Raw genomic sequence first — 57,671 nt, 5'->3', positions numbered from 1 at the left:
AATTTGTCACTATTTGGTTTGGCTAAAATTACCGACCTTTCAAAATCGTATTTAAACGAAATTGAAAAAGGGAAAAAATATCCTAAAACAGATAAGATTATTCTTTTGTCTGAAAAATTAGACATTTCGTACGATCACATGGTGTCTTTAAAGCTGGATAATAATCTTGCTCCTATAGGTGAAATCTTAAAATCGGGTATTCTAAAAGAAATTCCTTTGGAGATTTTTGGGATTCAAGAAAACGATCTTATCGACATTATTGCCAATGCACCAGCCAAAGTGAATGCGTTTATAAGTACGATTATTGAAATAGCACAGCATTATAATCTGACCCGTGAAAGTTTCTTCTTAGCCGCTTTGCGTTCGTATCAAGAAGCGCATAATAATTACTTTGAAGATTTAGAACTGAAAGTGTTGCAATTTTCTAAAGCGTTTCATGTAAATATTGATACTAAAATTTCTATTGAAGAACTGTCTGCTATATTAATTGAAGAATATGGTTATACCATTAATGAAATTGTTTTTTCGGAACAAGAAGAATTGGGGGATTTAAGGTCGATATTTGTGCCCAAGAGTAAGACTTTATTATTGTCGTTAGATATCGATGAGCCTCAAAAAGCCTTTATTTTGGCAAAAGAAATAGCATATAATTACCTTGAAATTACTGAAAGACTGTACACATTCAGTTGGATAAAATTTGATAATTTCGATCAGGTTCTTAATAATTTTTATGCATCCTATTTTGCCGGAGCATTACTTATTCCGAGGCAAAAACTGATTGATGAATTGAATGTATTTTTGTTGAAAACAGATCCAAAACCACAGGAAATGATTGAACTTATGGGAAAATTCAATGTTTCGCCTGAATCTTTCTATCAAAGACTGACGAATATTTTGCCCAAGGATTTTCAGCTAAAAAACCTATTTTTCCTTCGATTGTCTCACAAAATTGGTGCGGATACGTATCAAATAAAAAAAGAATTGCACATCACCAATCAACAGGAGCCGCATGCTAATGAAATGAATGAGCATTATTGCCGAAGATGGGTGTCGATTAAAACCATTGAAAATGCAATTAAACAAAATAAAACACACTTTTTTGATGCGCAAATTTCACGTTATGACAACAGTAATAATGAGTATTTGGTATTTTCTTCAGCGACACTTGATCCTTTCAAAAAAGATTGTTTAAGAAGTATATCTGTGGGAATATTGATTACGCCAAGTGTCAAGAAAAAATTTAAATTCATTGATAATAAATCCATACAAAAACAAATTGTTGGGGTGACTTGTGAAACTTGTGCGGTGAAAAATTGTTTGGAAAGAGCTTCGCCTCCAATTCAGTTAGAGCAAAAGACTCGAAATGAAAACACGGATTTAATCGTACAGCAATATATGAGCAAATTCAGTTAGACGGATGCTCTGTTTAAGTAAAAAGCACCGAAAGTTCAATTAAGAATTCTCGGTGCTTTTTTCAGTAGGAATATAAAATTAATCAACCCATTTGTAATAACGAGCTCCTAATAGATTCGGAATTTCTTTTTCTATTCGGTTCAAAATCCATTCGTTTTTTGGAAGTTGAATGCTTTGTTTCTGTTCTTTTTTATGAAGTTTTTCGTAAGTTGGAAAATCAATTTCAAGGCTTTCTTCTAAGGTTTCGAAAAGATTTACATTGGTAATTGCAGCTTTCCAATCTGGTTGAATTGTTCCTTCAAAGACCTTAGATTTAGAACCGCTTCCATAAGCTAAAAATCCAAATTTTGAATTTGAAATTTCTTTTTTGGTATCATAAAAATGTGCTAAAGTCGAAAGTAATCCCATAAAAATGGAACCGGTATATAAATTACCAATTAAGGAAGAAGCTAATTCGGCAGGCATTAATTTTTCATTTACAAAACGCTGGTATTCTTCAGATTTGCTGATTCCTTTCAATTTATTTTGGTATTCCGAAGCATCTTCGTTTCCAGAGATAGTTTTACTTTCGGCATCTAAAGCATAAATCTCAGATAGCATGCGACGTCCTTGAAATGCATAAGGCAAATGCATGATGATGCTTTCCCATGAATTGTAGATAGTTTCGTCAGTGTTTTTTAATTTTTTTAATGAAAAATAGGCGTTTCTGGTACGATCCATATAACATTGGTTGGAGTATTGTCCGTCAAAAACCGGTTGGTCTTTGTGGATTTCTATTTCGGCTTCAAGATTGTCAAACCACGATTCATTGTTTTTGTTTTCTGTAATTTCTTCTTTTGAAAGTGTTCTAAACGGTTTGAAAAAGTCAAAAACACCTTTTGTACTTGTCGCCCAATTGTTGTCGAATGCAATAATTCTAGGATTTGAAGTGATCAACATTGCTAAAGCTCCCGCGCCTTGAGTATATTCTCCGGTTGAATTCAAATCGTATTTTGCAAAATCAGTAGTGACAACAATTGCTTTTTTGGTTGGATTCAATTTTACAAAATCAAGGCAGTTTTGCAAAGCATCAACGCCACCGATACAGGCAAAAGTAAAATCGACTACATCGCATTCGGATAAAGTGTTTTCTCCAAATTTTTGTTCCATTAAGGCTATTAGAAAAGAGCTAATTGGTTTAGAACTGTCTATGGCACTTTCGGTTCCAACATATATTCTTGCAATTTCGTTTAGATTTAGATTGTTTTCTTGAGTCAGTTTTGTCAATGCATTTGCAGCAAAAACAACGGTGTCTTGATGAATATCTGGCAATGTCATTTTGATTAAACCTAAGCCTTTTTCTAATTTTTCAGGTTCAATATTTCTGGCTTTTGCCAAAGTTTTAATGGGTAAATGTATTTTAGCAACATCAAAAGAGATGGAATCAATTCCTGTTTTCATTATTCAATTTTTAACGTGTAAAGTTAAAAATGCATTGTCTTGGTGCAATTGTTTTAGGGGTATAAAATGAAGGTACTTGGTGTTTTTGTTAATTTAGAAATAAACAATAATAAAAATTATTGAATTGGTAATTTTAGTCTCTTTGTAGATTGATTTTTAGTAAATTTCGTTATGTCTTATTTAAGATTTTTTTCTTTTTTGTTTAACTGTTTATTTTTCTGTTTTTTGAATTTTGTTTGATTTTTAAGGATTTCTTGTTTTTTTGTGTAAAACACTTTAAAATCATTATAAATAACAACGAAAAGGTTGTAGTTCCTGTCTAATTGCTTTATTTTTGTAGAATTTTTTAAAACAAATTATATAAATCTTATGGCAAAATCTGCATTATTGAAATCGTCAATAGCAAAAAAAGTAGCTATGGCACTTTCAGGACTTTTTTTGATGTTGTTTCTAGCACAGCATTTTTTTATCAATATGACATCGGTCTTTAGTTCCGATACTTTTAATTCTATATCCCATTATATGGGAAATAATCCTCTTGTTCAATTCGTAATTCAGCCTATTTTAATTGTTGGTGTGATTTTTCACTTCATTATGGGTTTTGTTTTGGATTTCAAAAATAGAAGTGCCAGGCCAATTGCTTATGCAAAGAATAACGGAGCTGCCAATTCTTCTTGGGCTTCAAGAAACATGATTGTTACCGGTTCAGTTGTTTTGGCTTTTATAGCGTTGCATTTTTACGATTTTTGGTTTCCTGAAATGGTTTATAAGTATGTAGATGTTAGTCCATTAAATGAGACTAGATATTTTCATGAAATGACTGAAAAATTCGAAAGTCCTGTTCGTACAGCATTGTATAGTATATCATTCTTATTGTTGTCATTGCACCTGTGGCATGGTTTTAATTCTTCCTTTCAATCGGTAGGTTTTAATAATAAATATTCAAGATCGTTACATAAATTAGGATATGCTTTTGCAATTGTAGTTCCTTTTGGTTTCATTTTCATTGCATTATTTCATCATTTTAATCATTAATATTAAATTATAAATGGCATTAGATTCAAAAATTCCTAGCGGTCCAATTTCGGACAAATGGACAAATTATAAAGATCATATTAATTTAGTAAACCCTGCTAACAAACGTAATTTAGATGTAATTATTGTTGGTACAGGTCTTGCTGGAGGTTCTGCTGCTGCAACTTTAGCAGAATTAGGATATAACGTAAAAGCTTTTTGCTTTCAAGATTCACCACGTCGTGCGCACTCAATTGCTGCACAAGGGGGAATTAACGCTGCAAAAAATTATCAAGGTGATGGAGATTCAACTTTCCGTTTATTTTATGATACTGTAAAAGGGGGCGATTACCGTGCTCGTGAAGCAAACGTGCACCGTTTAGCAGAAGTTTCTTCGAATATTATTGACCAATGTGTGGCACAAGGTGTTCCGTTGGCTCGTGAATATGGGGGATTATTAGATAACCGTTCTTTTGGTGGGACATTGGTTTCTAGAACTTTTTATGCAAAAGGGCAAACAGGACAACAGTTATTACTAGGTGCTTATTCAGCAATGAACCGCCAGATAGGTCGTGGAAAAATAAAAATGCACAACCGTCACGAAATGCTTGATTTAGTAGTCGTAAACGGAAAAGCGAGAGGGATTATAGCTCGTAACTTAGTTACTGGTGAAATAGAAAGACATTCAGCACATGCAGTTGTTATTGCTTCTGGAGGTTACGGAAATGTATTTTTCCTTTCTACAAATGCAATGGGAAGTAATGCGACAGCAGCTTGGAAAATCCACAAAAAAGGAGCTTTCTTCGCAAATCCTTGCTACACACAAATTCACCCAACCTGTATTCCGGTTTCTGGAGATCACCAATCGAAATTGACATTAATGTCGGAATCATTGCGTAATGACGGACGTATTTGGGTTCCTGCAAAATTAGAGGATGCCAAAGCTATTCGTGAAGGTAAAAAGAAACCAACGGATTTGTCTGAAGCGGAAAGAGATTATTACTTGGAAAGAAGATACCCAGCTTTTGGAAATCTTGTTCCTCGTGATGTTGCTTCACGTGCAGCCAAAGAGCGTTGTGATGCTGGTTTTGGTATAAATAAAACTGGTGAAGCTGTATATCTTGATTTTGCTGCAGCAATACAACGTTACGGAAAAGAACAAGTATATGTTAAAGGTTTAGATGCAAATGACACTAAATTAATCATTAAATTAGGGACAGAAGTTGTTGCTAATAAATATGGTAATTTATTCCAGATGTATGAAAAAATCGTTGATGAAAATCCATATTCAACTCCAATGATGATTTACCCAGCGGTACATTATACTATGGGAGGAACTTGGGTTGATTATAACTTACAAACTACAATTCCAGGATGTTTTTCAATTGGAGAATCTAATTTTTCTGATCACGGAGCTAACAGACTTGGAGCTTCAGCATTGATGCAAGGTTTGGCAGATGGATATTTTGTATTGCCATATACTATTGGAGATTATTTATCACCAGATATTAAAATGGGAACAATATCCACAGATTTACCTGAATTTGTTGCTGCAGAAAAAGCGGTGAAAGATCAGATTGAAAAATTCATGAACAATAACGGAACACATTCCGTTGACTATTTTCATAAGAAATTAGGAAAAATTATGTGGGATAAAGTAGGGATGGCTCGTAATGCTAAAGGATTAAATGAAGCGATTGTTGAAATTGCCGCTTTACGAGAAGAATTCTACAAAGATGTAAAAGTTCCTGGAGATGCTAATGGATTGAATCAAGAATTGGAAAAAGCGACTCGTGTTGCCGATTTCCTTGAATTGGGAGAATTGTTTGCTAAAGATGCTTTACATCGCAATGAATCTTGTGGAGGACATTTCCGTGAAGAATACCAAACAGAAGAAGGTGAAGCGCAACGTGACGATGAGAATTTCGCATACGTAGCCGCATGGGAATACACTGGAAAACCAAGTGAGGCTGTTTTGCATAAAGAGCCGTTGGTATTTGATAACGTGAAACTAGTTCAAAGAAGTTATAAATAGAATTTAGTCAAAAGTTAAAAGTCAAAAGTCTTAAAGTAAAGGGCTTTCGACCTTAGACTTTCAGACTTTCAAACTAAAAAAATATGAAACTTACATTAAAAATATGGCGTCAGAAAAATGCCGCTGCAGAAGGAAAAATAGTCGAATATCCTATAGATCATATTGAACCGGATATGTCTTTCCTTGAAATGCTTGACATTTTGAATGATGAATTAATCATGAAAGGAGACGAACCAGTAGCATTTGATCATGATTGTCGCGAAGGAATTTGCGGAATGTGTTCTTTATATATCAATGGCGAGGCTCACGGACCAGACAAAGGTGTTACAACATGTCAATTGCACATGAGAATGTTCAAGGATGGCGATACGATTTTTATTGAGCCGTTTAGAGCGAAAGCATTTCCTGTAATTAAAGATTTAGTTGTGGACAGAAGCTCTTTTGACAGAATTCAACATGCTGGGGGATTTATATCTGTAAACACATCAGGAAATACTATTGATGCCAATACAATTCCAATTAACAAGAAAGATGCCGATGATGCTTTTGATGCAGCTGCTTGTATTGGTTGTGGTGCTTGTGTTGCGAGTTGTAAAAACTCATCGGCTATGTTATTTGTCGCTGCAAAAGTATCTCAATATGCGTTATTGCCACAAGGAAGAATTGAAGCTACTGACAGGGTTTTAAATATGGTTAGCCAAATGGATGCTGAAGGTTTTGGGAACTGTACCAATACTGGAGCTTGTGAAGTAGAATGTCCAAAAGGAATTTCTCTTGAAAACATTGCTCGAATGAACAGAGAATATATGTCTGCAAGTCTGAAAGGATAAAACCTAATAAGTGAAATTAATAAACGCATTCAATGTAAAAGTTGAATGCGTTTTTTTTTATCTTTATAAAAATGATTTCAAATGAAAACGGCACTTATACAATCACCTTTATATTGGGAAAGCCCAAAACAAAATCGAGACTATTTCGAAGAAAAAATCAATACAATTAGTGATGATATTGATTTGATTGTACTTCCGGAAATGTTTACATCTGGTTTTACTATGAGTCCGGAGAATGTTGCGGAGACGATGAAAGGCGAAACGGTAACGTGGGCTAAATCGTTGGCTAAGGCCAAAAAAACTGCCATTACGGGAAGTCTAGTTATTGAAGAAAATAGTAATTTTTACAACAGAATGGTTTTCGTGTTTCCATCAGGGGAAATTCAATTCTATGATAAAAAACACTTATTTACTCTGGCCGGAGAAGATAAAGTGTACACTAGCGGAACCCAAAAAATCATTGTAGATTATTTAGGTTGGAAAATTTGCCTGCAAGTATGTTACGATTTAAGATTTCCAGTATTCTCCAGAAATTTTGAGGACTATGATTTGCTAATTTATGTTGCAAGTTGGCCAAAAATTAGAATAAATGCATGGGATACATTACTTAAAGCGCGTGCAATAGAAAATATGAGTTATGCGATTGGGGTTAACAGAATAGGTGAGGACAATAATGGATATCAATATACCGGACACTCACAAGTGGTTGATTTTTTAGGAAATTGTATAGTCGAACCTGTGGAATCTGAAAGTATTCTGTTCGCTGAATTAAATAAAAAAGAGATGTTGCAAAGCAGACAAAAGTTAGGTTTTTTGAATGATAGGGATGCTTTTGAAATAAAAAAATAATTTATTTATTCTTTTTTTTATCCGTTTTCTTTTTAGGTTCAGGAATGTAAGGAAGACTCAAATCAAATACTTGGTTTACGTCCCAGTTAGCACGAACATCTATTTCCTTAGAAAAATAAATCACTTCCTCCGCTTGACGTTTTTCTAAATAATTCCCCGAATCCCATTCCTTATTTTTGTTTTCATCATAAATGGCTCTAAGCGTGTAAAGTGCAGGTTCAATTAGGTTGAAGTCAATTGTGGTGTTTTTTTCAGAGTATTCAGTGGCTAAAACTTCTCCTTTTTTATTGGTCAATTCTACAATAACAGGAAATTGTTTTGCATTTTGTAAAGACACACTTAGATTTCCATAATCAGCGGTGTTTTTTGTAGTTACTTTATAAGTCAACGAATCATTTGATTTTTCAAAAAAATCAGTTAATGCACCAGATAGAATGGAAATAGTGTACTGCTCTGAAGGTTCTTTCTGAAAATCGAGATGTAGTTTCTGATTAAATTCGTCATATTCAGTAGTAAAAGGGATTGAGGTCTCTCCTTTGTTGGTTAATTTTATTTTTGAATTATCAAAACCTATTAGTGGCGTAGCAGTTTCTAATGTAAATCGATCCCTGAAATTTAATACGCCGCTTTGTACAGCACTTATATTTAGAGTGTCCTTTTTCTGGTCTTTAATTTTAAAGCTGAAATTTCCGTTGTATTTGTCTTTGGCTACAGCCAAAGCTAACGAATCTGCTTTTATGGGTTTATACCATATCTGCAGGGAATCCTTTTTAGGTAATTGAGTAACAATTGTAGATAGGATTTCATTATTGTTTTTCAGGGTTATCTTTGGTCTGGAATTAGCTTGATTTACTTTTCCTTCATAACCCATCAGTAATCGGTTTCCAGATGCCTGACTTGGTTTATAAGCCTTGAATGCAAGAGCTTCCCTGAATAATGCTAATTCATAAACGGTATCATTTGGAATGGTAATAAATTGTTTGTTAAATCCAATTTTGTCTTTTTTTGGATTAAATTTATTATTGTTATTGTAGTCTTTCATTGCTACAAGAAGGTATTTTCCGGCTTTTAAATTCTCTAAACGAAATGTTTTTAGACTGTCCAGGGTATTTGTTACGTATCTGGGGTTTTCATTATACACAATTGAATCCTTAAAGTTGTCATTTATTTCATACAACATGACTGAAACGAATGATTCTACTTCTTTGTCATAAGCATCTTTTACAGTTCCGCCGAGAGACAAAGAATCGATATAGTCCCCGGTTGAAAACACATATTTGAACTGGTTGAACGGATTTCCTTCGTTATTATCAGCTATACTTTGGCCAAAGTTGAAGCTGTAAGTTGTGTTGGGTTGCAGTGTGTCTTTTATTTTGATTGTAATAAATTTACTTGCAGTTGTTGGAAGAATCAAAGGTTCATTTTTCATCGGTGGCGAAATAATCAACTGTTTGTTCAGATTCTTTAATTTAATGTTTTCGTCAAACACTAATTTAATTTCGTTTCCCTTGAAATTGGTATTGAAATTCTTTGGGAAACTCATTTTTAAAACGGGTGCAATAGTGTCTTTCAAGCCTCCGGTAATGCTTCCTCTTTTTGCACAACCAATCATAAGTAAAATCAGAAATAAGGAAATATATTTTAAATTGTTTTTCAACATATCAAATCAAAATTAGAATTTACAAAATAACAATTATAATTAATGTAATCGAAACTTTTTATCGAATTATTATGAGGTATTTAACTAGGCTTATTTTTATAATTCTTCCTGTTTTTTATGATTTTTAATGTTTAATTTTACATGGCTTTAAGGCTGGTGAATTTTAAAAAATACAATTTTTCTGCCTTTAAATTTTATAATTAATTTTCAGTTGAATATTTAAATAATGAGAAAAATAGAACATATAGGAATTGCGGTCAAAGATTTAGGAGTGTCAAATTTAATTTTCGAAAAACTCTTTGGTGTTCCGGCCTATAAATTTGAAGATGTGGTAACTGAAGGGGTGACAACCTCTTTTTTTATGAATGGACCCAATAAAATTGAACTTCTTGCCGCAACCAACCCAGAAAGTCCTATTGCCAAATTTATAGAGAAAAAGGGAGAAGGAATACATCATATCGCTTTTGATGTTGAAGATATTATATCAGAAATCGCTCGTTTGAAAAAAGAAGGATTTGTTGTCTTGAATGAAGTTCCAAAGAAAGGCGCCGATAACAAGCTTGTTGCTTTTTTGCATCCCAAAAGCACTAATGGCGTTCTAATAGAACTATGTCAGGAAATCAGATAATTTTATTTCAGACAAAAGGGTAGAATTCTAGTATTCAGTTGGTTTCTATTTCAAAGTTATCAATAATGAAACTATCTGAAAATCTAAGTCAAAAATATTTGGAGCGAATGAAAAATAGTGGTAATATTGCAAACTCTTAACCGGTCCTATAGCTCAGTTGGTTAGAGCACCTGACTCATAATCAGGTGGTCCCTGGTTCGAGCCCAGGTGGGACCACTTTAAAAAGCCTTTCAAGCAATTGAAAGGCTTTTTTTATAACAATATAAAGGCGAATTTGACGTAAAAAAATCATACTTTTGTCACGATTACTGTTGTTTTTGTTAAAGCTATGAGTTTGTTTTGTGAAAAAAATAAATATCAAATAAAAATATTTTTTGAGAGTAATTGATGCTTTATTTTTCTTATTTATTTTATGAAAATTTTTAAAAGTATTTTTTTTATTATAATCATATTTATGCTTGGCATTTTCAATGCTATAGCGGCAGATCCTCCTGTGCCATCGCCAATGGGAAGAAGAAAACCGCCTCCGCCTCCGGGTTTGCCTATTGACGAACATATTTTTATAGCAATGATAATTGCGGTGCTATTCGGGATTTATATCATTTATAGCTTTAAATTAAAAACAGAAACTCCAATTTAAATTGGAGTTTCTGTTTTTTATAAGGTTTTTGTAATTTTCTATTTGTTGGCGTATAGTCTTGAAACGTATTTACCAATCACATCAAATTCAAGATTGATTTTTGTGCCAATTTCAAAGGTTTTGAAGTTGGTATGTTCATGGGTATAAGGAATGATTGCCACGCTAAATTGATTTTTCTTCGAGTTTACTACTGTTAAACTTACTCCGTTTACTGTAATGGATCCTTTTTCGATAGTGATGTTGTTGAGTTTCTCATCATATTCAAAAGTATAATACCAACTTCCGTTGGTTTCTTCTGCAGTGATACAGGTTCCTATTTGGTCAACATGTCCTTGTACGATATGTCCGTCAAGTCTGTCGCCCAGCTTCATTGCTCTTTCCAGGTTTACGTTATCGCCGACTTTCCAATCAGATAAATTCGTTTTTTTTATGGTTTCGTCAATGGCCGTTACGGTGTAAAAAGTATTTTTTAAGGCGACAACTGTCAAACAAATTCCATTGTGAGCTACACTTTGATCTATTTGTAGTTCGCTGGTAATTGAAGAATCCATCGTAATATGAATATTGTCTTTTTCTTTTTTTATTTCTTGGATTACACCAAGGGTTTCTATTATTCCTGTAAACATTTCTTATTTTATTTTACTAAATTTGCACTTCAAAATTAGCAATAAATAACGTGAGGTCATGATGAAAAATGCAGAAAATATAATCGTCGGAATTTCTATAGGGGATTTGAACGGTATTGGAAGCGAAGTGGTACTGAAAACATTCGAAGATTCACGCATGCTGGAATTATGTACGCCTGTTATTTTTGCCAATGTTAAAATAATGTCGTTTGTAAAAAAGAGTTTTGAATCTACTTCAATGCTTCACGGAATTGATAGGTTAGATCAAATTGTTCTGGGAAAGATTAATGTTTTGAATCTTTGGAAAGAGGGTGTTGATTTAAATCCGGGAACAAATGATGAGAAAGTAGGGGGGTATGCTATAAAGTCATTTGTTGCAGCAACCAAAGCTTTAAAAGAAGGATTAATTGATGTGTTGGTTACGGCGCCAATTAACAAATACAATATACAATCAGAAACGTTTAAGTTTCCTGGTCATACGGATTATCTAAATCAAGAGCTGGAAGGAAATGCGTTAATGTTGATGGTACAGGATAATTTGAGGGTTGGTTTGTTGACAGATCATATTCCTTTAAGTGAAGTTACATCACATTTGACAGAAGGGTTGATTAAACAAAAAATAGAAACTGTAAAGCAATCGTTAATTCAGGATTTTAGTATTAATAAACCAAAAATTGCTGTTTTAGGATTGAATCCACATTGCGGTGATGGAGGAGTTATAGGTACAGAAGACGATTTGATAATAAAGCCAGCATTGAAAAAAATATTTGATAAAGGAACGTTGGTTTTTGGTCCTTTTGCGGCGGATGGTTTTTTTGGCAGCAATCAATATGAGAAATATGATGCTATTATTGCGACCTATCACGATCAGGGATTAATTCCTTTCAAAACATTATCTTTTGGAAAAGGAGTGAATTATACGGCAGGTTTAAATAAAATTAGAACCTCGCCGGATCACGGTACCGCTTATGATATTGCTGGAAAAGGTGTTGCGGATTATAACTCATTTAAGGAGGCCGTTTATCTTGCTATAGATATCTTTCATTCCAGAAATCAATACAAGGAAATCAGTCAAAAACCTTTGAAAACAAAAGAAAAACAGTTGTGAACAAAAAAAGGTGAATAACATTATTAGATTTGTAATAATTTTATATCTTTGCACTCCCGAAGTTTAGGGTAAATTGTTGTTGAAATGAACAAGACAAAAGAATATTTAATTCCTTTCGTAGGATTAAAGCTAGGGAAACATCAATTTGAATATCAAATAAGTAATGCGTTCTTTGAAATCTTTGATTATAATGAATTTCAAAATTCAGACATCAAAGTAAATGTAGTTTTAGAGAAAAAAAGTACAATGCTGGAATTAAGTTTAAAGCATAAAGGAACAGTAAATGTTCCTTGTGATCTTACCAGTGAAGATTTTGATTTGCCTGTTAAAGGGAAAATGAAATTGATTGTTCGTTTTGGAGAAATGTATAATAATGACAATGAAGAATTGTTGATTTTGCCACACGGAGAGTTTGAAATAGATATTGCACAATATATCTATGAAATGATAGTGTTGTCCGTGCCTCTAAGACGAGTTCATCCAGGAATAAAAGATGGAAGTTTAAATACGGAAGCCTTGAAAAAACTGAAAGAACTGACAATAAAAGAACAAAAAAAAGAACATAAACAAGAACAGAAAGAAGAAAATATTGACCCGCGTTGGGACAAATTAAAGCAACTATTAACGGATAAATAATATAGTAAAATGGCGCATCCTAAGAGAAAAATCTCCAAAACAAGAAGAGATAAAAGAAGAACACATTACAAAGCTACTGTAGCACAAATCGCTACTTGCCCAATCACAGGGGAAGCACATTTATACCACAGAGCCTATTGGCATGAAGGGAAAATGTATTACAGAGGGCAAGTTGTTATAGATAAATCTGTAGCTGTTGCTTAATACATTTTTGTAAATGATATTCGAACTCTCACATCGTGAGAGTTTTTTTGTTGTTTATAATTTTCATTAAATAAGAGGTTCTAAATCAATACGCTTTGGGATTTTTTTTGTAATTTTCAAGTCTTTTAAAAAATTTTCAAATGGTAGCATTTGACAAGAAATAATCGAATACAATGAATACAATTACAGCCGCAATTACAGCAGTTGGAGCCTATGTACCGGACTTTGTACTTTCAAACAAAGTGTTAGAAACAATGGTTGACACAAATGATGAGTGGATTATCTCTCGTACAGGAATAAAAGAAAGAAGAATCCTTAAAGATGAAGATAAAGGAACTTCCTACTTAGCCATTATGGCAGCAAAGGATTTATTGGCTAAAGCAAACATTGACCCTTTAGAAATAGATTTATTAATAATGGCAACCGCTACCCCGGATATGCCAGTAGCATCGACAGGAGTATATGTGGCTACCGAAATAGGAGCCATAAATGCTTTTTCTTACGATTTACAAGCTGCATGTTCCAGTTTTTTATATGGAATGTCTACAGCAGCAGCTTACATACAATCAGGACGTTATAAAAAAGTACTTTTAATTGGGGCAGATAAAATGTCCTCTATAGTCGATTATACGGATAGATCAACTTGTATTATTTTTGGTGATGGTGCCGGAGCAGTTTTGTTTGAACCTAATTACGAAGGTCTTGGATTACAAGACGAATATTTGCGTAGTGATGGTGTAGGTCGTGACTTTTTGAAAATTCCAGCTGGAGGTTCTTTAGTTCCTACAACTTTCGAAACTGTAAAAGACAATAGACACAATATCATCCAAGATGGTAAAACTGTTTTCAAATATGCAGTAACCAATATGGCTGATGCCAGTGAACTAATTTTGAAAAGAAATAATTTGACCAATGACGATGTAGATTGGTTAGTTCCGCATCAAGCAAATAAACGAATCATTGACGCTACAGCGAGCCGAATGAATTTAGAAGACTCAAAAGTTTTAATGAACATAGAAAAATACGGAAATACTACTTCTGCAACGTTACCTTTAGTGCTTAACGATTTTGAATCTTTATTTAAAAAAGGCGATACGATTATTTTTGCAGCTTTCGGAGGAGGATTTACTTGGGGTTCTATTTACTTAAAATGGGCATACGATAAAAAATAAATTTAAACTAAAATAAATAATTATGGATTTAAAAGAAATTCAAAATCTAATCAAGTTTGTTGCAAATTCAGGTGTTGCAGAGGTTAAATTAGAGATGGATGATGTTAAAATCACCATTAGAACAACTTTAGAAGGCAATGTAACAGAGACCACGTATGTTCAACAAATGCCAGCTCAAAGCGCACTTCCGCAAGCAGCAGTTCCGCAACAAATTGCTCCTGTCGTAGCTGTTGTTGAAGCTCCAGCAGTAGAAAATTCTCATTATATCACTATAAAATCTCCAATTATTGGAACTTTCTATAGAAAACCATCACCAGATAAACCTATGTTTGTTGAAGTAGGTAAAACAATTTCTAAAGGAGATGTGCTTTGTGTTATTGAAGCAATGAAATTATTTAATGAAATTGAATCTGAAGTTTCTGGTAAAATTGTAAAAATATTGGTTGACGATATGTCTCCAGTAGAATTTGACCAACCATTATTCTTAGTAGATCCATCATAAGAAATTTTGAATGATGAATTTTGAATGAGAAATTGTTTTTCTATCATTCAAATAATTTAAAATTTATAATTTATAATTTATAATTTCAAGAAGATGTTTAAAAAAATATTAATTGCAAATAGGGGAGAAATTGCGCTTCGCGTAATTAGAACATGCAAGGAAATGGGTATAAAAACAGTAGCTGTTTATTCTACTGCCGATGCTGAAAGTCTGCATGTAAAGTTTGCTGACGAAGCAGTTTGTATCGGTCCGCCTCCGAGTAACTTGTCCTATTTGAAAATGTCAAATATTATTGCCGCTGCCGAAATTACAAATGCAGATGCAATACATCCAGGTTATGGATTCCTTTCTGAAAATTCAAAATTTTCTAAAATTTGTCAGGAACATGGTATCAAATTCATTGGAGCGTCTCCTGAAATGATTGATAGAATGGGTGACAAAGCTTCCGCAAAAGCAACTATGATTGAAGCTGGTGTTCCTTGTGTTCCCGGTTCAGTTGGGATTTTAGAATCATATGAACAAGCCTTACAATTATCAAGAGATTTTGGTTATCCGGTAATGCTGAAAGCAACTGCTGGTGGTGGTGGAAAAGGAATGCGAGCTGTTTGGAAAGAAGATGAATTGCTAAAAGCTTGGGAAGGCGCCCGTCAAGAATCCGCTGCTGCTTTTGGAAATGATGGTATGTATTTGGAGAAATTAATCGAAGAGCCTCGTCATATTGAAATTCAAGTAGTAGGTGATGCTTACGGAAAAGCCTGTCATCTTTCGGAAAGAGATTGTTCGGTACAAAGACGTCATCAAAAATTGACCGAAGAGACTCCATCTCCGTTTATGACGGATGAACTTCGTGCTAAAATGGGTGAAGCAGCTGTAAAAGCAGCAGAATATATTAAATATGAAGGTGCAGGAACTGTAGAATTTTTGGTTGATAAACACCGTAATTTCTACTTTATGGAAATGAATACCCGTATTCAGGTTGAGCATCCTATTACGGAACAAGTTATTGATTATGACTTAATTCGTGAGCAAATTATGGTTGCTGCAGGAATACCTATTTCTGGTAAAAATTATTTACCACAATTGCACGCCATCGAATGCAGGATTAATGCAGAAGACCCTTATAATGATTTTCGTCCATCTCCAGGAAAAATCACAACGCTGCATATGCCAGGAGGACATGGTGTTCGTTTAGATACCCATGTTTATTCAGGTTATACCATTCCGCCAAATTACGATTCAATGATTGCAAAGTTGATTACAACTGCACAATCTCGTGAAGAAGCAATTAGTAAAATGAGAAGAGCATTGGATGAATTTGTGATTGAAGGTATAAAAACTACAATTCCATTCCACAGACAATTAATGGATGATCCAAGATACATTGCAGGAGATTACACAACTGCTTTTATGGATACTTTCAAAATGAATGATCCGGAATAAGAAATAAAAACATATTTCATGGAAAAACCTTGCAGCGATGCAAGGTTTTTTTGTATCACTATTCTAGGACGAGACAAACTTCTAAACATATAGTTGTAACATTCTTACAAAAATAAAATACATTTTTTTTTACCTAAAATAGATACCAAAACCCAAATAAAAACGATAGTTTTTTTGGAGTACCATTTTAGCTATAATTATATTCCTTACACTTTACTTAACACAAATTTTTTTAATATATAACGAAAAACATTCATTAATTTAGAGTGTTATATACTATGATGGTTAGACAAACCTACAAATTAACAACCTGACCAGACAGAACTTTAAAGTGAGCCTTACAGAAAGACAAAATGAACCTTACAATAAAGTCAAACAAAAGCGAAAAGTTTAAATTTACATACTAATAATGCAATATCAGCAAATTATGAATATGCAACAAGACAACAGTTTAAAAACCATAGCTTATTCAGGTATTTTTTTATCCTGTTTTTCAGATTATAGCGAAAAATGTATTCATGCAACACCAGAACACGTATTGGTCTACCTTTATTCAGGAGAACAAGTGATTGAAGATAGAAATAGGAAAATAACTCTACAGGCAGGGGAGTGTGCTTTTATCAGAAGAGATCATCGTTTGAAAATGTACAAAAACAGCAAAGGCGAAGATTTATACAAAGGTATTTCGCTTACGTTTAAACGCAGTGTATTGCGTGAGTTTTACAGTAAAATGGATAAAGCAGAAATGCCGAAAGATATAGCTGTTTCAGATGATTATGTTTTTAAATTACAACCTACGCCAGCTATAGAAAGTTTATTTCAATCTCTTACACCCTATTTTGACAGTAATGTAAAACCAACAGAAGGTGTTACCCATTTAAAATTATTGGAGGGGATTTATGCTTTGTTGAACACCACTGAACAGCTTTATCCAATCTTATTTGACTTTGCAGAGCCTTGGAAAGTAGACATCTTAGAATTTCTGAATGAAAATTATGCAGATGAGCTTACGATGGAACAGATCGCTTCTTTTACCGGAAGAAGTTTAGCTACATTCAAAAGAGATTTTAAGAAAATAAGTAATCTTACACCACAAAAATGGCTGATAAAAAGGCGGCTCGAAGCTGCCTATGTCAAGCTAAAAGACGAAGGTAGAAAAGTACAGGATGTTTACGTGGAGGTTGGTTTTAAAAACCCGTCACATTTTTCTACTTCGTTCAAAAAACAATACGGCATCTCCCCAACAGATATTTGATTTATTTTAAAAATAGAGCTTCTGAGAAAGACTATTTGAGCCTCGCAGTAAAGTTTCTGCGGGGCTTTCTTTTTAATTTTGCTTCATAATCACATAGGTAGTAAAATGGGAATAGATACAACAGAAAACATATTCAGCAGGTTAGAATCGGGTAAAATTATATCACCTAACGACCCCCAGGCCTATAAAATGCTGGAAGCCACATTCGCCACAAAGAAATTACTTGTTCAAATGAACAATTCTTTGAGTCCAACAGAAATTAGGGATTTGTTGAGCCAAATTTTAGATTCCGAGATTGATGAAAGCACCATGGTTTTTACACCGCTTTATATCAATTACGGAAAGCATACCAAGATCGGTAAAAACGTTTTTATCAATTTTGACTGTGTTTTTTTAGATTTAGGAGGTATTACCATAGAAGATAATGTACTAATCGCTCCCAAAGTCAGTCTGTTGTCAGAAGGTCATCCCATTTCACCCGATGACAGGCATTCACTTGTTCCAAAGCCAATTTATATCAAAAAAAATGCGTGGATTGGAGCTAATGCAACCATTTTACCAGGAGTAACCATTGGAGAAAACGCAATTGTGGCAGCAGGTGCAGTAGTATCTAAAGATGTTCCTGACAATTCTATTGTGGGCGGTATTCCTGCTAAATTCATTAAATCAATTTCTAAATAGCAAAACAATATGAGAACATTATCAATTTTAGTCCTTGCCACTCTTATGATAGTTGGACAGGCTTACAGTCAAAATCAAAAAAATAAAAATTCAAATAAAATGAATAAGACAGAACAAGCAGAACATTACACCTTTCAATTAAGCGATAAGGTTTCAAGAGAAAAAGTAACATTTAAAAACCGCTATGGAATTATGCTGACAGGCGATTTATACGTTCCAAAAAAACATGGCAATGAACCCTTGGCGGCACTTGCCATTAGTGGTCCGTTTGGTGCAGTAAAAGAGCAATCTTCGGGACTTTATGCCCAAACTATGGCAGAACGTGGCTTCGCTACACTTGCGTTCGACCCGTCTTACACAGGCGAAAGCGGTGGCGAACCTCGCAATGTGGCTTCGCCAGATATTAATACCGAAGATTTTAGTGCAGCGGTGGACTATCTCGGATTACAGCAATTTGTTGACAGAAACCGAATAGGTATCATTGGTATTTGCGGATTTGGAGGCATGGCGTTGAATGCCACAGCTATTGACAAACGTGTTAAAGCCGTTGCCACCACCAGTATGTATGATATGACGAGGGTTATGTCAAAAGGTTATAATGATATGGTAACACTTGAACAACGCTCTCAAATGTTAGAACAATTGGGCCAACAACGTTGGGAAGATGCGGAGAAAGGAACACCTGCTCCATCATCACGTAATTTACCCAAAAAGTTGGAAGGCAACGAACCCCAATTTATAGTGGATTATTTCAATTATTATCACACACCACGTGGTTTTCATGCCAATTCTATTAATTCAAACGGTTCTTGGACTGCTACCAATCCATTGTCGTTTATGAATATGCCGCTTCTAACGTACATCAAAGAAATTTCACCAAGACCAATGCTTTTAATAGCAGGTGAAAAGGCACACTCACGTTATTTCAGCGAAGATATCTATAAAATGGCTGCTGAACCGAAAGAGTTAATGATTATTCCTAACGCTGTTCACGTGGATTTGTATGACAAGGTGGATATTATACCATTTGACAAGTTAGAAACATTTTTTAAAGAGCATTTAAAATAATAAAATCTAAGACAAGCACTTTACGCATTTTGGCAACTGCACAATTTCAAAATAATCATGAATAAAGCCAACACGCAAATCGACAACGACACGCTTAGGGCACAAAACACTACAACTTATAACGTTAGTTTCAAGTAATTGTTATGCTTTGAGTTTTTTATACCTTATAGTGTTCTAAACCAAATTTTAGTTAAATTTATTATTGTCGGTGATGAAAGTAGAAACTACTTGATGTTGGAAAAAGTGATCTGCAAGCTAATAAAAAGATGTAATTATGAGACTTTGAAAAACAAATAGGAGCTAGTCATGAAGTCGTAAAAGGATGAACATTATTATTCAAATTAAAAATTATAGATTTTGAGTATCATGAAAAACAACATTGAAGGAAAAGTAATCATTATAACAGGTGCATCCTCTGGAATAGGAGAAGCAACCGCAAAGCTACTTGCGGAAAAAGGTGCAAAGGTAGTGTTGGGTGCACGACGCACTGACAGACTGAAAAAACTGACGGATGATATTCAGGCAAAAGGAGGACAAGCTATTTACCAAAAATTGGATGTAACTATTGCTTCTGATAATGCCGCTATCATAGCACTATCTATAGAAACATTTGGAGGCGTTGATGCCATCATTTTGAACGCTGGAATTATGCCATGTGCACCATTATCTGCATTAAAGACGAAGGAGTGGCATCAGACCGTTGATGTGAACATCAATGGGGTATTGAACGGTGTAGCAGCAGTTTTACCAATCTTTGTTAGCCAAAAATCTGGACATATCATTACCATTTCATCCGTTGCTGGACTGAAATCTTATCCAGGTGGCGCGGTGTATGGAGGGACTAAATGGTTTGTACGTGATTTTATGGAAGTCCTGTGTATGGAATCTGCCTTAGAAGGAACTAATATTCGTACGGCAGCTATGTATCCTGCGGCCATTAACACCGAATTGTTACTTCAGATTACACATAAAGAAGCAGCTGAACAGTTATCAAATGTTTATAATCAATACAGCATCTCGGCAGATAGAGTAGCAAATGTTATTGCATTTGCGATTAGTCAACCAGAAGATACAAACATTAACGAATTTACAATGGGACCAACTTCAAAACCTTGGTAAGAATGGTATTAAAAGATAGTTCCTTTTTTGTTGACATATGAAATAGTTTTTAATCAACTTTTTTTAGAACAAGACAAGTTTACAAAAAAACCTCGCCATATCCGAGGGCACTGAAAAAGTATCTCTTTTTAGTAATTAGACATTTTAAGGCGATTAAGGAAAATTCGAGTTTTGCTTAAGTGCTTCATTTTCAGGATAAAAAAAAGAGTAGAAAATCTTATTTTTCTACTCTTTTAATGAAATCTAATTCTTTAAGGACTTTTTCAGTGCCCTCATATCCTGACGAGGTTTTTTGTTCATTCAATTATAAATTTATAAGGTTTCTTTCAGCCATTTGAAAAACTCCCCTTGCCAGATTTGAGCATTTTGAGGTTTAAGTACCCAATGGTTTTCTTCTGGAAAATACAAGAATCTACTTTTTATCCCTCGCAATTGAGCTGCTTGAAAAGCTTCCTGTCCTTGTCCAATTGGTACACGAAAATCTTTTCCGCCTTGAATAATTAAAATAGGTTTGTTCCATTTCTCAACCATATTGATTGGGTTGAATGTAGTATAGGCTTTTTGTGCTACAGCATTGTCTTTTTCCCAATAAGCGCCACCAAAGTCCCAGTTACAAAAGAAAACTTCCTCAGTGGTTCCGAACATGCTTTGGGTATTAAAAACGCCATCATGAGCAATGAACGTTTTGAATCGGTTGTTGTGAATGCCTGCTAAGTAAAATACAGAATAACCACCATAACTGGCACCCACACATCCCAAGCGTGCTGCATCAACATATTCTTCTTTCGTTATATCGTCAATAGCCGAAAGGTAATCATCCATAACTTGTCCTCCCCAGTCTTTACTGATTTGCTCATTCCATTCCACACCGAGGCCTTGCATTCCGCGACGGTTTGGTGCTATAACAATATAACCATTAGCAGCCATTAACTGGAAATTCCAACGGAAGGAATAGCCTTGTGTCAATGGAGCTTGTGGTCCTCCTTGACAAAATAAAAGGGTTGGATGTTTTTTTGATGCATCAAAATTTGGAGGAAGAATTACCCAAACTAACATTTTTTTACCATCGGTTGTGGTAACATATCTTCTTTCAGTTTTGCTTAACGCCAATGAATTATAGATTGCAGTATTAACATTAGACAGTTGTTTCCAGCTGTTCTTATTTAAATCAAAAGAGAAAATTTCCGCTGCATGATTCATGTCAGTTCTGGTAATGATGATCTCATCGCCTGAAAAACCAATTAAATCATTGATGTCAAAATCGCCATTAGTAATTTGTTGAACGTTGATTGCGATTTTGGTTAGCCCCGGAAAATTAACTTCAAATAATTGTTTTGTCCCGTCAATTGGTGCAATAAAATAGATTTTTTTTCCATCATTACTCCAAATAAAATGATTCGCCGTACCATCCCAATTAGCTGTCAGGTTCATGTTCATTCCTTCGAAACTAACGATTAAGTCGTTTTTATCTGCTTCGTAACCATCGCGTTTCATTTGCAACCATGCCAAGTTTCCAGTTGAAGAAAATTGCGGAGCTGTATCACAACCTAAATTGTCTTCAGTTCTGTTAATTGTTTTTCCAGTTTCCAGATTGTATTCAAAAATATTAGTATTGGTAGAAATAGCATATGCTGTTCCTGCTTTTTTCTTACAAACGTATAAAATGCTTTTGCTGTCTGGCGACCAAATATAATCTTCGTCTTCGCCAAAGGGTTTTTGCGGACTATCGAAATTTTCTCCTTTCAGAATGTCAATCCCTACAGCACCTTCTTTGTTTTCTTTGTAAAAAACATGGTTAAATTTACCTTCGTTCCAAGTATCCCAATGGCGATAATTCAATTCGTTGTAGATTTGAACTTCCGATTTTTCCAGAGTAGGATAAAAATCTTTTCCAAGAACCTTATCGATTTTTACTTCTTCATTATACACAATATATTTCCCGTCTGGAGAAATGTTCTTGTCTTTTAATACAGCTGCGGTGTCTTTTATTTCGGTTGGATTTTCACCATGTATTGGTAAGGTGTAAAATGTTGTATCCAATTTATTTTCTGTGACAGAAGGCGTTTCTACTTTATAAACTACATTTTTTTCGTCTTTGGAAATGCCTAAAGGAGTTATTCTTCCTAATTTCCAAAGCAATTCGGGTGTCATTACATCTTGTGCCATAGCTTTTAAACGAATTAAAATAAATTTTTTTATGAGGCATAAAAATAGCCAATTTAATTTGATGTTTGTCGTTTTAATAATAGCTTTTTAGCCCCGATAATAGTGGAAATCCTTTTATTTTTTTTCTTTAAAAAAATAAAAGATTACAACGGATAGCGGGATTAGCTCCTGAAATAAATTCAGAATAAATCCTGAAAATTATTATTTTTATAAAAATATTTGGACATGGATTTGAGTTATTGGGAATTAAAAAACTGGTTTACTGACGTAGATTATACGATTGTAGGGAGCGGTATTGTAGGCTTGCATACTGCATTACACTTGCGCGAAAAATTCCCTGAAAGTAAAATTCTAGTTCTGGAAAAAGGGATGTTACCACAAGGAGCCAGTACTAAAAATGCAGGTTTTGCCTGTTTTGGAAGTCTTTCGGAAATTATTGACGATTTAAAATCCCATTCGGAAGAGGAAGTTGTGAATCTCGTTCAAAAACGGTGGAAAGGCCTGCAATTGTTACGAAAAAGACTTGGTGACGACACGATTGATTTCAAGCCCTACGGGGGTTATGAGTTGTTTTTGAATACGGATGAAAACAGTTATGGAGAATGCGTTGGGAAATTACCATTCATCAATGAAATTTTAAGGCCACTTTTCAAAGCCGATGTTTTTGCTAAAGAAGTTGATCGTTTTGGATTCAAAGAAATACAGGAATATTTGATTTTTAATCCTTTTGAAGCGCAGATAGATACCGGAAATATGATGCAAGGGTTGCTGAAACAGGCTATTAATGAAAATATTTTGATCCTAAATCAACAAACGGTAACGTATTATTTAGACAAAGAAAATAGTGTTGAGGTGGCGCTTGGAGATTTTAGTTTTGTCACTAAGAAATTATTATTTGCCACCAATGGTTTTGCCAATGCGCTGACCAATGGAGCAGTGAAACCGGCCAGAGCACAAGTTTTGATTACAGAGCCAATTAAAAATTTGGATATAAAAGGCACTTTTCACCTGGATAGAGGCTATTATTATTTCAGGAATATTGGCGACAGAATATTGTTAGGCGGCGGGAGAAACCTTGATTTTGATACTGAAACAACAACAGAATTTGGACAAACAGAAATTGTGCAAAAAAAATTGGAACAATTATTAAAAGAAGTAATTTTGCCGAATCAGGATTTCAAAATTGCACACCGTTGGAGCGGAATCATGGGCATTGGCAACAGCAAGAATCCTATCGTTTCACAAGTGTCAGATAACGTGTATTGTGGCGTACGATTAGGTGGAATGGGAGTGGCAATAGGAAGTTTAATAGGAACAGAATTAGCAGATTTAGTATAATGGCAACGAAAATAACACCAAGAAGATCAAAACAACCCGTAAAAAAAGAAACAACTCCTTTTATGAGCAAACTAACCCGTTTTTTATTCAAAGTTTTCTTGTGGTTTATTGGATTGTCTTTATTTTTTGTGGTGCTTTTTAAATTTGTCCCGGTACCGTTTACCCCTTTGATGGTAATTCGTGCCATCGAAAATAAAATGGCTGGGAAAGAAATTTATTTCAGTCATGATTGGGAATCTCTCGATAACATTTCAGTCAATCTGCAAAAAGCCGTTATTGCCAGTGAGGATGGAACCTTTTTGAAGCACAACGGTTTTGATTTTGTCGCGATGCAAAAAGCATATAAGAGCAATGAAAGGGGGCGTAGAATAAAAGGAGGAAGTACGATATCGCAACAAACGGCCAAAAATGTATTTCTTTGGCAAGGCAGAAGTTATTTAAGAAAAGGTTTGGAAGCTTATTTTACCGTTTTGATAGAAACTATCTGGGGGAAAAAACGCATCATGGAAGTCTATTTGAATAGTATCGAAATGGGTGATGGCGTTTATGGCGCTCAGGCTGCCGCAGAACATTGGTACAGAAAAGATGCTTCAAATCTTACGCCAATTCAAGCAGCAGGAATAGCAGCGATATTGCCAAATCCAAGAAAATATTCAGCCACCAGTTCTTCTTCGTATATTAATAGAAGGAAAGCTAAAATTGTCCGCGTGATGCGACATGTGGGGAGAATAGAATATTAAGCCAGTTTTATAGCTGTCTTTCTTTTATTATAAAAATAAAAAAAACCGTAAATCCTTATTTATTAAAGGATTTACGGTTTTGTTTTGTGGAGAAGATGGGGCTCGAACCCACGACCTCTTGACTGCCAGTCAAGCACTCTAGCCAACTGAGCTACATCCCCAGGAATGTTTCGCAAATATAACATATAAATAGAGTAAAAAGCAAATTTCAAAAATACAAATCCATACTATTTGAAAAAAAAGCAAAAGCATCCTTTACTTTTTTTAACTTTACATCAAAATAGGTGCTATGGTAACAGAAAATCCAACAGGTTCGCTCATCACAACATTCGAAAATAAAATCGCCACCGTTGAATTTGGTCATCCGGCAAGCAATTCCTTTCCAAGGGAATTGTTAGACCGCTTAACAAATGAGTTCAATAGTTTGAGTACTAATCCTGCTGTTTCGGTGATTGTTATAAAAAGCGAAGGCACGGGCGCTTTTTGTGCCGGAGCCTCTTTTGATGAACTTCTTGCTGTTTCTAATCAAGAAGAAGGAACCAGATTCTTCTCGGGATTTGCACATTTGATTAATGCCATGAGAAATTGCTCTAAACTTATCGTTGGTCGCATTCACGGAAAAGCAGTGGGCGGTGGCGTAGGAATTGCTTCCGCTTGCGATTATACATTGGCGACAAAAAATGCTTCGATAAAATTATCGGAGTTGGCGATAGGAATTGGTCCTTTTGTAATAGAACCGGCAGTTTCAAGAAAAATTGGAAAAATGGCAATGGCCGAAATGACACTGGCAGCACACGAATGGAAAACCGCTGACTGGGCCAAAGAGAAAGGATTGTACGCGAATACTTTTGAAACCATTGAAGTGCTTGATGCTGCGGTAGCTGATTTCAGCGCTAAATTATCCAGCTATAATCCAGAAGCATTAGCCGAAATGAAAAAAGTTTTATGGGAAGGAACCCAAGATTGGGAAACACTTTTGCTGGAACGCGCCGCTATTTCGGGAAGATTGGTATTGTCTGATTTTACCAAAAAGGCGTTGTCTCAATTCAAAAAATAATTTTTTTAGGATTTATTCTGAATTTATTCTGAATTTATTTCAGAAGCTATTTCCTGCTGTCCGCTATATCTATTGTGGCGAACCCCGCCACAATAGGATGCCGCTTCCATCAGGGCTAGACCTAAGTGGAATCCAAATGCGTTTTTATTCGAATTAATTTTTAGGTTTTATTTTTTTTGTTCCATTGGAAATGTTGTGAAACAATGATGATAAAATTTAAAACATGTAAGGGATATAAGTTCATTTAAGCTGAATCTATTGTGCTCAAAACTTAAATGAACTTATATTCCTTATGTGGTTAACAAAATAAATCTGCTTTCTTAATGGTTAATTAGTGAAATTTTTGTGCTTCTTTGTGTATCCCTTGTGAAACGGTGTAATAATTTCTTAAAAGCGTTTGCCCCACATTTACACCCTATTTCTCATATCAATTTGCTAAATTTGCATCAAAATAAACTTCGATGAGCAATATAAGAATTACAAAACAATTTGGTTTCGAAACCGGTCACGCCTTATACGGTTATGACGGGAAATGTAAAAATGTTCACGGGCATAGTTATAAATTGTCAGTAACCGTAATAGGGAAACCAATCGAAAACCGCAACGACGTAAAATTTGGAATGGTAATCGATTTTTCTGATTTGAAGAAAATTGTAAAAGAGGAAATTGTGGATCAATTTGACCATGCAACAGTTTTTAATGAAACTACGCCTCATATCGAATTGGCAAACGAATTAAAGAATCGCGGACATCACGTTATTTTGGTAGATTATCAGCCAACAAGCGAGAATATGGTAGTCGATTTTTCACAAAGAATTATCAGAAGATTGCCTGAAGGAATCACTCTTTTCTCCCTAAAATTACAAGAAACAGAATCTTCTTTCGCCGAATGGTTTGCCAGTGATAACATGAAATCCATACTGTAACTTCATGCAATTACCAAATAACAAAAAAATATATTTCGCCTCCGATCAGCATTTTGGAGCCCCAACACCAGAATTGAGTTTTCCAAGAGAACAAAAATTTGTGGCTTGGCTCGACGAAGTGAAAAAAGACGCGGAAGCTATTTTTTTAGTAGGTGATTTATTTGATTTTTGGTTCGAATACAAAACAGTAGTCCCAAAAGGTTTTGTTCGTGTTTTGGGCAAATTGGCCGAAATTCGCGACAGCGGAATACCTATTTATTTCTTCGTGGGAAATCACGATTTATGGATGGAAGATTATTTTCAGAAAGAATTGAATATTCCGGTGTACCACGATAATCAAGAATATACTTTTGGCGATAAAACTTTCCTAGTGGGACATGGCGACGGAAAAGGTCCCGGCGATATGGGTTACAAACGAATGAAGAAAGTATTTACCAATCCATTCTCCAAATGGCTTTTCAGATGGCTTCATCCAGATATTGGAGTGGGACTGGCGCAATATCTTTCCGTAAAAAACAAATTGATTTCAGGTGATGAAGATGTAACTTTTCTAGGCGAAGACAAGGAATGGTTGATTCTCTATTCCAAAAGAAAACTGGAAACCAAACACTACAATTACCTTGTTTTTGGACACCGTCATTTACCTATGAAAGTAACAGTAGGAGAAAATTCCGAATATGTGAATCTTGGCGACTGGATCACTTATTTTACCTATGGCGTTTTTGATGGAGATACATTCGAAATCAAAAAGTATCAATAAATTTTAAGTGTTTTTCTCAACTTCATGGCTTTTCAGGCTGTGTAAAAATTTACAAATGCGCTGATGGTTCACCAATAGCGTCACTAGCGTGCGCTTTCGATAAATGTGTCGATTTTGTCATTCCGACGAAGGAGTAATCTCAACAAAGAGAGCAACAAACAGAGATTCCTCCTACGTCGGAATGACAATTAGCCTCTTAACTTAATGACATTACGCTCTCAATCGCTTTTTTTTAGAATGAATAACCCCTAGCTATGCGAAGTCTTCATAGTAAGTGCTATGCAAACGTCTCTGACTTTGCGCCCATTCTTGCATTATAAAAGTTCTTAAAATAAGAGTGCTAATTCCTAGCGATAGTTAGTTTAAAAAAAATCATCCTTAATTCATTCCCACACCATACAAATAATCTTCCAGATTTATTTTAAACAAAGTTCCTTCCACCAAGTCTTTTACGGCGTTTAATTCTTCCATGGAAACGGCCAAATCAATTTGGGAACAAGGTGTTTTTAGCAAGAATTTGTGGCATTTGTTTTTCAGTTCGCAATCGTCGCAGCATTTGTTTAGTATACTACTTTCTTCAATGCAATATTTAAATAGTTGGAGTTCGTGTTTGGTAAAATAAAATCCCGTTTCTCTAAAAATCAATTGCACTTTATCCGTTACCACTTCATCCTCTTTTTTCCAGTAGAAAGAAGTTCCTGAATCATTATAATATATTTGTTTTATTTCTTTCATATGAAGATACTATTTGTTTTTTAAAGGAATTTGGTATCGCCATTCTTGATTATTGTTGCTAATTTTTGAATCATGGCGATTTCATTTAGATTTTCTTTGAAACAAATATAATAATTATTTAGATTTATTCTAAATAAAAAAATATAAAAGAGACATAAAAAAAGTGGGTAAGTAATCCTGCCGTCTGGAGACATCTGAAAATAGAACACAGATAACACGGATTGAACAAATTAACACAGATTTAAATTTGTTCTTTTCTATTCTAATTTACGAAGTGTCATAATCATGTTGGCTTTTTCATGTTATAATTTAAAAAATCTGTGACAATCTGCCTAATCTGTCAAATCTGTGTTCTATTCTAATGTATAAATATATTTGTGTCCACACGGTAGGTAAGTAATCCTAAGATTATTTTACCGACAGTTTATATGGTTTGTGTTTTTTAAGAACAAATACTAAAAAAAACACTCTAATTATTCCTATCATATGGACATAAGTGCAAATAAGAAAACAGATGACATAGATTTTTAGGTTAATATGTAAAAAAAATAAACACGAATTTCCACTAATTAATTCGAGTAAATTAGTGAAATTCGTGTTTAAATATTCTGTCTAATATTTGTGTCCAGACAGTAGTAATTACTCGCCCTTTTCGTGTTCGTCAATATCCTTTTGTAAGTCCAGTTTTCTGAATGAAGGGGAAAATATTCCTGTTCCAAGTACTATTAAAAGTGTCATGCTTCCGCCAAAAACAACTGCAGTTACCGTCCCCATTAGTTTTGCGGTCAATCCGCTTTCAAAAGCGCCTAGTTCATTGGAAGAACCCACAAAGATAGAATTCACTGCCGAAACCCGGCCTCGCATGTGATCCGGTGTTTTCAATTGCAAAATAGTTTGACGTATCACTACCGAAATCCCATCAACAGCACCGCTTAAAAATAATGCCAATACAGACAACCAGAAAATAGTGGAAAGTCCAAAAACAATAATACAGATTCCAAAGGCAAAAATGGCTGACAAAAGCTTTATTCCCGCGTTTTTATTCATAGGCACATATGCTGAAATAATAAGTGTTAAAAACGAACCAACCGCTAGAGCTGCTCATAACACACCAAAGCCTTCGGGGCCAACTTTTAAAATATCTTGGGCAAAAATGGGTAACAAGGCTACCGCCCCGCCAAAAAGAACCGCCACCATATCCAGTGATAAAGCTCCCAAAACAGTTTTGTTATGGAAAACAAATTTTACGCCTTCTTTTAAACTTTCCATAATGGGTTCTCCAATTTTTGGATTCAAAATAGGCTTAGCGGCTATTTGAGACAAAGCGATTAAAGAAAAAACGGAACACAAAAAAACAGAACACATCGACCAGTGAACGCCAATCAAAGTAATAGAGAAACCCGCTACAGCCGGTCCTAAAACAGCACCTATTTGCCAAACCGAACTACTCCAGGTAGCCGCGTTTGGATATACTTTTTTAGGGACAATCAAGGATAAAAGGGAAAATATGGTTGGACCAAGAAAGGAGCGTACAATTCCCCCCAGAAAAACCAGAAAATAAATGCCGTACAAAATTACTTTTGTGGAATACCCGCTTACAATTGGCGGCCATGTTAATAAAAACAACCCAAAACTGATTACCGAAAATCCTAAAATACACTTGAAAAAAAGTCCTTTTTTTTCCTTTTGATCCACAATGTGTCCTGCAAACAATGCCATGGCAATAGCAGGAATTACTTCCATCAATCCAATGATTCCTAGTGAAAGTGGGTTTTTGGTCAAACTATACACTTGCCATTCAATAACAATAAATTGCATGGACCAGGCAAAAACCATGGCAAAACGTAATAATAAAAAGGTGTTGAATTCTTTATAACGCAAGGCTGCGTAGGGATCGTATGTTTTTTTCATTTTGGTAACCAAATTATTTAATATCTCTTAATCGTAATTGTAAACTTACTTTTCCGTTCCACTCGTTTTCATCAATAGAATAAACCATTTCAAAAGGTTGTCCGTTTTTAGTTGTTTCTAATTTATTGCCTAAGCCAAAGCCTATCGCAGCAATGCCTTCGGAATTATTTTGTTTTACAAACAGTTTTAAATGTTCGTCTTCTTGTCCCATTGGTTTTCCGTAACCGGTGTCTTTTACATTTTTGGTCAGGAAAACGGGTGTCATATTTTGTGGTCCAAAAGGTTCGAATTGTTTTAGAATCCGAGTCAGTTTTGGAGTAATATCGGCAAAATTAATTTCGGCATCAACCGAAATTTCTGGAGTCAGCATATCAGGATGAATGGTTTTTTCGACTTCTTTTTCGAAAGCATCTTTGAAAAGCTGGTAATTTTCTTCCTTTAAAGTCATTCCCGCAGCATACATGTGACCACCAAATTGCTCTAAATGTTCAGCGCAGGCTTCGAGTGCATTATACACATCAAATCCTTTCACAGAACGTGCCGAAGCCGCGTATTTATCGCCACTTTTGGTGAAAACTAAGGTCGGACGATAATACGTTTCTATCAACCGGGAAGCTACAATACCGATGACGCCTTTGTGCCAATCCTCTTGGAAAACAACGGAAGTAAAGCGCTCTTTTTCCTTGTTGTCTTCAATTTGCGAAAGCGCTTCTTTAGTGATTTGTTTGTCTAATTCTTTCCGATCCGAATTGTATTTTTCGATTTCAGAAGCAAATTGTTGTGCTTGCTCAAAATCAAATTCGGTTAGTAATTCCACCGCATGATTGCCGTGTTTTATTCTACCGGCTGCATTGATTCTTGGGGCGATGATAAAAACTACATCGGTAATATCTAAGGTTTGTTTTTTTACTTGATGAATCAAAGCCTTGATTCCGGGTCTTGGTTCAGAGTTGATGACTTGCAATCCAAAATAAGCCAAAATTCTATTTTCGCCAGTCATCGGAACAATATCAGCGGCAATTGCAGCCGCAACCAAATCCAAATAGGGAAATAAATCTTCGATGGTTTCCTCACGGTTTTGGCCTAAAGCCTGAATCAATTTGAAACCTATTCCGCAACCGCATAATTCGTCATAAGGATAATTGCAATCATCTCGTTTTGGGTCGAGAACGGCAACGGCTTCGGGTAAATTTTTACCGGGCCTGTGGTGATCACAGATGATAAAATCAATGTTTCGCTTTTTGGCGTAGGCCACATGATCGATGGATTTTATACCACAATCTAAAGCAATAATAAGCGAGAATCCATTATCATCAGCAAAGTCAATTCCTGTAAAAGAAATCCCGTATCCTTCATTATAACGATCCGGAATGTAAGTGGCAATGTTAGGATAATAGGTTCTCAAATACGAAGAAACGAGTGAAACGGCTGTGGTACCATCGACATCATAATCGCCGAAAACGAGAATGTTTTCCTGATTTTCAATCGCTTTTTCAATTCGTTCCACTGCCTTTTCCATATCTTTCATCAAGTATGGGTCGTGTAAATCATCTAAACTGGGACGAAAAAATCGTTTGGCATCTTCAAAATTTTCAATACCGCGTTGCACTAGTAGTGTTGCCACAAAATCTTTCACATTCAAAGCTTGAGCAAGATGTTTCACGGTATCTTCGGAAGGTTTTGATTTTAGGGTCCAACGCATATTGATTGAGGATTATAAGATTTTGAGTAGGGATTTTGTCAGGTCTAGCGCAATCGACACGCATTAATTGGTCTTGACTGCGCTCGATGTCAATGTCACTAATTTAAGCAGTTTTGACCGTCACTTCGAGTAATTTTGAACTGTAATGCGACAGCTTTAATGTTTAAAATTGTATCGAGAAGCCTTTGTTATAAAAGGGTTCTCGATACTTCGCAGCAATTTTCTATCGCAAATTGCTACTCAACTCGAACTGACGAAACCTTAACTTAATGACATTACGCTTGACTTGACATTTGATATTAACTTTATTTTTTATTTCGAAACCAAAGCCGTTCCTTCAAACTGGATTCCGTTCCATCCTGTTTTCATAAAGTTGCGAATGTTTTGGTGATCGGTTCCTTCTGGGTTTTTCAAAACGTCTTCGTAATAATACGCTCCAAAACACGCTAACGTTTCAGCTTCAGTTAAGTTTTGCAATTGGGCAAAAGCAAATAATTTGCAAGAACCGGAATTTTCTCCTGCGGCATTGATTTGAGAACCGTTCTGAAATGTGGTTGGAGTAAAAATATAGTTTTCTTCAATGGTTGCAATGGTTTCTGTAAACGCGATTGCTTCTGTAGTTTGTTTTAGTTTTTCTAAGAAAGATGCTGGACTCATATTTATATTATTCTTCTGATGAAAATTTTGATTTTTTAGGGTCTTTGGTAATTGTTTTTCCACTCACCACCACGACAATTTCTCCTCTTGGAGCTATTTTTTCAAAATGGGCTACGACTTCTTTGACCGTTCCACGAATGTTTTCTTCATGCATTTTCGACAATTCCCTGGAAACTGATATTTGACGGTCTTCGCCAAAATAGGTGATGAACTCTGCTAAAGTTTTTACTAATTTATGTGGCGAAACATACAAAATCATCGTACGGGTTTCTTCTGCCAAAGCTAAATATCGAGTTTGACGTCCTTTTTTGTCAGGCAAAAATCCTTCGAAAACAAATTTGTCATTGGGTAAACCGCTATTGACTAAGGCTGGAACGAAAGCCGTTGCACCAGGCAAACATTCCACGTCAATTCCGTTTTCGACACAAGCGCGAGTTAATAAAAATCCAGGATCAGAAATGGCAGGCGTTCCCGCATCCGAAATCAAGGCGATATTTTCTCCGGCTTTCAATCTCGAAATTAAATTTTCGATGGTTTTGTGTTCGTTGTGCATGTGATGGCTATACATGTGCGTGCCAATTTCGAAATGCTTCAACAATTTTCCGCTGGTTCGTGTGTCTTCGGCAAGAATCAAATCGACTTCCTTAAGAATCCGAATCGCTCGAAAAGTCATGTCTTCAAGATTGCCAATAGGCGTGGGAACGATATATAATTTTGACATAAATTAAAAAATTAAACGCATCCCGGATTTTCGAGATAAGAAGTAAAACGGAATGAATTTTAAAACTTAAAATTCATTCCGTTTTTTATTATTTTGTATTTCTTTAAATGAATATTGAGAACATTTAAAACGGAATTACAAGAATTTTTTCTCTATAATATCCATAAAACGTTCCTCGTAATCTTGTTTTCCTTCCCAGTTATTGTAATCTGGTTTTACCATTTCCTGAATAAAATCTCTGGTTTCGTAGAACGTATCAAACGTGATTAATTGATTTAAAACACGGTTGTAATCCTCGCTGCTGTTGCCAAAAAGGTGTTTTGTAAATGCAATTCGGTCATTTAAATCAATATTGATGCCTTTCGCCAATTTTTCGTTTAAGGGAACTATTTTTGGTTCCACCGGTTCTGGTTTCACTTCTTCAATAGTGTCCAATTGTTTTTCTTCGAAATCAATTGCAATGGCAGTAGGAATGTTTTCAAGCGGATGTACTTTTACAAACTGGGCATCACTGTAATTTCCGCCTAATAAATCTTCGAAAGAAATTTGTACTGCTTCCGGTTTCTTTGGCGCTTCAATTTCTGCTGCTTTTTCTTCTTCAACTTCCTCTTCTTCTGATAATTCGAAAGCAGGAATGAATGGAGCAGTTTCCGGTGCTGTTATTTCTTCTTCAATTGCTGTTTCCTCTTCTGCTACTTTTTCTTCTTCAATTATAGTTTCTTCCTCAGCGACTGTTTCTTCTTTTTCCTCTAAAGGTGTTTCGATTACCACTGAAGAAATTATTTCTTCGGTAGCTATAGTGGTCGCTGGCTGAAATAATCCAGTTGTTTCAGGGGTATGTTCCAAAGGAGTTTTAACTGTTTTTTCTACTATAATTTCTTCAACAACTGTGTCTGTTTCAGGTTGTGCAGCTTCCTTTTGGTCAAAAATTTTCTCAATTTTTCTTTCAATTTCAGTAATTCCAATAGTTGGTTTTACATCACTAAAATGCTCGTCTACAAATCGCAAGACAGAAAGTTTTTCATACAGTTTCTGTGTTTCCAGATATAATTGATTGATATCAGATTTATTTTTTAGTTGTAATACTCTGTGTGCAATGCTGATTAAATCGGCTTCCAATTTTTTTTTCATAACTTTGAAATTATAGTGAGTTTGGTGGGTCTTTTTCAATAAATTTCTTCCTGAGTTTTATTTAGCCTAAGGAAGAAGTAACCTTTAATAAAAATGTCATACTTTTGAAACGACGTAAAAGTATAAAATTTTTAAGTCGGTTTTATCCGTTACAAAGTAATAAAAACTATTCATTTTTTAAGTCAGAAAAATACAAAATGTTTCTCGAAAATACAGTAAATCATAAAGAACAATTTGGTTGGATTGAAGTCATTTGTGGCTCCATGTTTTCGGGTAAAACCGAGGAACTCATCCGTCGTCTGAAAAGAGCGCAATTTGCCAAGCAAAAAGTAGAAATTTTCAAACCAGAAATTGATACACGCTATCATGACGATATGGTGGTGTCGCATGACGCTAACGAAATCCGTTCCACACCCGTTCCTGCTGCTGCAAATATTGCTATTTTGGCGCAAGGTTGTGATGTGGTGGGAATTGACGAAGCGCAGTTTTTTGATGACGAAATTGTCAAAATTTGTAATGATTTGGCGAACCAGGGAATCCGTGTCATTGTTGCCGGATTGGATATGGATTTCAAGGGAAATCCTTTTGGTCCGATGCCCGCATTAATGGCCACAGCCGAGTATGTTACCAAAGTTCACGCCGTGTGTACCCGCACCGGAAATCTCGCTAATTACAGTTTCCGTAAAACTGACAATGACAAACTCGTCATGCTAGGCGAAACCGAAGAATACGAACCGTTGAGCCGTGCCGCGTATTATCATGCGATGCGGAAAGATCAGGAGAAGTAAAATAAATCCTCTCCCCAACCCTCTCCAAAGGAGAGGGAGCCGAAACTGGATTGAAATATAAAGTTTTGAAAAAGACAAACCCTTTCAAATGTTTAAATTTTGAAAGGGTTTTTTTAAACTTTCTTGTGGAGTGGTTATAAGTAACAGGAACGATATATTGTCGTATTTTATAGGGTCAAACCCTCAATGACTATGTAGTTTGCCTCTAAAAACATATACGACATTATTTTAATCAAATTACTTAGTTCAATCTGAATTTTAACTTTTCCACCTAAACCTTTTTCTACAATATCATACAAGGTTTTAAGGGTAAGGTTACTTCCGTTGTTCTCGATTTTGGAAATATATTCTCTTTTTTTATCGACAAGTTCTGCAAGCTCTGTTTGCGTTAAGTGTTTTTCTAAACGCGCTTTTTTTAATTGCAATCCAATTTTAAATCCTTCAAAATCTCTTTCCAATTCATCACGTCTTTCCGTTCCTTTTTCCCCGTAAACGGTATCTTTAATTTCTTTCCAGCTTTTAGTTTCCATTTTCATTCGATTTTTCTTTCAATTGTTCTGTTTAACATTGAAATTCATAGATAATATAAACTTTAGATTATGACTAAAACTCCAATCTAGCAAACGCCTGTTGTTGGTGTTTTTATATTTTTTCAAAAGTTACTCCATCTTCGTTTAAGATATAATTACCTTGATAAAAAATAATTGATTCTGAATTGCGATTTTCTTCTTCCCAATCATCATTTTCGCCATCCCATTCTTCTTCATTTTTCTTAAAAATCAATTTGTATTTATCTTCTGGATTATCTAAATAACCATTTTCGTAATTTAAGTCAATACTAAATTCTTCTCCTGGAATTATTTCTAAAATTTCAGTGTTATAACCTTGTTGATGTAAAATATCATTTTCATTGTAATCTTCATTTTCATCATATCCTAATTCCGAAATGGTTCTGTGGTAACTAGGCTTTAGTAGAATTTCTATTGTTTTCATATTTCAGAATATAAATTATTATTTACTAACTTATCGAAAGGTATCAACAGAATTAACTTGTACAATAATTTCGCCTTTATCGTTTTTTTGTGCAAAATAACTAACATTGCTATTTGTTTTATAGTCAGTATTAGCATTTTCTTGTCCACTAAGTTTCGCTCCTTCTATGGTAACACTTGCTGTTCCTTCGCAATTACAAGATTTAAGTTCATCATCTTTAGCAGTTGTAATAATATTAGTTATTTCAGGGTTTTTGTAATCATTTAGAGGATAACCTATATTTCCTATGATTTGTTCATTTTCTTTTAAAATCGAAAAAACGGTTTCGACAAGTTGTGGGTCATCACATTTTGGTGCATCGTTAGATGAAAGCATTGAATCTAAAACACTATTTTCATCTTTTTTTTCCGAAGATTTGTTGCCACAAGAAGTTAAAATTGTCAATCCTGCAATCATAATAATTTTTTTCATAACATTTAAAAATATTCCCGATTACTCCACTCGGAGTTTAAAGGCGTCGCATCGGAATTAATTTTTTTGTTAATTTTTCCCCCGCCTGTTACAGGAAAATATCCTATAACTCTATTAATTGAAATGTGTATAATTCTTGTTGTATTTTTAACAAGTTGGTACTCACAAAGCAATGAAATATTTTTCGTAATTTATTTCGAATTAAGTTCTATATTTCATATATTTGGTTCTAATTAAGAACTAAATAGAAAACTATGAAAGCAAATATTGGGGATAAAATCCGAAAAGTGCGAGAATTGAAAGGTTTTACACAAGATTTCATGGCGGGGAAATTGGAAATGTCGCAACGTGCATACAGTAAAATCGAAAACAACGATATAAAACTTGATTGGGGTAGAATTGAAGATATTTCTAAGATTTTGCAAATAGAGCCTACTGATTTGGTTTCCTTTGATGATAGTTTAGTTTTTAATAATTCTCCTCAATCTGGAAAAAACAATACAAATACAATTCATAATAATTTCCCTGCCGAACTTAAGAAAAGTTATGAGGATAGAATAGGACATCTGGAAACAGAAGTGCTGTTTTTGAGAGGGTTATTGGATAAAAAATAAACTCAATTTTTATAAGAGGGGATTTATTTTGTAACTTTGAATTAAAATTACTTAAAATGGATTTGCAAAGCCGAAAAATATCGTTTGTTCAGGAATTTCTTTCTATTGAAAGTGAGGAACTCATTTCTCGATTTGAAAAATTGTTGAAAAATAAGAAAGCTACAGAAGAAGATGCGGATTTCCGCCCGATGACTATTGCAGAATTAAATCGAAGAATTGACCAATCGGAACAAGACTCCATCAATGGAAGACTTACTGAAATGAATGATTTTTTAACCGAAATAGAAAAATGGGATTAAAAATCTATTGGACTGATTTGGCTAAAATTGAGGTTAAATCGATTTATATTTTTCTGAAAAGAGGAACAAATATAGCTGTAGCGAAAAAAATTACTAAAGAAATCACTGACGAAGTAAAGCTATTGATTAATCAACCTTATTTAGGACAAATTGAGCAACAATTAATAGCTAGTTCAAGAGAATTCAGAACATTAATTTACTGCAATTACAAAATCATATATTGGATAAATTTAGATAAGAATCAAATAGAAATTTGGGACGTTTTTGATTGCCGACAAAATCCAATAAAAATCAAAAGGACGAAGTAAATTAATGCTTGCTTAGTCTTACTTTATCCTCGTTGCGTAAATATCTACTAGTTCCTTGTATTTAGCAATAGCTTTTTATTAACAAACCCTTTCGGAGTTTAGAACTCCGAAAGGTTTTGTTGTTTTATAGAAACAATATTTTTCTTGAAATGCTTAAAAGAAAAGCAAACATTTTTTTATTTAGCAACACTAAATCTCAAATCGTTAATCAATAATCTCAAATCAACAATCTTACATCTTCTTCCTCATTCTCGCTACCGGAATATCGAGCTGTTCTCTGTATTTTGCAATCGTTCTTCTCGCAATTGGATAGCCTTTTTCTTTAAGAATTTCGGCTAATTGATCGTCAGGAAGTGGTTTTTTCTTGTCTTCTTCCTCTATGGTGTTTTTTAGGATTTTCTTGATTTCAAGCGTAGAAACATCTTCGCCTTGATCGTTTTTCATTGATTCCGAAAAGAATTCTTTGATCAGTTTGGTGCCATAAGGCGTTTCCACATATTTGCTGTTGGCCACACGTGAAATCGTCGAAATGTCAAGACCTACCGTATCAGCAATGTCTTTCAGAATCATCGGTTTCAACTTGGTTTCATCGCCGTCCAGAAAATATTCCTCCTGATAATGCATAATCGCATTCATGGTTACAAAAAGCGTTTCCTGGCGTTGGCGTATCGCATCGATAAACCATTTAGCCGAATCCAGTTTTTGCTTGATAAACTGTACCGCATCTTTTTGCTGTGCTGATTTATCTCGGGAATCCTTATAGGTTTGCATCATTTCCTGATAATCTTTGGAAACGTGCAGCGAAGGGGCATTTCTTCCGTTTAAGGTCAATTCCAGTTCACCGTCTACAATTCTGATGGCAAAATCAGGAACCACATTTTCAGTGACTTTGTTGTTTCCCGTAAACGATCCGCCTGGTTTTGGATTCAGTTTTTCTATTTCGTGAATGGCTTTTTTAAGCTGCTCATTCGAAATATTGTATTTTTGTAAAAGCTTGTCGTAATGTTTTTTGGTAAACGCATCAAACTGATTTTCAATAATATCAGTTGCTAATTCCACGTATTCCGTTGGCGTTTTGTGTTTCAATTGCAGCAACAAACATTCCTGCAAATCATGCGCACCCACGCCTGAAGGTTCCAGTTCGTGAATCACGTGCAACAGTCTTTCAACTGTTTTCTCGTCGGTATAAATCCCTTGGGTAAAAGCTAAATCATCTACAATATCAGAAATACTTCTTCGGATGTAGCCCATATCATCGATGCTTCCCACTAAAAATTCTGCAATTTCACGGTCATCATCATTCAGGATAAACGTATTCAACTGATTGATTAAATCTTGGTGAAAACTCACCGGAGCGGCAAAAGGCGTTTCGCGGTCTTCATCATCGTCACTGTAATTATTTGCCTGTGTTTTATAATCCGGAGTTTCGTCGTTGCTTAAATATTCGTCAATGTTGATGTCTTCGGCGTCAATTCGCTCGGATTCCGCATCATCATAATCGTCATAATCTTCGTTTTCGAACTCGTCCTTTTCATACTCATCTTCTTCTTTTCCGGCTTCCAAAGCTGGATTTTCGTTCATTTCTTCCAATAAACGTTGTTCGAAAGCTTGCGTAGGCAATTGAATTAACTTCATCAACTGTATTTGTTGAGGAGATAATTTCTGTGATAATTTTAAATTTAAGAATTGCTTTAGCATTTTTATTGTTTAAAACTTTAAACCTTAAACAAATTTTCATTAAGGTTTTAGAATAGTAACTGAATGGTTTATTTTTTGAAAATCACCATCATCACTTACAAAAAACCAATTGTTTTGTGCACACAATTCTAAATAATATGCATCGTTGAAATCAATAGTTTTAAAATTTATTAAAACATTTTCAATGTTGATTCTATTAAAGTCATCTGAAAACCGCTCTGATAATTTCAAAATTTGATTAATGCAACTTTCAATAACTTGTTCTGTGTTTTTATATCTTGATGATGAAAGATAATCTTTTTTATAATCTGCAGAATAGTTGTTTGTTTCATTTTTCCAAAGGTTAAAATCTAATCTTAAGTTCGCATTTGAAAATTCAGAAAGGATAAGGCTATTAAGCACAATGTCGCAATTTGTAGTTTTTAGTAATCCTAAAAAACTAGAAATACTAGATTGTTTGTTTTTTTCGTAATTTCCAATGGGAGAAAATAAAAACATCCAAATGTTATTGTCGAAAAAAAACATTTGATTGTATTTAGGAGAAAAATCTTTAATTTTAATCTCCATTTATTACTGAATTTGTGGAATCCTCAAATCTATCTTTATCTCTAAAGTATTCTTTAGCTCTTTTTACAACTTCACTAAAAAGTATTCTATCTTCTTTGGCTACGTTTTTTAAATGTAAATATTTATTTAAAAAATCGTCAGAGTAAATAGGATTACTATATAATTGACCTATGGCAGCGTTTAAGAAAGCTGTTGTCATTATTGATATTCCTTCAAAGTCAACAGTTACAGTTTTATGATTTTTCAAATAACCAGTGATTAAATTATGTACCAAGTCTCCATCACTTGTAGAAACAGCGATATCTCCCTTAATAATTTCTCGGATTATTATATTACTCATTTTATAAAATGTTTATACAAAATTAGTGTTTTTTATATTAGCAAAAAATTAAAAAGTAAAATCCCAATTCTCAGAATGTTCTTCGGCTAAAGAATAGTAGGATTTATCGTTTAGATTAAATCTTAAATTAGCAATTGTTCCTTGAAATGGATTCTCTAATATTTTGGTTTCGGTTATACCTCTTTTGTATTCCCAAAATCCATCTGATGATATGATTTGAATTTTTCCATTATTCAACTTTATGAATTCAAAAATTATATCAAGGCCTAATCCGCCAGGAATTGTTCCTGACTTTGTAGTGTTTCCTTTCTGCATTGCCCAGGAAATGGCTTCGCAGCTAGATAATTCATTACCTCTTTTTAAAAAACGGTTTACATTTTCTTTAATATTTATTCCTCGATCAACAATTGTTATGTTAAATTGCTTTTCTAAAGAATTTGGAAAATATTGTCCACAAGTATGAATAAAATGACACTTTCCATGAGTTCTTGCATTTTCATAAAGTTCAAATATATTTTGCATTATTTTTTTTCCTAATTTCTCGCTATGTGGTGGAAAATCTTTTTTGCTTAATAATTCTTCTTTTATGTAATGATTAAAGCCTTCGTCGTCAGTCGGAATAAATTTCTTGTATTTTACAACAGTGTCATAATGGTCTAGTGCTTTTTCAAAACCATAATTACTCAAAAATTCATTTTTTCGTAATATTTTTTCAACTGCTATATTGAAATTTTGAAAAGTTATTTTTTTATTTTCACTCTCTAGTATTTCAATCATTGTTCCCAATACTGCACATAAATTTGCTTCAAAAAAATGAACACCAGCAAAATCAAATATAATTTTGTCGTCTTTCATTTTGGTGGCGTCATTAACAAGATTAATTAGTTTTTGATAGCCTGTCCAATCACTAGTAATATTGTTTTCAAAGTAAATTATCATAGATGTAGAATTCTAAAAAAAAATCTAAAACTCGGCATTCATTGGCGTTCTTGGAAAAGGAATTACGTCACGAATATTCGTCATTCCCGTTACAAACAATACCAAACGTTCAAATCCAAGTCCAAAACCAGAGTGAACCGCTGAACCAAATCTTCGTGTATCAAGATACCACCACAATTCTTCTTCGTCAATTCCTAAGGCTTTCATTTTTTCAACCAAAACATCAAAACGCTCTTCTCTTTGTGATCCTCCTACGATTTCTCCAATTCCTGGGAAAAGGATATCCATCGCACGAACCGTTTTTCCGTCTTCGTTCAAGCGCATGTAAAAGGCTTTGATGTTTGCTGGATAATCAAACAAGATTACCGGGCATTTAAAGTGTTTCTCCACTAAATAACGCTCGTGTTCACTTTGTAAATCAGCACCCCATTCGTTGATGATATAGTTGAATTTTTTCTTTTTATTTGGAGTAGAATCTCTTAAAATGTCAATTGCTTCAGTATAGGAAACACGTTTGAAATTGTTTTCCAAAACAAAGTTTAATTTTTCCAAAAGCGGCATTTCGCTTCTGTCCGCAGCTGGTTTTGATTTTTCTTCATCCAATAATCTTCCTTCCAAGAATTTCAAATCCTCTGGACATTTGTCCATTGTGTATTTGATTACATATTGAATAAAATCTTCGGCCAAATCCATATTGTCATTCAAATCATTGAAGGCCACTTCCGGCTCAATCATCCAAAATTCCGCAAGGTGACGCGAAGTATTCGAATTCTCCGCTCTAAATGTTGGTCCAAAAGTATAAATCTGACCCAAAGCCATCGCAAAAGTCTCTCCTTCCAGTTGTCCCGAAACCGTAAGGTTCGTTTCTTTTCCGAAGAAATCTTCTTTGTAATTTACTTTTCCGTCTTCGGTTCTTGGTGTTCCGTCAAATGGCAAAGCGGTTACTTTAAACATTTCACCGGCACCTTCAGCATCCGATCCGGTGATGATTGGCGTATTTACATACACAAAACCTTTTTCCTGAAAATAACTATGAACCGCATACGACAATACCGAACGCACTCTCATAATGGCTCCAAACATATTGGTACGCACTCTTAAATGCGCATTTTCACGCAAGAAATCCAAGCTTGGTTTATTTTTAGGTTGTATCGGGAACTTCTCTGCATCCGAATCTCCAAGGATTTCCAGTTTTGCCACCTGAATTTCAAATTGTTGACCGGCACCTTTACTTTCCACCAAAATTCCTGTAACCGATATGGCTGCTCCAGTTGTAATTCTCTTCAACGTTTCGTCTGGCGTGTTCTCAAAATCGACAACACATTGTATATTATTGATGGTCGAACCATCATTTAAGGCAATAAATTGATTGTTTCTAAAAGTTCTCACCCATCCTTTTGCATTTACTTCATGAAGCGTCGTAGTACTGTTTAGTAAGTCTTTAACTTTTGTATGTCTCATTTTAATTATATAATTGATATTAAAAATTGTCTTGTAACCGAAATGCAAATATAAATGATTTGTTTCATATGTCATTGCCACAAAGGAGTAATCAGGATTTATTTCAGGAGCTATTTCCTGCTTTCCACTGTATCCACGCAAAAAAGCGTGGGATGCCGTTGCAATCAGGGCTAGGGCACCCGATAATGGAACAACGATCTTTTAATAATTTCATTCTTCCATTCATGACTTTGTTTTTTTGTATGGGTCAAAATCAAAAAAGGCTAATGGAGAAATTATTTTTTAAGCAATACCCATAAACGGAATTGAATAAGTAATGCTTTGGTTAGTAGGTGTATTTATTTTGTAAGGATTTAATGTTGGTGGAAAATCTAAATCCATGCTCTATAATATCCCGTAGGGATTATATGTTTCGTCCCTACGGGACTATGATGAATGGGGAATTCTTATTTTCTACTAATATCGAACACCTAGCGGTGTTTTTTTATGCAGTTCCCAAAAAATAACTTAAGAATGTATTAAATCTGAGTATCTTTCGTACAAATTAAATCTAATCTTTATATATTAGGTATTTAAAGAAGCTAATAACAATTATTAAAAATATGCTAAATACTATAGACGTTACCTGTGCTATTATTATAAAAGACAATAAAGTTTTAGTTACCCAACGTAGTGTAAAAATGAAATTACCATTGAAATGGGAGTTTCCGGGAGGTAAATTAGAAGAAAATGAGAGTGAAATAGATTGTATTAAAAGAGAGATTAAAGAAGAGATAAATATTGATATTCAAATTTTAAAAAAGCTTTCAAATAGTATTTATGATTATGGAACTTTTAAAATTAATTTAATTCCTTTTATAGCGAAACATATTCTAGGTGAAATTAAATTAGCAGAACATAAAGATTACAAATTATTAGAAAAAACAGAATTGTTAAGTCTTGATTGGGCAGAAGCAGATTTGCCAATCGTTGAAGAATTTTTAAAACTTGAATTATGAACCAAGGATTGTATGAAGAATTAGTGACTAAGCTAATAAATTTTAAAATAAACGAATTAGATAAAGACACATTTCAAGTAAAGAAAACTTCAATAGACAAAGCCGAAGCAGCTCAGCTATTATCGCAACATATTGGAAAAACAATTAGGCATGCTTTTAATTTAATTAAGGGAGATGATGTTATAGAAACACAAATAGAGATTGCTAATAAGATAATTTTATTTCTGAAAGAAGAATTAAAAAAAGAAGAGTTTGAAGATGATTTAATAGAAACAGAAGGTAAAATTCTAAAAGCTGTTTTTACAAAAGTGGACGCTCATTTTACAGACTTAGATTTACATCTAAAAGAAATCACTCCTTACACAAGATTAATTCATAGTGAACTTTTTACTGGTGGAAATTCAGGAACAACCCTTGAAAGTGAATTGAGAAAAGAGATTTTATCGTCAGACAGAATTGATTTATTGGTTTCTTTTATCAAATGGAAAGGAATTAGAATTCTAGAACGTGAACTTAGAGAATTTACAAACAGAGGAGGGAAATTAAGAGTAATTACAACTACGTACATTGGAGCAACAGATTCAAAGGCAGTCGAATTTTTAGCATCTTTAGAAAATACAGAAGTAAAAGTCTCTTATAATACAGGCAATGAAAGATTGCATGCAAAAGCATATTTGTTTCAAAGAAATACAGGTTTTCATACAGCTTACATAGGTTCTTCTAATTTTTCACGTTCCGCTTTAACCGATGGTTTAGAATGGAATTTAAAAGTGACAACTAAAGAAGTTGGCCATATTGTCGATAAATTTAAGAAAACATTTGAAGCGTATTGGCAAAATTCAGACTTTGAATTATTTGATAAAAATATTCATTCCGAGAAATTAGTTGAAGCACTTAAACAAGGTAAATTTTCAAAAGAATATACTTTTACAACAGCTTATTTTGATATCAAACCTTTTCCATATCAGAATGAAATACTTGAAAAATTAGAAGTTGAAAGAACGGTTCATAATAGGAATAGAAACCTTTTAGTCGCAGCAACAGGAACGGGAAAGACTGTCGTTTCTGCATTTGATTATAAAAACTTTAGAAACAATAACAAGTCATCAAAGCTGCTTTTTGTGGCTCATAGAAAAGAAATTTTACAACAAGCAAAAGCAACTTTTCAAGGAGTTTTAAAAGATAATAATTTTGGAGATTTATGGGTTGATGGAATTGAGCCAAACAGTAATGAATATGTTTTTGCGTCGGTTTTAACTTTAAATAATAGGCTAAAAGATATTAAACTAACTCCCGAATATTATGACTTTATAATTGTTGATGAAGTACATCATATTTCTGCGTCAACATATAGGCCAATTATAAATTATTTTAAACCGAAAGTTCTTCTAGGATTGACAGCAACTCCTGAAAGAATGGACGGAGAAGATATATTGGCAGATTTCTGTAATCGTATCGCTGCTGAAATAAGACTTCCAGAAGCATTAAATAAAAAATTATTAAGTCCTTTTCAGTATTTCGGAATAACGGACAGCATTGATTTAACTAATGTAAAATGGGAAAAAGGCAAATATGTAGCAAGTGAATTGACAAGTTTATATACTAAAAACAATATTCGAGTTGGAGAGATAATTAGCAACCTTGATAAGTATACAAATGATATAAACGATGTTCGTGCTATTGGTTTTTGTGTGACAGTCGAACACGCCATTTTCATGACTGAAAAATTCAATTTAGCAGGTTTAAAAGCTGAATGTTTGACAAGTAAAAATGCAAATGAAAGAGATAGAATTAGAAAACAATTCAAGGAGAAAGAATTTAATTATTTGTTTGTTGTTGACATTTTCAATGAAGGTGTTGATATTCCTGGAATTGATACTGTTTTGTTTTTAAGACCAACGGAAAGTTTAACGGTTTTTCTTCAACAATTAGGACGTGGATTACGTTTAGCAGAAGGAAAAGATTGTTTGACTGTTTTAGATTTTGTTGGTAATTCAAGACCTGAATATGATTTTGAAAGTAAGTTTAGAGCATTAATTGGAAAAACAACAACTTCGGTTCAAAAAGAAATTGAAGATGATTTTCCACATTTGCCATTGGGATGTTCAATTGTTTTAGAGAAAAAAACAAAAGAAACAATCCTTGAAAACATTAGAAAAGCAACATCATTAAATGTAAATCAACTGATAACTAAAATCAGAAACTTTCAACATCAAACTAATTTGCCTTTAACATTGAACAATTTCATTGAATTAAATCACATTTCAATTGAAACAATTTACAAAAAAGATAGTTGGTCAAGATTATGTCAAAGAGCTGGAGTAATTGAAGATTTTGAGAATATTAATGAAAAACAAATTTATTCTGCAATAAGCAATAAGTGGCTTTCTACAAACTCAACAAGTTATTTTAATTTCATTCTTAAAATAGCGAAGCAAGGATTTGATATTAATTTGAATGATTTTGATGAGAATGGAAAAGCGATGCTACTTATGTTATATTATGATGTTTGGCAAAATCATGGTTTGTTCAAGTCATTAGAAGAAAGTTTTAAAGCAATTGGGAAAAATAAAATTTTAGTAAATGAGATTATTGAAGTGTTAGAAATATTAATTGATAAAGTTGATTTTAAAGAAATTGATATTCAGTTGCCATACAATCAGCCTTTGAAATTACATGCTCGATATACAAGGGATCAAATTTTAGCAGCTTTTGGTTTAAGCACTTTTGATAGAAAATCACCAAGTCGAGAAGGTGTCGCGGAGAATACTGATTTAAATACAGAGTTGCTTTTCATAAACTTAATTAAATCAGAAGAAAACTTCTCTCCAACTACTATGTATGATGATTATGCAATTAGTGAAACTTTATTTCATTGGCAAAGTCAAAATTCATCAAGACCAGATATTGGTAGGGGCCTATCATATATTAAACACCAAGAAAACGATAAAAAAATTTTACTTTTCATTAGAGAAAAAGCAAATGATGAAAAAGGTAATACAATGGGTTATGTTTTTATTGGAGAAGGAAATTTTAAAGAAAATGAAGGAGAGAAACCAATGAATATCAAATGGGAACTTAGTGAGCCAATGCCAAATTATCTTTGGAAAGAATCTGCGAAAATGTCAATTGGATAATCTATTCAAAGATTTTGTTTGTTAAGGCAAATAGTCTAAGCGTAATTTTGTCATTCCGACGAAGGAGGAATCACATCAACAATAAACTTTATGATTGAATTTACAGAAGGTTATCACACGTATTATGTTTATATTATTACCAATAAGTATCGGACAACGTTTTATACTGGCATGACAAATAATCTTAAAGTGAGATTACAACAGCACCAGCAGAATATTATAAATGGGAACAAAACTTTTGCGTCAAAATACAATGTAGCGTTTTTGGTTTATTATGAAAAATTTACTTGGGTTCAACTTGCCATTGCTAGAGAAAAAGAAATTAAGGGTTGGCGAAGAGATAAGAAATTAGATTTAATACGTTCCTTCAATCAAAGTTTTGAGTTTTTGAATCATTATTTTATAAAGGACAATGAGATTCCTCCTGCGTCGGAATGACAAAACCCGAACTGGCAAAGCAATGACAAATCAATACTCATTATTAAGTTAATCCTAAACTTGAAATCACGATTCAATTCATCCCTTAAATTCACTTCTTCTCCTATTTATTTTCACAATGTTTTACTAATTCACTCGTTTTTTTGTACAACAATCGGTAAGTTTGAGAAACAATTATAAATAGATAATGCTATGACAATACAAATCAACACAGACAATAATGTAGAAGGGCACGCAAGATTGGAATCTTATTTTTCTGAAGAATTGAAAAAAACGCTGTCGCGTTTTGAAGATAAAATTACCCGTTTAGAAGTGCATCTTGGTGACGAAAATAGTGAGAAGTCAGGTGGTAATGACAAACGTTGCCTTATTGAAGCACGCCCTGTAAACATGCAGCCTGTAGCGGTGACGAATCATGCCGATACTATCGAAAAAGCGTTTCAAGGGGCGCTGGATAAAATCAAAAAAGTATTGGAAACTACTTTTGAAAAACAGAAAACCTATTAACCTGGATTCGATTATTATTTTACCACTAATAAATTGTATATCATTAATTTGCGGTTAACTGGTTTTCCTGCAAGGTCTTTTTTTGACCTTGAAGGGATGTAATTCTAAAAAAATGATACCTACAAGGTTTTGGAAACCTTGAAGGATTATAAACGGTAATGAAAATCAATACTTTAATAATCGAACTCAGGTTATTAAATAGTTCCCTTTGGGGAAACACCAATAATAACTAAAAATGACATTACCTTTTAAATAAGATAATGTCATTTTTTTGCCTGTTGTTCTTTAGAAACGAACTACACTTTATTTGTTGAAAAGCAACGCCGCTAATGCTTCGTCCTTTTTATATACATCTTCATAGAAATGAACAATTCCTTCATCATCTACCCAAGTGGTAAAATATCCAATGTAAACCGGGATTTTGTTTTTGAGCGTGTACCAGTATTCCTCTCCTTCGTTCATCGCAGCTTCAATTTTTTGAGCATTCCATTTTTTATCATTTTTCATAATGATAGCAGCCAACTCTTTTGGCTTAGCCACACGAATACATCCGTGACTGAAAGCGCGGTCTTCTTGACCGAATAAGCTTTTTGATGGGGTGTCATGTAAATAAATGGCATTCGAATTAGGGAATAAAAACTTGACTAATCCCAATGAATTCTCAGGTCCTGGTTTTTGTCTGACGTAATCGTCTTTCCATTCCATGTCGTGCTCTTCTAAGTAATTTGGGTTCTTCTCAATGGCTGGAAGGATCTCTTTTTTCAAAATGCTTGTTGGCACATTCCAATACGGTCTAAATACGATATATTTCATTGGGGCGCTGAAAATCACCGTTTTATGCAAGGCTTTGCCCACCACTACTTTAGATCTCAATTCCGGTTTCCCGTCTCTGAAAAACGTTAATTCGTAAGCGGGAATGTTGACTACAATTAATTCTTTTGATTTGGTAATGTCATTTGAAATCCATCGGCAGCGTTCCATATTGACCATAATGGTTTTAATACGTTGCGCTACGGACACATTCATATAGTTGATGTGTTCCGGCAAAATAGTCTTATTGAGGGTATTGCCGCTTCGCTTTTTGAATTTCAAAATTCCGGCAGCCAATGCGTCATCATAAACAGCACTTTTTGAATCGGATGCAATGTCACCGGTAATCAGTAAACGTTGTCTTATTTGTGCGATCGCTGCAGCGCTGTCTCCGGGTTTGTAAGACTTAACATTTGGGTCAAGGGCTATAGTTTTCCAGCCGCCTTTTTTTTCTATTTGACGGTATTCTTTCAATACATCTTTGAGCAGGTAATATTGTTTTAGTACGCCTTTTTCGTCTTTGTTGATTAACGAAGGGTCGATTAACAACGAATCTAAATAATTGACATACGATTTCTTTTTTCGAGGCAGAAACCATCCAAGATCTCTGCTTTTTTGAGTGTCTATACCATCATATACTTTATCGGCATAAAAAAAGTATAGCGCAGAGCTTAACAGTTCGGTGTCAAGATTTGCTTTTTGATTGTCTTCGGGATTGTCATAAATGTCATCTAATTTTTCTTTGTAAGGAATAGCGGTCTGAATCCCTTCCGTTGTCAAATTATTAACTTTGTTGTACAATAAACCCGCAAACTCATTGAGTCCATCTTTATCATACCAGATATAATGAAATTGTTCTTTGCGATACAATTTCATTACATCAGCTTGATAGATTTTTAATTTTGGATACTTTTCGAAAAAAGTTTTAACCTGCGTGCTGTCAAAAGTAACCGCTCCTGAGGTATTTGAATCCGACTGCTTTCCTGTAGCATCTTTTTTGTTCTTATTGCAGGAAATGGTGGTGAACAAAATTGTAAAAACAATTAGTATAATTGGTAAGAATAACTTTTTCATAGGTCAAGCTAATTAATGCGTAATAATTCATTTAAGGCAGTACAAAAATACGTCAAATCGTGCTGTGTAATACCAGTTTTGAACGGGCTGTATTTTTTGCCGTTAAAACAGTATCTTTACTTTAAGTGTATAATTTAAAGAAAATAATTAGTTAATTATCTATTATGTAGCAAGTTGCGTGTTTAAATTTATTTTTAAACCTAAATTTTTTACCAAATAAATTCAAGTAAATCCAAAAATTATGAAAAAAATAGTTCTGTTCTCTTTAAGCATTTTGCTGTTTTCAGCTTTCACCCCAACGGATCAAGACACTAATAAAGAGAAGGATAAGGTCAACACGTTGCTTGACGCTTGGCACAAAGCCGCTGCCGAAGCAAACTACAACGCCTATTTCAATTTGATGACCGAAGATGCTATTTTCATTGGTATGGATGCCACCGAAAATTGGAATAAAACAGCCTTTCAAGCTTTTGCAAAACCTTATTTTGACAAAGGCAAGGCGTGGAGTTTTACTGCATTGGAACGTAACATCTATTTTGATAAAACCGAAAAAATCGCTTGGTTTGATGAATTGTTGAATACCCAAATGAAAATTTGCCGAGGTTCGGGAGTAGTAGTGAAAATAGGCAGGGAGTGGAAAATAAAGCATTACGTTTTGTCGATGACCGTTCCTAATGATAATGTTGACGCTGTCATCAAGATAAAAGCGCCCATAGAAGACAAGCTCCTAAAGAATTTACAAAATAAGTAGTAATTAGATTAAGTTTTCAATTCCTTTAAATAATTCATTATAATATATTCTTCAATAAATGACCAAAATGGTAGGTCTTAAATCAAATACTCTTAACAAAGTGTCTTTAAAATTATTAATTTGGCGATAATTCTTTGGTTGATCCCTATTTCGAATTGTTTTATGACTCGAAATTAATTTTTTTTTAACTTTGACCCCTAATAAAATGGGGTTAAGTAAATAAAATGAAAATAGAGAAGCGCTGGGTCATATCCTTTATCATTATAAGTATTGTTTGTATTACTGGCGTATTTTGGCCAGCAGTCACAGAAACTGATGCTGTTCTTTCACAATTTGGAACTACCGACCAAATCGTCCCTGCTGATGTTGCATGGATGCTGACCTCTTGTTGTTTGGTGTTAATTATGACGCCGGGATTATCCTTTTTTTATGGTGGAATGGTAGGAAAGAAAAATGTAATCTCCACCATGTTGCAAAGTTTCGTCTGTTTGGGCGTAGTCACTTTATTATGGGTGGTTGTAGGCTTTAGTTTGGCTTTTGGGGAACCATTAGGAATTAATATAGGTTCTGGTTTTTATAGTTTTGTGGGTGACCCAACGTCGTTCACATTTATGGACTATGTGGGAGTGTTGCCACATGAAAAAATAGCGAGTACGGTTCCTTTTATGTTATTTGCTTTGTTCCAAATGAAATTTGCCGTTATTGCGCCTGCCATTATCACAGGATCCTTTGCGGAACGCGTTCGTTTTATTTCGTATTTGCTTTTTATTTGTTTGTTTACCTTGTTCATATATGCGCCTTTGTGTCATTCGGTTTGGTATCCTACGGGAATTTTGGGGTCTTATTTTGGCGTTAAAGATTTCGCCGGAGGAACCGTCGTGCATATGAGTGCCGGGTTTGCAGCCTTGGCGGGTGTTATTGTCTTAGGAAAAAGAAAAAACAGCCGACATGTTCCTACTAATATTCCTTTTGTTTTATTAGGAACCGGAATGCTTTGGTTTGGTTGGATTGGTTTTAATGCAGGTTCTTCATTGGAAGCCAATGGAGTTGCAGCGATGGCGTTTGCCACCACAACCACTGCATCAGCTGCGGCCATGCTTGCCTGGATTTTCTTTGATCGAATAAACGGCAGAAAAGTTTCGGCGCTTGGCGCTTGTATAGGCGCTGTTGTCGGATTAGTTTCTATTACACCGGCTGCGGGTTATGTGTCCGTTCCTGAAAGTATGTTTTTTGGTTTTATCGCCGCTCTTGTTTCAAATTGGGTTGTTAATGCTAAATTTTTAGAAGGAATTGATGATACTCTGGATGTTTTTGCGTGTCATGGCGTGGGTGGAATTATGGGAATGATTCTAACAGCAATTTTTGCTCATGGTGAAAATGCCAGCTTGCTTCATGGAGGCTGGGAAGTATTCGGGCATCACATGATGGCATTGGTTCTGGTTTCAATCTACACTTTTTTCGGGGCTTATATTTTATTTAAAATCACCAATAGAATTATTCCAATGCGTGTTTCAGAAGAAGCGGAGATTATGGGATTGGATTTATCCCAACATGATGAAACACTCTTTCCTATTGAGTGTGCAGATCTAGTTCTTGAAGAATAATAAGCTAGTTTTGGGAAAAATGATTTATAAAAAAATGATTTTAATAAGCCAATTTTTCGATGCTTTTCGCTTTCAAGAATTCTTAACGTCACAACTTATTTGTCGTATTGCTATACTTTACTGAAAAGGCAAAGACTTTTTGCCTATGCCTAAAAAAACGATGCAGCCGAAATAATAGTTCAGCCAGAAAATATTAATTTATGACTTCAAGTTTAAGCTTCGAACTGATAGTTGATAGGATAATCAATTTATTTAGAATCCTCAGAAAATAATAACTCGGCTAAGCTTTCATCCCTTAAGTATAGATCATTATAAAAACTAATTTCGCCGGAATCGTCTATCCAAGTCGTGAGATAACCAATGTGAACAGGGATTTTCTTTTTTAGGACGCAAGTTGTTTCCTTGCCGCCTTTCATGGCTTCATTGATGCGTTCAAGAGGCCAGTCAGGGTCGTCTTTTAAAATCAAAATGGCCAATTCTTTAGCCTTTTTTACATTTATACAGCCATGGCTAAATGCTTTGTACTCGTATTCAAACAAATTTTTAGATGGCGTATCGTGTAAATAGATACTATTGGAATTTGGAAAGATAAACTTAACCTGTCCCATGGGGTTTTTTGGTCCCGGTTTTTGTATGACTTTCCCATTGTTCCATTCCATGTTATTGGAAGCCAAATAATTTTTATCTCGATCCATCGCTTCCTTTAACTCATTTTCAACGATGCTTTGGGGCACGATCCAATAAGGGCTAAACACGATATGACTCATATTACTGCTAAAAACTACCGTTTCAGTCATGTTATTCCCGACAAGCACACTCGACTCCAATTCAATTTTGCCATTTCTTTTGAAGAGTAGTTTAAAGGAAGGAATGTTTATAATGATGTATTCTTCGGCTTTTGTCAATTCTGGAGCAATCCATCGGCAACGTTCCATGTTTACCATAATGGTTTTGATGTATTTTTCAATCGGTATGTTCATTCGTCGAATATGAATGGATGTAATTATATAATCCTTTTTATAGCCATTTCTTTTTTTGTAATTCAATACGCCGGCCATTAATTCTTCGTCATAAATATTGCTTTTGGAATCCTGTTTTAAATCTCCGATAACGGCTAGGCGCTGTCTGATTTGACCAATGGTTTTCGAGCTGTCGTTTGGTTTGTACTCTTTTACCAAAGAATCTGCAACGATAGGATTCCAATCACCATTTTTTTCTATTTGGCGGTATTTTTTTAAAACATCACGCAGTCTATAATATTGTCCAAATAGCTGATTTTCATTTTTGCTTAATAGTTTGGGATTGACTAATAAAGAATCCAATAGATTCTCATAAGACAGATTTTTCCTTGGTAAAAACCACCCAACTTCCCTGATTTTATTAGTGTCAATTCCGTGAAATACTTTTTTGGCATAAAACACATACATAGACGTCAACATAAGTTCGGTATCAGTTTGTGATAAATCATCGGCGGATTCTTCATTAAAAATGCCGTCAATTTTATCTTTATAGGCTAAGCTGGACTTAAGACCTTCTTCTTCCAATTGGTTTGCTTTAGAGTATAATAAATTGGCAAATTCAATAAGTCCTTTGTGATCATACCAGATAGAATTGTAGTTTCGTTTTTTGTATAAAGCACTAACGTCCGATTGGTATTTTTTTAAATTGGGATATTTCTTGAAAAAACTTGCGATAATAGCGCTGTTAATATGGATTATGGATTTTTCGGGCGTCGATTCTTGAAGAGCTTGGGCAACAGAAGTTTCGTTAGCCGTTATATTTTTATTTCTATTACGGTAAACAGAGGCAAGAGAAAAGCCAAATAATATAATTGCAATGGATAAAACAAAGTTTTTCATGGCATAATTATTTATATAAAGGTAGAAAAAAAACAGCTATTTTTTGTAAAATCGAATGCCAATGCCGTTTCCCGTCAGAGATTTCTTGTTGTAAATCATGTGAATTCTACGGTTTTGTTTCATCTAAACCAAAAAATAATGTTGCGACTGTAACGATTCTCAAAACGATTTTTTTCATTTTTTCACTACTACACCTTTCGGTCTTATATATTTCCTTAATTTTGCCGAAATATTCTGAAAAAGTGGGAAGTAAAAATAAATTAAAAAGGTTCAAGGAAAACGAAACATTCAACAACGTTTTTCAACCAACAAGGGAAGAAGTAGTAGGTGATTTGTTTCCGCTTAAAGGAAAATGGAACTCGGAGTTCTTCAAAAATGATAATCCATTGGTGTTGGAATTAGGCTGTGGTAAAGGGGAATATTCAGTAGGTTTAGCCGAAAGATACCCAAATAAAAATTTTGTTGGAATCGATATCAAAGGAGCCCGTTTCTGGCGTGGTGCCAAAACCGCTGTTGAAACCGGATTGCATAATGTGGCTTTTATCAGAACCCAAATCGAATTAATCAATCATATTTTTGCGGAAAACGAAGTGGACGAAATTTGGATTACTTTCCCAGATCCGCAAATCAAATACAAACGCACGAAACACAGAATGACCAATTCCGAGTTTTTGCAATTGTATAAAAAAATCCTCAAAAAAGACGGTGTAGTTAACTTAAAAACCGACAGTGAGTTCATGCACGGTTATACGTTAGGATTGCTGCATGGTGAAGGACATGAAGTTTTGTACGCGAATCATAATGTGTATGTAAACGAAGGAAGTCCGGAGGAAGTAACTGCTTTTCAGACTTTTTACGAAAAACAATATTTGGAAATTAACAAAGCAATTACGTATATTAGATTCAAAATTAAAGAATAGCATTACATTTAAACTCGAATAGTTTATCTTTTTTGAATGCAAAAACCTTGCGTATGAATTTAATCACATCTTTGCTTTTGGGTTTCGTTACCGCTTTTGTTGGGATTACGCCACCGGGCTTAATCAATATGACAGCCGCCAAAGTAAATCTAAAAGAAGGAAAAAGAAGTGCTTTGTGGTTTGTTTTAGGAGCTGTTATTATAATATTTTTTCAAGCCTATCTTGCTATATTGTTTGCTCGCTATATTGATAAACGTCCAGATGTTTTAATCCTGATGCGTGAAGCAGGATTTGGTGTTTTTACATTGTTAACCATTTATTTCCTTTGGATTGCTAAAAAGCCAAAAGTTAAAAAGGGGAAAATAAAAAAATACAGCAGTACAAAACGTTTTTTTCTTGGGATGTTACTTTCTGCGCTTAATTTTTTTCCTATTCCTTATTATGTTTTTGTAAGTGTCACTTTGTCGTCTTACAACCTGTTTTCTTATAGCATGACCTATATTTTTGTTTTTGTTACGGGTGTGGTACTGGGCTCTTCTTTAGTTTTTTATTGCTATATCACTTTCTTTCAAAAAATACAAGACAAAACGGATTACATTATGCGGAATATGAATACTATCATTGGAAGTATAACTGGATTGATAGCTGCAATCACTTTGATCAATATCATAAGGTATTATTTGAGGTAGTTTTTAAAGCTAAAGACAAAATAGAAATACCGTTTTTATCAGATTCATAACCATGTCAAACGACAATTTTTTCGAACGAGTCTACGCTATTGCCAGACAAATTCCTTATGGGAAAGTCACTTCTTATGGCGCTATTGCAAAAGCTTTAGGAACTGCGCGCTCTGCTCGAATGGTAGGCTGGGCGATGAATGCTTCTCATAATATGGAAGATGTTCCGGCACATCGTGTGGTCAATAGAAAGGGTTTGCTTACTGGAAAACTTCATTTTGACGGAACGAATCTTATGCAACAATTATTGGAAAATGAAGGGATTGAAGTCGCAAATAACCAAATTATAGATTTCGAAAAGCATTTTTGGGAGCCTCCTGTTAGGGAACAGTAATCAGTCGCAGTATTTAGTATCAGGGATAACTGAAAACGATTATGTTTAATCATTAATCGGCAGATTCACATTTCTCACATACCAATAGCCATATTCGTATTCAAAAGTCATACTGCCGTCTCCAGAATAATGAATTTTAGCGTCAGTGCCTTTTATTTTTGCCCAAAAATGGATTTCAAATTGCACCGTTGCATTCTGTTCATTAAACATTATTTGCTTAAAATCAAAAAACTCCATTTTTAAACTTTTAAACAAAGTCCTAAAATTGTTTAATTCTTCATGATTTAAAGCATCTTCACTATGGTATTCGTTATAAAATTTAGATTTTTTATCCAAAAACATTTTCAAAAAATCTTCGGTAGCTTGCTCTAAATCATATTTATGGTTTTGGTGAAACTCTTCATAAGTAAAATGAGATATCATTCCAGGAACATTCATTTCGTCAATTTTGCTCAAAAAAAGTTCTTCAGTTATAAAAGCATAAATCAGCCGGTTTTCATTTTCATAATCGCAAAGCACATCCAAACTGATATTGTTTTGATGCATTATTTCTTCAATTCGCTCTAACTCGGCAGTTATTTCTTCGTCAGATAAAGTTCCTTCGGGTTTGAATTCAGGTTTCCCAATTTTTTCGTAAACCGTAATTTGTTTGGCGTTTTGAAATGCATCTTCAAAATTGGAAATATAATCCAAAAACTGGCCTTCTATTTCTGGAGGCAAATTACTATTTGATTTATCAAAAAATGTTGCTCCATGTTCTATTGAAAGTTTCAATTTCTTGAACTCATTTTCTTCCTTTGTATTTAATTTTGGAAGTTCTTTCTCGTTGTTGTTTTTATCCTTCATTTTTATCCTTCTTTTTATGAGCTATTTCGGCTATTCGTATTAAATATGCTTCGATAGTTTCATTTTCTCCAATTGGGATGTTCTCCAATAAACTATCAAATCCATTAATCAAATTGGTGTATTTCTCAAATGTATCCTCGAGTAATTGATCGTTTTTTGTTTCCCAATAATTTCCTTCATCGGTAAGATCAAAATTTTCTAAATATTTTTTGTTTATATAATCGAAGATGTTGATCAGTTGTTTGTGAATTTTAGGCCCGGCAAATTGTGTTTTTACTGACAAGTAATTATCGTCTAGCTCCTCTATGGAAATCTTTGAATGTTCCAAATTATAGAAAGCGCACATTTTTCCGTTGGATAGAAAAGTCAAGCAAACGACTTCGCAATTGGGTGGACTGAAACAAATGCCGTAAATGGAATCATTATAGGAATCAAGAGTAAAAGCATGGTTTGGAAACGCTTCTTCAAAAATATGAAATTTCCATTGGTTTGTCTGTGAAATGTCAGTCACCTCTTCAATCATTTTTTTTAAAGATTGAGGTTTTTTCAGTGCTCCCTTATAATGAAAACTTAATCCCATGGTTTTTTCTTATAAATTTAAATTATAAATTTGTTTTATTAGGTTTAACAAGCTTGTTTTTTAATTAAATTATTTTATGCTTATCTGTAAATTATACCTAAATATTTTTTAGCCACAAATTACTTGAATTTTCATTAATTCCTTATTACTCTCTTCAAAAAATCCGTTTTATCTGTGTCATCCGTGTGCTATTTCAAATTTTAGGCGGTTATCAGGATATGCATATTAAATTATATGACAGTCCGCAATATGTTCCAAAGGATAAAATATGGCACACAGATAACACGGATTGAACGGATTTTGCACAGATTTAAATAAACTGTCTTGTCCTAAAATAGGTTTACACATTTAAACGACAATTAAATGAGAACAAGTAAAGTTATTTTAGGATTTAAAAGGCCGATAGAAATTTCTAATATGGAACGTCGGCAGAT

General features: G+C 34.2%; 55 protein-coding genes, 2 tRNA genes and 2 pseudogenes (1 of these 59 running past the window's edge). 36 read left to right on the top strand and 23 right to left on the bottom strand.

Annotated elements, in window-relative coordinates:
* A protein-coding gene (locus ACNO7W_RS06630) for a helix-turn-helix domain-containing protein (protein ID WP_417937489.1) crosses the window boundary here: on the top strand, nt 1–1,413 show its 3' portion. It extends 69 nt beyond the left edge of the window; 1,413 of the gene's 1,482 nt are visible here — the last part of the coding sequence; the start codon falls outside the window, past its left edge; the stop codon is at nt 1,411–1,413.
* Between the two features lie 78 nt (nt 1,414–1,491).
* Here ACNO7W_RS06630 and ACNO7W_RS06625 read toward each other — a convergent pair whose 3' ends face one another.
* Nucleotides 1,492–2,853, bottom strand: a complete 1,362-nt coding sequence (locus tag ACNO7W_RS06625) for a hydroxymethylglutaryl-CoA synthase family protein (RefSeq protein WP_143387020.1) — start codon at nt 2,851–2,853, stop codon at nt 1,492–1,494.
* Nucleotides 2,854–3,222: 369 nt separating this feature from the next.
* Here ACNO7W_RS06625 and ACNO7W_RS06620 point away from each other — a divergent pair, with 369 nt between their 5' ends.
* From ACNO7W_RS06620 to ACNO7W_RS06605, 4 genes are all read left to right on the top strand, one after another.
* The gene (locus ACNO7W_RS06620; RefSeq protein WP_417937488.1) at nt 3,223–3,888 is read left to right on the top strand and encodes a succinate dehydrogenase cytochrome b subunit; all 666 of its coding nucleotides are present in this window, start codon (nt 3,223–3,225) and stop codon (nt 3,886–3,888) included.
* Nucleotides 3,889–3,901: 13 nt separating this feature from the next.
* A complete protein-coding gene (locus ACNO7W_RS06615; RefSeq protein WP_417937487.1) occupies nt 3,902–5,902 on the top strand; it encodes a fumarate reductase/succinate dehydrogenase flavoprotein subunit in 2,001 nt (666 codons plus the stop codon).
* Nucleotides 5,903–5,985: 83 nt separating this feature from the next.
* The gene (locus ACNO7W_RS06610) at nt 5,986–6,732 is read left to right on the top strand and encodes a succinate dehydrogenase/fumarate reductase iron-sulfur subunit (RefSeq protein ID WP_417937486.1); all 747 of its coding nucleotides are present in this window, start codon (nt 5,986–5,988) and stop codon (nt 6,730–6,732) included.
* An 81-nt stretch (nt 6,733–6,813) separates the two neighbouring features.
* On the top strand, nt 6,814–7,581 hold the full coding sequence (locus tag ACNO7W_RS06605; protein ID WP_417937485.1) for a nitrilase family protein: 768 nt from the start codon (nt 6,814–6,816) through the stop codon (nt 7,579–7,581).
* Between the two features lies 1 nt (nt 7,582).
* Here the strand turns inward: ACNO7W_RS06605 and ACNO7W_RS06600 are convergent, their stop codons facing one another.
* Entirely contained in the window at nt 7,583–9,241 is a 1,659-nt protein-coding gene (locus tag ACNO7W_RS06600; RefSeq protein WP_417937484.1) for an Ig-like domain-containing protein, read from the bottom strand.
* Between the two features lie 226 nt (nt 9,242–9,467).
* Here ACNO7W_RS06600 and mce point away from each other — a divergent pair, with 226 nt between their 5' ends.
* From mce to ACNO7W_RS06585, 3 genes are all read left to right on the top strand, one after another.
* The gene (gene mce / locus ACNO7W_RS06595) at nt 9,468–9,869 is read left to right on the top strand and encodes a methylmalonyl-CoA epimerase (RefSeq protein ID WP_417937483.1); all 402 of its coding nucleotides are present in this window, start codon (nt 9,468–9,470) and stop codon (nt 9,867–9,869) included.
* 142 nt (nt 9,870–10,011) lie between these two features.
* Nucleotides 10,012–10,085, top strand: a tRNA-Ile gene (locus ACNO7W_RS06590).
* A 238-nt stretch (nt 10,086–10,323) separates the two neighbouring features.
* Nucleotides 10,324–10,509, top strand: a complete 186-nt coding sequence (locus ACNO7W_RS06585) for a hypothetical protein (protein WP_417937482.1) — start codon at nt 10,324–10,326, stop codon at nt 10,507–10,509.
* 38 nt (nt 10,510–10,547) lie between these two features.
* On the opposite strand, the gene ACNO7W_RS06580 is transcribed toward ACNO7W_RS06585, so the two are convergent.
* Nucleotides 10,548–11,135 (bottom strand): riboflavin synthase, encoded by a 588-nt coding sequence (locus ACNO7W_RS06580; protein WP_417937481.1) that lies wholly within the window; start codon nt 11,133–11,135, stop codon nt 10,548–10,550.
* A gap of 58 nt (nt 11,136–11,193) precedes the next feature.
* Between ACNO7W_RS06580 and pdxA the strand changes: the two genes are divergently transcribed.
* The 10 genes from pdxA to ACNO7W_RS06530 all read left to right on the top strand — a co-directional run bounded on the left by pdxA (nt 11,194) and on the right by ACNO7W_RS06530 (nt 20,320).
* Entirely contained in the window at nt 11,194–12,243 is a 1,050-nt protein-coding gene (gene pdxA, locus ACNO7W_RS06575; RefSeq protein ID WP_143387029.1) for a 4-hydroxythreonine-4-phosphate dehydrogenase PdxA, read from the top strand.
* A gap of 84 nt (nt 12,244–12,327) precedes the next feature.
* Complete coding sequence (locus ACNO7W_RS06570; RefSeq protein ID WP_143387030.1) at nt 12,328–12,879, top strand: YceD family protein; 552 nt, start codon at nt 12,328–12,330, stop codon at nt 12,877–12,879.
* A 9-nt stretch (nt 12,880–12,888) separates the two neighbouring features.
* A complete protein-coding gene (gene rpmF, locus ACNO7W_RS06565) occupies nt 12,889–13,083 on the top strand; it encodes a 50S ribosomal protein L32 (RefSeq protein ID WP_007137315.1) in 195 nt (64 codons plus the stop codon).
* Nucleotides 13,084–13,256: 173 nt separating this feature from the next.
* Entirely contained in the window at nt 13,257–14,255 is a 999-nt protein-coding gene (locus ACNO7W_RS06560; RefSeq protein WP_417937480.1) for a beta-ketoacyl-ACP synthase III, read from the top strand.
* A 22-nt stretch (nt 14,256–14,277) separates the two neighbouring features.
* Nucleotides 14,278–14,757 (top strand): acetyl-CoA carboxylase biotin carboxyl carrier protein, encoded by a 480-nt coding sequence (gene accB, locus ACNO7W_RS06555; protein ID WP_417937479.1) that lies wholly within the window; start codon nt 14,278–14,280, stop codon nt 14,755–14,757.
* 93 nt (nt 14,758–14,850) lie between these two features.
* Nucleotides 14,851–16,197 (top strand): acetyl-CoA carboxylase biotin carboxylase subunit, encoded by a 1,347-nt coding sequence (gene accC, locus ACNO7W_RS06550; RefSeq protein ID WP_417937478.1) that lies wholly within the window; start codon nt 14,851–14,853, stop codon nt 16,195–16,197.
* Between the two features lie 409 nt (nt 16,198–16,606).
* Nucleotides 16,607–17,452, top strand: a complete 846-nt coding sequence (locus tag ACNO7W_RS06545; RefSeq protein WP_417937477.1) for a helix-turn-helix domain-containing protein — start codon at nt 16,607–16,609, stop codon at nt 17,450–17,452.
* Between the two features lie 105 nt (nt 17,453–17,557).
* Entirely contained in the window at nt 17,558–18,133 is a 576-nt protein-coding gene (locus ACNO7W_RS06540) for a sugar O-acetyltransferase (RefSeq protein WP_143387034.1), read from the top strand.
* Nucleotides 18,134–18,232: 99 nt separating this feature from the next.
* Entirely contained in the window at nt 18,233–19,201 is a 969-nt protein-coding gene (locus tag ACNO7W_RS06535) for an alpha/beta hydrolase (RefSeq protein ID WP_417937476.1), read from the top strand.
* A gap of 366 nt (nt 19,202–19,567) precedes the next feature.
* On the top strand, nt 19,568–20,320 hold the full coding sequence (locus ACNO7W_RS06530; RefSeq protein WP_417937475.1) for an SDR family oxidoreductase: 753 nt from the start codon (nt 19,568–19,570) through the stop codon (nt 20,318–20,320).
* A gap of 312 nt (nt 20,321–20,632) precedes the next feature.
* Here the strand turns inward: ACNO7W_RS06530 and ACNO7W_RS06525 are convergent, their stop codons facing one another.
* Nucleotides 20,633–22,486: a S9 family peptidase gene (locus ACNO7W_RS06525; RefSeq protein WP_417937474.1), complete on the bottom strand. Its 1,854-nt coding sequence runs from the start codon at nt 22,484–22,486 to the stop codon at nt 20,633–20,635.
* 225 nt (nt 22,487–22,711) lie between these two features.
* Between ACNO7W_RS06525 and ACNO7W_RS06520 the strand changes: the two genes are divergently transcribed.
* Complete coding sequence (locus ACNO7W_RS06520; RefSeq protein WP_143388963.1) at nt 22,712–23,824, top strand: NAD(P)/FAD-dependent oxidoreductase; 1,113 nt, start codon at nt 22,712–22,714, stop codon at nt 23,822–23,824.
* Nucleotides 23,824–24,564 carry a monofunctional biosynthetic peptidoglycan transglycosylase gene (gene mtgA, locus ACNO7W_RS06515; RefSeq protein WP_417937473.1) on the top strand — a complete coding sequence of 247 codons (741 nt, stop codon included), beginning with the start codon at nt 23,824–23,826 and terminating at the stop codon, nt 24,562–24,564. The genes ACNO7W_RS06520 and mtgA overlap by 1 nt, the downstream gene beginning before the upstream one ends.
* An 87-nt stretch (nt 24,565–24,651) precedes the next feature.
* On the opposite strand, the gene ACNO7W_RS06510 is transcribed toward mtgA, so the two are convergent.
* Nucleotides 24,652–24,725: transfer RNA gene (locus tag ACNO7W_RS06510), tRNA-Ala, on the bottom strand.
* Between the two features lie 128 nt (nt 24,726–24,853).
* Between ACNO7W_RS06510 and ACNO7W_RS06505 the strand changes: the two genes are divergently transcribed.
* The 3 genes from ACNO7W_RS06505 to ACNO7W_RS06495 all read left to right on the top strand — a co-directional run bounded on the left by ACNO7W_RS06505 (nt 24,854) and on the right by ACNO7W_RS06495 (nt 27,307).
* Entirely contained in the window at nt 24,854–25,621 is a 768-nt protein-coding gene (locus ACNO7W_RS06505; protein ID WP_417937472.1) for an enoyl-CoA hydratase/isomerase family protein, read from the top strand.
* A gap of 461 nt (nt 25,622–26,082) precedes the next feature.
* Nucleotides 26,083–26,547 (top strand): 6-pyruvoyl trahydropterin synthase family protein, encoded by a 465-nt coding sequence (locus ACNO7W_RS06500; protein WP_143388966.1) that lies wholly within the window; start codon nt 26,083–26,085, stop codon nt 26,545–26,547.
* A 4-nt stretch (nt 26,548–26,551) separates the two neighbouring features.
* Entirely contained in the window at nt 26,552–27,307 is a 756-nt protein-coding gene (locus ACNO7W_RS06495) for a UDP-2,3-diacylglucosamine diphosphatase (RefSeq protein ID WP_314897900.1), read from the top strand.
* Nucleotides 27,308–27,685: 378 nt separating this feature from the next.
* Here the strand turns inward: ACNO7W_RS06495 and ACNO7W_RS06490 are convergent, their stop codons facing one another.
* The 6 genes and pseudogenes from ACNO7W_RS06490 to ACNO7W_RS06465 form a co-directional block, all read right to left on the bottom strand.
* Entirely contained in the window at nt 27,686–28,042 is a 357-nt protein-coding gene (locus tag ACNO7W_RS06490) for a hypothetical protein (RefSeq protein WP_417937471.1), read from the bottom strand.
* 639 nt (nt 28,043–28,681) lie between these two features.
* Nucleotides 28,682–29,953: pseudogene (locus tag ACNO7W_RS06485) on the bottom strand (MFS transporter).
* 13 nt (nt 29,954–29,966) lie between these two features.
* Nucleotides 29,967–31,655, bottom strand: coding sequence for a single-stranded-DNA-specific exonuclease RecJ (gene recJ, locus ACNO7W_RS06480; RefSeq protein ID WP_417937470.1), 1,689 nt, complete (start codon nt 31,653–31,655; stop codon nt 29,967–29,969).
* Between the two features lie 312 nt (nt 31,656–31,967).
* Entirely contained in the window at nt 31,968–32,312 is a 345-nt protein-coding gene (locus tag ACNO7W_RS06475) for a HopJ type III effector protein (protein ID WP_417937469.1), read from the bottom strand.
* 7 nt (nt 32,313–32,319) lie between these two features.
* Complete coding sequence (gene rsmI / locus ACNO7W_RS06470; RefSeq protein WP_039108596.1) at nt 32,320–33,033, bottom strand: 16S rRNA (cytidine(1402)-2'-O)-methyltransferase; 714 nt, start codon at nt 33,031–33,033, stop codon at nt 32,320–32,322.
* A 135-nt stretch (nt 33,034–33,168) separates the two neighbouring features.
* Nucleotides 33,169–34,164, bottom strand: coding sequence for a hypothetical protein (locus tag ACNO7W_RS06465; protein ID WP_417937468.1), 996 nt, complete (start codon nt 34,162–34,164; stop codon nt 33,169–33,171).
* A 197-nt stretch (nt 34,165–34,361) separates the two neighbouring features.
* On the opposite strand from ACNO7W_RS06465, the gene ACNO7W_RS06460 reads away from it, so the two are divergent.
* Entirely contained in the window at nt 34,362–34,952 is a 591-nt protein-coding gene (locus tag ACNO7W_RS06460; RefSeq protein WP_039108599.1) for a thymidine kinase, read from the top strand.
* Between the two features lie 242 nt (nt 34,953–35,194).
* Here ACNO7W_RS06460 and ACNO7W_RS06455 read toward each other — a convergent pair.
* The 3 genes and pseudogenes from ACNO7W_RS06455 to ACNO7W_RS06445 form a co-directional block, all read right to left on the bottom strand.
* A pseudogene (locus tag ACNO7W_RS06455) lies at nt 35,195–35,482 on the bottom strand (helix-turn-helix domain-containing protein); the annotation flags it as partial.
* A gap of 112 nt (nt 35,483–35,594) precedes the next feature.
* Nucleotides 35,595–35,945 (bottom strand): hypothetical protein, encoded by a 351-nt coding sequence (locus tag ACNO7W_RS06450; protein ID WP_417937467.1) that lies wholly within the window; start codon nt 35,943–35,945, stop codon nt 35,595–35,597.
* Nucleotides 35,946–35,975: 30 nt separating this feature from the next.
* Nucleotides 35,976–36,416, bottom strand: coding sequence for a hypothetical protein (locus tag ACNO7W_RS06445; protein WP_417937466.1), 441 nt, complete (start codon nt 36,414–36,416; stop codon nt 35,976–35,978).
* Between the two features lie 254 nt (nt 36,417–36,670).
* Here ACNO7W_RS06445 and ACNO7W_RS06440 point away from each other — a divergent pair, with 254 nt between their 5' ends.
* The 3 genes from ACNO7W_RS06440 to ACNO7W_RS06430 are packed head-to-tail and all read left to right on the top strand — an operon-like array spanning nt 36,671 to nt 37,637.
* Complete coding sequence (locus ACNO7W_RS06440) at nt 36,671–37,030, top strand: helix-turn-helix domain-containing protein (protein WP_417937465.1); 360 nt, start codon at nt 36,671–36,673, stop codon at nt 37,028–37,030.
* 56 nt (nt 37,031–37,086) lie between these two features.
* Nucleotides 37,087–37,329, top strand: coding sequence for a hypothetical protein (locus ACNO7W_RS06435; protein ID WP_417937464.1), 243 nt, complete (start codon nt 37,087–37,089; stop codon nt 37,327–37,329).
* Nucleotides 37,320–37,637, top strand: a complete 318-nt coding sequence (locus tag ACNO7W_RS06430; RefSeq protein ID WP_417937463.1) for a type II toxin-antitoxin system RelE/ParE family toxin — start codon at nt 37,320–37,322, stop codon at nt 37,635–37,637. Before ACNO7W_RS06435 ends, ACNO7W_RS06430 begins: the two co-directional genes overlap by 10 nt.
* 231 nt (nt 37,638–37,868) lie before the next feature.
* Here ACNO7W_RS06430 and rpoN read toward each other — a convergent pair whose 3' ends face one another.
* Genes rpoN through asnS form a run of 5 tightly spaced genes read right to left on the bottom strand, consistent with a single transcriptional unit; the run spans nt 37,869 to nt 42,642 of the window.
* Entirely contained in the window at nt 37,869–39,335 is a 1,467-nt protein-coding gene (gene rpoN, locus ACNO7W_RS06425) for an RNA polymerase factor sigma-54 (protein ID WP_417937462.1), read from the bottom strand.
* Between the two features lie 39 nt (nt 39,336–39,374).
* A complete protein-coding gene (locus ACNO7W_RS06420) occupies nt 39,375–39,902 on the bottom strand; it encodes a twitching motility protein PilT (protein WP_417937461.1) in 528 nt (175 codons plus the stop codon).
* Nucleotides 39,892–40,242, bottom strand: coding sequence for an STAS-like domain-containing protein (locus tag ACNO7W_RS06415; RefSeq protein ID WP_417937460.1), 351 nt, complete (start codon nt 40,240–40,242; stop codon nt 39,892–39,894). The genes ACNO7W_RS06420 and ACNO7W_RS06415 overlap by 11 nt, the downstream gene beginning before the upstream one ends.
* Before the next feature lie 48 nt (nt 40,243–40,290).
* Nucleotides 40,291–41,181: a hypothetical protein gene (locus ACNO7W_RS06410; protein WP_417937459.1), complete on the bottom strand. Its 891-nt coding sequence runs from the start codon at nt 41,179–41,181 to the stop codon at nt 40,291–40,293.
* Between the two features lie 24 nt (nt 41,182–41,205).
* On the bottom strand, nt 41,206–42,642 hold the full coding sequence (asnS, locus tag ACNO7W_RS06405) for an asparagine--tRNA ligase (protein ID WP_417937458.1): 1,437 nt from the start codon (nt 42,640–42,642) through the stop codon (nt 41,206–41,208).
* A 602-nt stretch (nt 42,643–43,244) separates the two neighbouring features.
* Between asnS and ACNO7W_RS06400 the strand changes: the two genes are divergently transcribed.
* The 4 genes from ACNO7W_RS06400 to ACNO7W_RS06385 all read left to right on the top strand — a co-directional run bounded on the left by ACNO7W_RS06400 (nt 43,245) and on the right by ACNO7W_RS06385 (nt 47,722).
* Nucleotides 43,245–43,640 carry a (deoxy)nucleoside triphosphate pyrophosphohydrolase gene (locus tag ACNO7W_RS06400; protein ID WP_417937457.1) on the top strand — a complete coding sequence of 132 codons (396 nt, stop codon included), beginning with the start codon at nt 43,245–43,247 and terminating at the stop codon, nt 43,638–43,640.
* Nucleotides 43,637–46,777 carry a DUF3427 domain-containing protein gene (locus ACNO7W_RS06395; RefSeq protein WP_417937456.1) on the top strand — a complete coding sequence of 1,047 codons (3,141 nt, stop codon included), beginning with the start codon at nt 43,637–43,639 and terminating at the stop codon, nt 46,775–46,777. The genes ACNO7W_RS06400 and ACNO7W_RS06395 overlap by 4 nt, the downstream gene beginning before the upstream one ends.
* 90 nt (nt 46,778–46,867) lie before the next feature.
* The gene (locus ACNO7W_RS06390) at nt 46,868–47,215 is read left to right on the top strand and encodes a GIY-YIG nuclease family protein (protein ID WP_314897913.1); all 348 of its coding nucleotides are present in this window, start codon (nt 46,868–46,870) and stop codon (nt 47,213–47,215) included.
* Nucleotides 47,216–47,407: 192 nt separating this feature from the next.
* Complete coding sequence (locus ACNO7W_RS06385; protein ID WP_143387911.1) at nt 47,408–47,722, top strand: HPF/RaiA family ribosome-associated protein; 315 nt, start codon at nt 47,408–47,410, stop codon at nt 47,720–47,722.
* A 303-nt stretch (nt 47,723–48,025) separates the two neighbouring features.
* Here ACNO7W_RS06385 and ACNO7W_RS06380 read toward each other — a convergent pair whose 3' ends face one another.
* Nucleotides 48,026–49,606 (bottom strand): L,D-transpeptidase family protein, encoded by a 1,581-nt coding sequence (locus ACNO7W_RS06380; RefSeq protein WP_417937455.1) that lies wholly within the window; start codon nt 49,604–49,606, stop codon nt 48,026–48,028.
* A gap of 241 nt (nt 49,607–49,847) precedes the next feature.
* On the opposite strand from ACNO7W_RS06380, the gene ACNO7W_RS06375 reads away from it, so the two are divergent.
* Nucleotides 49,848–50,357, top strand: a complete 510-nt coding sequence (locus ACNO7W_RS06375; protein ID WP_417937454.1) for a nuclear transport factor 2 family protein — start codon at nt 49,848–49,850, stop codon at nt 50,355–50,357.
* Nucleotides 50,358–50,581: 224 nt separating this feature from the next.
* Nucleotides 50,582–51,961, top strand: a complete 1,380-nt coding sequence (locus ACNO7W_RS06370) for an ammonium transporter (RefSeq protein WP_417937453.1) — start codon at nt 50,582–50,584, stop codon at nt 51,959–51,961.
* Nucleotides 51,962–52,209: 248 nt separating this feature from the next.
* On the opposite strand, the gene ACNO7W_RS06365 is transcribed toward ACNO7W_RS06370, so the two are convergent.
* Nucleotides 52,210–53,820, bottom strand: a complete 1,611-nt coding sequence (locus ACNO7W_RS06365) for a L,D-transpeptidase family protein (protein ID WP_417937452.1) — start codon at nt 53,818–53,820, stop codon at nt 52,210–52,212.
* A 242-nt stretch (nt 53,821–54,062) separates the two neighbouring features.
* Here ACNO7W_RS06365 and trmB point away from each other — a divergent pair, with 242 nt between their 5' ends.
* From trmB to ACNO7W_RS06350, 3 genes are read left to right on the top strand one after another with little or no spacing between them, the layout of a single operon-like run.
* Nucleotides 54,063–54,740 (top strand): tRNA (guanosine(46)-N7)-methyltransferase TrmB, encoded by a 678-nt coding sequence (trmB, locus tag ACNO7W_RS06360; protein ID WP_282713570.1) that lies wholly within the window; start codon nt 54,063–54,065, stop codon nt 54,738–54,740.
* A gap of 53 nt (nt 54,741–54,793) precedes the next feature.
* Nucleotides 54,794–55,429, top strand: a complete 636-nt coding sequence (locus ACNO7W_RS06355) for a LysE family transporter (protein WP_417937451.1) — start codon at nt 54,794–54,796, stop codon at nt 55,427–55,429.
* A gap of 52 nt (nt 55,430–55,481) precedes the next feature.
* Nucleotides 55,482–55,811: an MGMT family protein gene (locus tag ACNO7W_RS06350; RefSeq protein WP_143387905.1), complete on the top strand. Its 330-nt coding sequence runs from the start codon at nt 55,482–55,484 to the stop codon at nt 55,809–55,811.
* Between the two features lie 45 nt (nt 55,812–55,856).
* On the opposite strand, the gene ACNO7W_RS06345 is transcribed toward ACNO7W_RS06350, so the two are convergent.
* A complete protein-coding gene (locus ACNO7W_RS06345) occupies nt 55,857–56,657 on the bottom strand; it encodes a hypothetical protein (protein ID WP_417937450.1) in 801 nt (266 codons plus the stop codon).
* Nucleotides 56,647–57,237 (bottom strand): hypothetical protein, encoded by a 591-nt coding sequence (locus ACNO7W_RS06340; RefSeq protein WP_417937449.1) that lies wholly within the window; start codon nt 57,235–57,237, stop codon nt 56,647–56,649. Before ACNO7W_RS06340 ends, ACNO7W_RS06345 begins: the two co-directional genes overlap by 11 nt.
* Between the last annotated feature and the right edge of the window lie 434 nt (nt 57,238–57,671).

Source organism: Flavobacterium sp. ZB4R12 (assembly GCF_048276375.1).
Lineage (GTDB): Bacteria > Bacteroidota > Bacteroidia > Flavobacteriales > Flavobacteriaceae > Flavobacterium > Flavobacterium gawalongense.
This window is presented reverse-complemented; position numbering and strand designations above follow the sequence as displayed.

Bases quoted from the DNA above. Each gene is read 5' to 3' on its own strand.
- ACNO7W_RS06625 (WP_143387020.1), bottom strand. From the start codon at position 2,853: ATGAAAACAGGAATTGATTCCATCTCTTTTGATGTTGCTAAAATACAT.
- ACNO7W_RS06620 (WP_417937488.1), top strand. From the start codon at position 3,223: ATGGCAAAATCTGCATTATTGAAATCGTCAATAGCAAAAAAAGTAGCT.
- ACNO7W_RS06615 (WP_417937487.1), top strand. From the start codon at position 3,902: ATGGCATTAGATTCAAAAATTCCTAGCGGTCCAATTTCGGACAAATGG.
- ACNO7W_RS06610 (WP_417937486.1), top strand. From the start codon at position 5,986: ATGAAACTTACATTAAAAATATGGCGTCAGAAAAATGCCGCTGCAGAA.
- ACNO7W_RS06605 (WP_417937485.1), top strand. From the start codon at position 6,814: ATGAAAACGGCACTTATACAATCACCTTTATATTGGGAAAGCCCAAAA.
- ACNO7W_RS06600 (WP_417937484.1), bottom strand. From the start codon at position 9,241: ATGTTGAAAAACAATTTAAAATATATTTCCTTATTTCTGATTTTACTT.
- mce (WP_417937483.1), top strand. From the start codon at position 9,468: ATGAGAAAAATAGAACATATAGGAATTGCGGTCAAAGATTTAGGAGTG.
- ACNO7W_RS06585 (WP_417937482.1), top strand. From the start codon at position 10,324: ATGCTTGGCATTTTCAATGCTATAGCGGCAGATCCTCCTGTGCCATCG.
- ACNO7W_RS06580 (WP_417937481.1), bottom strand. From the start codon at position 11,135: ATGTTTACAGGAATAATAGAAACCCTTGGTGTAATCCAAGAAATAAAA.
- pdxA (WP_143387029.1), top strand. From the start codon at position 11,194: ATGATGAAAAATGCAGAAAATATAATCGTCGGAATTTCTATAGGGGAT.
- ACNO7W_RS06570 (WP_143387030.1), top strand. From the start codon at position 12,328: ATGAACAAGACAAAAGAATATTTAATTCCTTTCGTAGGATTAAAGCTA.
- rpmF (WP_007137315.1), top strand. From the start codon at position 12,889: ATGGCGCATCCTAAGAGAAAAATCTCCAAAACAAGAAGAGATAAAAGA.
- ACNO7W_RS06560 (WP_417937480.1), top strand. From the start codon at position 13,257: ATGAATACAATTACAGCCGCAATTACAGCAGTTGGAGCCTATGTACCG.
- accB (WP_417937479.1), top strand. From the start codon at position 14,278: ATGGATTTAAAAGAAATTCAAAATCTAATCAAGTTTGTTGCAAATTCA.
- accC (WP_417937478.1), top strand. From the start codon at position 14,851: ATGTTTAAAAAAATATTAATTGCAAATAGGGGAGAAATTGCGCTTCGC.
- ACNO7W_RS06545 (WP_417937477.1), top strand. From the start codon at position 16,607: ATGCAATATCAGCAAATTATGAATATGCAACAAGACAACAGTTTAAAA.
- ACNO7W_RS06540 (WP_143387034.1), top strand. From the start codon at position 17,558: ATGGGAATAGATACAACAGAAAACATATTCAGCAGGTTAGAATCGGGT.
- ACNO7W_RS06535 (WP_417937476.1), top strand. From the start codon at position 18,233: ATGAATAAGACAGAACAAGCAGAACATTACACCTTTCAATTAAGCGAT.
- ACNO7W_RS06530 (WP_417937475.1), top strand. From the start codon at position 19,568: ATGAAAAACAACATTGAAGGAAAAGTAATCATTATAACAGGTGCATCC.
- ACNO7W_RS06525 (WP_417937474.1), bottom strand. From the start codon at position 22,486: ATGGCACAAGATGTAATGACACCCGAATTGCTTTGGAAATTAGGAAGA.
- ACNO7W_RS06520 (WP_143388963.1), top strand. From the start codon at position 22,712: ATGGATTTGAGTTATTGGGAATTAAAAAACTGGTTTACTGACGTAGAT.
- mtgA (WP_417937473.1), top strand. From the start codon at position 23,824: ATGGCAACGAAAATAACACCAAGAAGATCAAAACAACCCGTAAAAAAA.
- ACNO7W_RS06505 (WP_417937472.1), top strand. From the start codon at position 24,854: ATGGTAACAGAAAATCCAACAGGTTCGCTCATCACAACATTCGAAAAT.
- ACNO7W_RS06500 (WP_143388966.1), top strand. From the start codon at position 26,083: ATGAGCAATATAAGAATTACAAAACAATTTGGTTTCGAAACCGGTCAC.
- ACNO7W_RS06495 (WP_314897900.1), top strand. From the start codon at position 26,552: ATGCAATTACCAAATAACAAAAAAATATATTTCGCCTCCGATCAGCAT.
- ACNO7W_RS06490 (WP_417937471.1), bottom strand. From the start codon at position 28,042: ATGAAAGAAATAAAACAAATATATTATAATGATTCAGGAACTTCTTTC.
- recJ (WP_417937470.1), bottom strand. From the start codon at position 31,655: ATGCGTTGGACCCTAAAATCAAAACCTTCCGAAGATACCGTGAAACAT.
- ACNO7W_RS06475 (WP_417937469.1), bottom strand. From the start codon at position 32,312: ATGAGTCCAGCATCTTTCTTAGAAAAACTAAAACAAACTACAGAAGCA.
- rsmI (WP_039108596.1), bottom strand. From the start codon at position 33,033: ATGTCAAAATTATATATCGTTCCCACGCCTATTGGCAATCTTGAAGAC.
- ACNO7W_RS06465 (WP_417937468.1), bottom strand. From the start codon at position 34,164: ATGAAAAAAAAATTGGAAGCCGATTTAATCAGCATTGCACACAGAGTA.
- ACNO7W_RS06460 (WP_039108599.1), top strand. From the start codon at position 34,362: ATGTTTCTCGAAAATACAGTAAATCATAAAGAACAATTTGGTTGGATT.
- ACNO7W_RS06450 (WP_417937467.1), bottom strand. From the start codon at position 35,945: ATGAAAACAATAGAAATTCTACTAAAGCCTAGTTACCACAGAACCATT.
- ACNO7W_RS06445 (WP_417937466.1), bottom strand. From the start codon at position 36,416: ATGAAAAAAATTATTATGATTGCAGGATTGACAATTTTAACTTCTTGT.
- ACNO7W_RS06440 (WP_417937465.1), top strand. From the start codon at position 36,671: ATGAAAGCAAATATTGGGGATAAAATCCGAAAAGTGCGAGAATTGAAA.
- ACNO7W_RS06435 (WP_417937464.1), top strand. From the start codon at position 37,087: ATGGATTTGCAAAGCCGAAAAATATCGTTTGTTCAGGAATTTCTTTCT.
- ACNO7W_RS06430 (WP_417937463.1), top strand. From the start codon at position 37,320: ATGGGATTAAAAATCTATTGGACTGATTTGGCTAAAATTGAGGTTAAA.
- rpoN (WP_417937462.1), bottom strand. From the start codon at position 39,335: ATGCTAAAGCAATTCTTAAATTTAAAATTATCACAGAAATTATCTCCT.
- ACNO7W_RS06420 (WP_417937461.1), bottom strand. From the start codon at position 39,902: ATGGAGATTAAAATTAAAGATTTTTCTCCTAAATACAATCAAATGTTT.
- ACNO7W_RS06415 (WP_417937460.1), bottom strand. From the start codon at position 40,242: ATGAGTAATATAATAATCCGAGAAATTATTAAGGGAGATATCGCTGTT.
- ACNO7W_RS06410 (WP_417937459.1), bottom strand. From the start codon at position 41,181: ATGATAATTTACTTTGAAAACAATATTACTAGTGATTGGACAGGCTAT.
- asnS (WP_417937458.1), bottom strand. From the start codon at position 42,642: ATGAGACATACAAAAGTTAAAGACTTACTAAACAGTACTACGACGCTT.
- ACNO7W_RS06400 (WP_417937457.1), top strand. From the start codon at position 43,245: ATGCTAAATACTATAGACGTTACCTGTGCTATTATTATAAAAGACAAT.
- ACNO7W_RS06395 (WP_417937456.1), top strand. From the start codon at position 43,637: ATGAACCAAGGATTGTATGAAGAATTAGTGACTAAGCTAATAAATTTT.
- ACNO7W_RS06390 (WP_314897913.1), top strand. From the start codon at position 46,868: ATGATTGAATTTACAGAAGGTTATCACACGTATTATGTTTATATTATT.
- ACNO7W_RS06385 (WP_143387911.1), top strand. From the start codon at position 47,408: ATGACAATACAAATCAACACAGACAATAATGTAGAAGGGCACGCAAGA.
- ACNO7W_RS06380 (WP_417937455.1), bottom strand. From the start codon at position 49,606: ATGAAAAAGTTATTCTTACCAATTATACTAATTGTTTTTACAATTTTG.
- ACNO7W_RS06375 (WP_417937454.1), top strand. From the start codon at position 49,848: ATGAAAAAAATAGTTCTGTTCTCTTTAAGCATTTTGCTGTTTTCAGCT.
- ACNO7W_RS06370 (WP_417937453.1), top strand. From the start codon at position 50,582: ATGAAAATAGAGAAGCGCTGGGTCATATCCTTTATCATTATAAGTATT.
- ACNO7W_RS06365 (WP_417937452.1), bottom strand. From the start codon at position 53,820: ATGAAAAACTTTGTTTTATCCATTGCAATTATATTATTTGGCTTTTCT.
- ACNO7W_RS06355 (WP_417937451.1), top strand. From the start codon at position 54,794: ATGAATTTAATCACATCTTTGCTTTTGGGTTTCGTTACCGCTTTTGTT.
- ACNO7W_RS06350 (WP_143387905.1), top strand. From the start codon at position 55,482: ATGTCAAACGACAATTTTTTCGAACGAGTCTACGCTATTGCCAGACAA.
- ACNO7W_RS06345 (WP_417937450.1), bottom strand. From the start codon at position 56,657: ATGAAGGATAAAAACAACAACGAGAAAGAACTTCCAAAATTAAATACA.
- ACNO7W_RS06340 (WP_417937449.1), bottom strand. From the start codon at position 57,237: ATGGGATTAAGTTTTCATTATAAGGGAGCACTGAAAAAACCTCAATCT.